This is a genomic window from Lysobacter olei (assembly GCF_054777355.1).
The window spans coordinates 227962-283690 of record NZ_BAAHAT010000002.1 but is presented as its reverse complement, the minus strand read 5'-3'; the positions used below and the strand labels follow the sequence as shown (position 1 = coordinate 283690).

The window sequence follows — 55729 nt, the reverse complement described above, 5'->3', positions numbered from 1 at the left end:
CACCGACGTGCTCAAGGTGGTGCTGGACGGCGGCGAACTGCGCGAGGCCGACCTGCTGGCCTACCCGCAGACCGACGACGCCGGCAGCCCGCCGGTGCGCCTGTTCGCGCAGGACGCCGCCAACTACTTCGTTGCCCAGAGCGGCTGGGTCAGCCAGGGCGGCGCCGCGCCCACGCACCAGGCCGGCTTCGCGCCGGAAGGTGGCCAGACCGCCTTCGCACTGGCCACGGGCGCCGACAGCGTGACCGTGCCGTTCACCTGGACCGGCCCCAACGGCGTCAGCATCCGCCGCGCCTACACCTTCAAGCGCGGCCAGTATGTGGTCGACGTGCGCGACGAGGTCGTCAATGCCGGCACCGCGCCGTGGCAGGGTTTCGTCTACCGCCAGCTGGCGCGCGTGCCGCGCGCGCTGGTCAAGTCGGGGCCGATGAGCGCCGAGCAATACAGCTTCCAGGGCGCCGCGTGGTACAGCGCCGCGGACAAGTACGAGAAGCGCAAGTTCGACGACTTCGTCGACGACGGCCCGCTCAACAAGCAGGTCACCGGCGGCTGGATCGGCATGCTGCAGCACCACTTCTTCGCCGCGTGGATCCCGGGCGACAAGGACGCGGGCACCTTCTCGCTGGCCACCCCGGCCGGCACCGGCGGCACCCAGTACCTGATCCGCGAAGTCGGTCCGGGCGTGAGCGTGGCCCCGGGAACCAAGGCCGCCACCGAGGCGCGCCTGTGGGTCGGCCCCAAGCTGGTCAAGCAGATCGAGGCGCAGAACGTGCCGGGTCTGGAGCGCGCAGTCGACTTCAGCAGCTACAGCATCATGGCGACCATCGCCGGCTGGCTGTTCTGGGTGCTGGAGAAGATCCACGGCGTGATCGGCAACTGGGGCTGGGCGATCGTCGGCTTGGTGGTGGTGATCAAGCTGCTGATGTACCCGCTGTCCGCCGCGCAGTACAAGTCGATGGCCAAGATGCGCAAGTTCCAGCCGCGCATCGCGCAGCTCAAGGAGCGCTACGGCGACGACAAGCAGAAGTTCCAGATGGCGATGATGGAGCTGTACAAGAAGGAGAAGATCAACCCGATGGGCGGTTGCTTCCCGATCCTGCTGCAGATGCCGGTGTTCCTCGCCCTGTACTGGATGCTGTCGGAGTCGGTGGAACTGCGCCACGCGCCGTGGATGGGCTGGATCCAGGACCTGACCGCGCGCGATCCGTTCTTCGTGCTGCCGGTGCTGAACATGGCGGTGATGTGGGCCACGCAGAAGCTGACGCCGGTGACGCCGGGCATGGACCCGATGCAGCAGAAGATGATGCAGTACATGCCGCTGGTGTTTGGCGTGATGTTCGCCTTCTTCCCGGCCGGCCTGGTGTTGTACTGGATCACCAACGGCGCGCTGGGCCTGCTGCAGCAGTGGTGGATGACCAAGAAGTACGCCGAGGCGCCGGCGAAGGCGTAAGCCCACGCCGCGACGCCCTGACAAAGCCCGCGCATTGGCGGGCTTTGTCGTTACGATTTGCCCCATGAATACCGCCCCCGACATCCGCGACACGATTGCCGCCATCGCTACCGCGCCGGGTGCCGGCGGCGTGGGCATCGTGCGGCTGTCAGGGCCGCGCGCGCGTGACATTGCCGAGGCCATCATCGGCCGCCGGTTGCAGGTGCGCCACGCGCACCACACCCGCTTCCGCGACGCGGAAGGCGCCACGCTGGACGACGGCATCGCGCTGTACTTCGCCACACCGGCCAGCTTCACCGGCGAGGACGTGGTCGAGCTGCAGGCGCACGGCAGCCCGGCCGTGCTGGAGGCGCTCGTGGCGCGTTGCTGCGCGCTCGGGGCACGCCGCGCCCGCCCCGGCGAGTTCAGCGAGCGCGCGTTCCTCGAAGGCCGCCTCGACCTCACGCAAGCCGAAGCGGTCGCCGACCTCATCGCCGCCGCGGACCTGACGGCTGCGCGTGCCGCGCGGCGCGCGCTGGACGGCGAATTCTCGCGCCGGGTGGACGCGCTGGCCGCGGACCTGCTGGCGGTCCGGGTGCACGTCGAAGCGGCCATTGATTTCGCCGATGAGCCCATCGACACCCTGGGTGGGGCCGCGCTGCGCACGCAGCTGGCGGCCATCGCCGGTGACCTGGACGCCCTCCTGCACGCGGCCGAGCGCGGCCGCCGGCTGCGCGACGGCCTGCATGCGGTGATCGTGGGCCCGCCCAACGCCGGTAAGAGTTCGTTGCTCAACGCGCTGGCCGGCAGCGAGCGCGCGATCGTCACCGACATTGCTGGCACCACGCGCGACCTGTTGCAAGAATTGGTGCGCGTGGACGGTGTCGAGCTGGGCCTGGTCGACACCGCCGGCCTGCGCGAAGGCGGCGACGCGATCGAGCAGGAGGGGATGCGACGCGCGCGCAACGAACTTGAGCGCGCCGACCTCGCCATCGTGGTGGTGGACGCGCGGGACGTGGCGGCGGGCCATGCCGCCGTGGCTGGCGCGTTGGAAGGAGTCCCGCAGGTGCTTTGGGTACACAACAAGGCCGACCTGCTGCACGGGTCCCCCCCCGACGCCACCGCGGGTGCGGTTTGGGTCTCGGCGCGCACCGGGGCCGGACTGCCTCAGTTGCACGCCCGGCTGCGGGAACTGGCGCTGGGGACCCCGGGTGTCGGCGCGGAAGGCACCTTCACCGCGCGGGCCCGCCACGTCGACGCGCTGCAGCGGGCCCGCAGCGAACTGGCGGATGCGCGCGGCCATCTGGACCACGAAGCGTTGGATCTGGCCGCCGAAGCCTTGCGCCTGGCCCACGACCAGCTCGGCGAGATCACCGGTCGCGTCCATGCGGACGATCTGCTGGGCCACATCTTTTCGAGCTTCTGCATCGGTAAATGACCCCCGTCCGCGCCGCGTCGGCGGCCCGCAGATGTGACGTGCATCACACTTGATCGGCGCACGCAGATGCGAGGTGCTTCAGGGTCGCCCTTGACAATTGAACCGTGCTAGCGCGTCCTAGTACGGGTACGCGTCCGACTGCGTACGTCAGGGGAGAGTTTTTGCAATGATCGTCAAATCACTGGCCCGGCCCGTGCGCCGTCGGCCGTCCGTCAATTACACCGCCGCCGCACTGTGCGTGGCACTGGCCGTCGCGGCCTGCGGCAAGAAGGAAGAAGCGCCTGAGGCGGGGGCCGCCGCCACGTCCGCCGCCGCCGTGACGGCGGAGAACGCGGTGTCGTCCAAGGTGGCCGCGATGAGCGTGGATGCGCTGCGCGAAGCCGCCAGCAAGGCCTACACCGACAACCGCCTGTATGCCCCGGCCGAAGACAACGCCGTGGAGTACTACCTCGCCTTGCGCGACAAGCTGCCGGGGGATGCGGCGGTGTCGAGCGCGCTGGTCGACCTGCTGCCGATGACGGTCATCGCCATCGAGCAGAGTGTCAACCGCGAGGACTTCGCCGAAGCGCAGCGCCTGTCCGCGCTGCTGCAGAAGGCCGATGCCAACCACCCGGCGCTGGCCCGCCTGAAGGAAAGCATCACCGCGCGCCAGAACGAAGCCGCACAGCGCACCCAGACGCAGGCGCTGACGGCCGAAGAGCAGGCCAAGAAGCAGGCCGAGCTGGAGAAGCAGCGCCTGGCCGACCAGAAGAAGCAGCAGGAAGAGGCGGCCAAGAAGCTCGCCACGCAGCAGGCCGCCGACCGCGAGGCCGCGCAGAAGCGCGAAGCCGACCAGCGTGCGGCGGACCAGCGTGCGGCCGAGCAGCGCGAAGCCGACCAGCGTGCGGCGCAGCAGCGCGCGGCGCAGCAGGCGGCGGCGACCTCCGCCGCGGCGGCGCCCAGCAGCAGCGACCTGCGCGCGCTGTCCACGCCGGCGCCGCGTTTCCCGCCGGAAGCGCTGCGTTCGGGCCAGAAGGGCGAAGTGCAGGTGGAGTTCACCGTCGGCACCGACGGCACCGTCTCCGCCGCGCGCGTGGTGCGGGCCGACCCGCCGCGCGTGTTCGATCGCGAAGCGGTGAATGCGGTGCGCAAGTGGCGCTTCCAGCCGGTGGCTGCACCGGTCACCACCCGCCGCACCATCGGGTTCGATCCGGGCCAATAAGCCGGATCGCGATCCATGCGGCACGAAAAAGCCCGGCGAATGCCGGGCTTTTTCATTGGGGAGGGGCGCCGAATCCGGGTGCCGTGGGATGGGCGTTTCCGTTCTCCCCATGTAGCCGGACCGGCGGCCACGCACCGCCGATCCATCGGTTGCCGGGCTTCAGCCCGAGATCGCCAACCGTTCCTGGTGGTAACGATGCACCGCGGCAAACCACAGCACGGCGGCGAGGCCAAAGCTTGCGGCCAGGTAGAGGCCCCATGTCTGCATCGGAATGGCATCGCCACGCGCGATCTTGAGGATCATCTGGTTCTGCGCGAGGAAGGGGACCACGTACTGCCACAGCTGCTGCTTGATCGGGTTCACCATCAGCGCGATCGAAGGAATCATCGGCAGCAGCATCAGCCAGGCCATGTGGCTCTGCGCCTCCTTCATGCTCTTCGCGCTGGCGGCCAGGAACGTCAGCAGCGAAGTGCCGATGAACAGCATGGGCAGCAGCACCAGCAGCAGCATGGCGATGTTGCGGGTGCTGACGTCGATGACCATGCCGCCGCCCGGCGCGAAGGTGGCCAAGGCCTTGAACGTCACCAGCATCAACAGCAGCGACGCCAGGCCCAGTGCGCACGCCGCGGCGATCTTGCCGCTGACCACGGCGCTGCGCGGTGCCGGCGTGGCCAGCAACGGTTCCAGCGACTGGCGTTCGCGCTCGCCGGCGGTCGCGTCCAAGATCACCGCCATGCCACCCAGGAAGGCCGAGAGGATCAGCAGGTAGGGCAGCAGCATCGCGGCGAGCTGCCCACGCTTGGCCTCCGCGGACGCCATGTCGCGCACGCCGACGCTCAGCGGGCGCACCACGCCCGGGTCGATGCCGCGCGCCATCAGCCGAAGCGTGCCCATCTGGTCGCGGTAGCCTTCCAGCGCGTTGCGCACGCGGGCCACCGGTACCTCGCTGGCGCGGGCCGTGGTGTCGGCGACGATTTCGATGGACGCCGACCGGCCTTCGCGCCAGGCCTCGCCGAACGCGGGATCCAGCTCCAGTGCCACGTCCACTTCCTGACGGGCGATCGCGCCGTCCAGGTCCTTCGGGGCCGCGACCGCCTTGATCCCGCGCGTGGCGAGGTAGGCCATCAGGTTGGGGGCCTGCTCGATGCCGACCACGGGCACTTCCAACACCTTGTCGAGTTCGGTCTTGGCGCGGTTCTCGCCCAGCTTGCCCATGCCCATGAACAGCAACGGGGTCAGCAATGGGCTGAGCACCAGCGCCATCATCATCGTGCGGCGGTCGCGCATGACCTCGCGCAGTTCCTTGCGCATCACGGCGAACATCGAGGGGAAGAATCCAGTCTTCATGCGTGCAGGCCCTCCTCCGAGCCGATGGCCTTGACGAAGGCGTCTTCCAGGTTGCTCTCACCGAACTTGGCGCGCAGCTCGTCGGCGGTGCCGGCGGCGACCACGCGGCCCTTGGCGATGATGACGATGCGATCACACAGCGCGGCCACCTCCTGCATGATGTGGCTGGAGAAGATCACGCAGCGGCCTTCAGCCTTGAGTTGCTGCAGGAAGCCGCGCATGGCACGCGTGGTCATCACGTCCAGGCCGTTGGTCGGCTCGTCGAGGATGACGTTGCGTGGGTCGTGCACCAGCGCGCGGGCGATGGCGGTCTTGGTGCGCTGGCCCTGGCTGAAGCCTTCGGTCTGGCGGTCGAGGATGTCGCCCATCTCCAGCGCTTTGGCCAGCACGTCGGTACGACGGGCGATGTCGGCGGCGGACAGGCCGTGAAGCTCGCCAAAGTAGGCGATGTTCTCGCGCGCGGTCAGGCGCTTGTACACGCCTCGCGCGTCGGGCAGCACGCCCAGTGCGCGGCGCACCGCGGCGGGGTCCACGGCCGCGTCGACGCCGTCGACGGTGACGTTGCCGCGGTCGGGCGCCATCAGCGTGTACAGCATGCGCAGGGTGGTGGTCTTGCCGGCGCCGTTAGGGCCGAGCAGGCCGGTGATCTGGCCGTCGCGGGCCTCGAAGGAGACGCCCTCGACCGCTTGTACCGTGCCGGTCTTGGTCTTGAACGCCTTGTGCAGATCGTTTGCGATGATCATGAAGTCAGTCCTTGCGCGCTCAGGGTTCCCAGCCGTTGAAGCTGGTGAACGGCGGGGTATAGGTCAGGCTGTCGAGGCACTTGGCATCAAGCGCCTTGGGGTCGGCGCGTTCGATGAACTGGCCGAGCAGCTTGGGCATGCAGCCGGTGCCGAGCGTGCCGTGTGCCTGGCCGCGCAACACGATGTGGCGTGCGTTGCCCAGGCCCTTGGCCACTTCGTCGGCGTACGACGGCGGGGTGACCGGATCGAGTTCGCCGGACAGCAGCAGCGTCGGCAGCGAGGTCTTGAACGGCGCGTGGAAGTCGGCTGGGACGTCGCCCTTGGGCCATACCGCGCACGCCGCAAAGAACATCTTGCCCATGCCGCCACCCAGCACCGTGTCGGCGTCGACCGGGTCGGCCTGGTAGCGCGGCGCGTCCTCGGCGCACACCACCGACCACTGCATGCCGCGGTTCATCTGCCCGACTACCTGGCCGGACCAGATCTGCGCGACCGCCATCAGCGACTCGTACCGGCCCTGCTCGGCCTCCGCCACGACCAGCGGCAGCATCGCGGCGAGCTGCGGCATGTACGACATGCCCTGCGCCATGCCGCTGACCGTGTCGCCGGAAAGGGTGTCGCGCTTGGGCGCGTTGGTGGTCGGGTCACGGTAGGCGACTTCCACGGGAGCGGCATTGAGCTTGTCCTTCAGCGCCTTGATCCGTGCGATCAGGTCGCCGCCGAAACGCTGCTTGCACTGCGGCTGCTGGGCGCATTGCGCCTGTTGCAGCTGCAGCGCGCGCTGCAGGGTCCGCGCGAACTCGCCGCCCACCACCAACCGGTTGGGCGCCACGCCGTCGATCACCACCGTGCGGGTGTGTTGCGGGTAGCGGGTGGCGTACTGCTGCGCCACGCGGGTGCCGTACGAGCCGCCCACCACGTTGATCTTGTCCACGCCCATCGCCGCGCGCACCGCGTCGAGGTCGGCGATGGCATGGGTGGTGGTGTAGAAGCGCGGGTCGGCGCGGCCCTCGAGCGAGGCCAGGCACTGGCGCGCGAAGTCGGCCAGGGAGGCGTCGGTCGGCGTGCGGCTGGCGTCCAGCTCCAGCGGCTGGCCCTTGGCGTCCTTGCAGTCCAGCGGGTTGGAACCGCCGGTGCCGCGCTGGTCGACGAGGATGACGTCACGCTGCTTGCGCACCTCGCGCAGCGCCGCGTTGATCACCGGCGCGGTCTGGACAGCGGCCTGGCCCGGGCCGCCGGCGAGGAAGAACACCGGGTCCGGCTGCGCGTTGCCCTTGCCGGTGGCCGGCAGCCGCGCGAGGTTGAGCTTGATCTTGCGCCCCTTCGGTTGCGCCGGATTCTCGGCCACCTCGAACTGGCCGCACTGGGCTTCCACGGTCGGCATGCCATTGTCGCCGCCCAGCACGCAGGGCTGCAGCACGACCTTGCCCAGATGGTGACTGGCACCGTCGGCGGCCGTCGGGGCGGATTCGGCAGTGGGCTGGCAGGCCGCCAGCAGCAGGGACGCAGCCAGCGCCGCGGTCCCGGTCAATCGTACGTGCATCGTGTTTACCTTGGCGGCGGACAGCGGCCGAGCATCGCAGGCCGGGCCGCGTGTCGGAGCGTGACGAAGGTCAGGTAGGGGGGTGCCGCCGGTGGGCGGGGTCGGGTGGCGGAACATGGGCAGCTGCTTCTCCTTGCGCTTTCGGTGGTGCGGTGGGTGGGCCGGGCGGCTCACTCGGAATCGGGGAAGAACACGTCTTCGATGCGACGCTCGAACAGGCGCGCGATGCGGAACGCCAGCGGCAGCGACGGGTCGTACTTGCCGGTTTCCAGCGCGTTGATGGTTTGGCGTGACACGTCCAGCCGCTCGGCCAGCTCGCCCTGCGACCAGCCGCAGGCGTCACGCAGTTCGCGCAGGCGGTTGTTCATTGGTAGCGGCGGTGCAGCACGGCGCGGACCAGGGCGTAACTGCCGAGCAGCAACACCCCGAGCAGGGCCACCGCATGCGATGCGGGCCAAGCCACCACCTTCGCGTCGAGCAGGAACAGGCAGGCCATCACGCCATGCAGGGTGATGCCCGCGGCCCAGGCGAGCGCGTCGAGTTCGATGCGGCGTTCCAGCTCGTCGCAATCGCGCAGGAAGTGCAGGTAGGCGGCGAACAGCCACGCCAGGGCGAAGACGGGTGCGAGGGCAAACGCGGCGCGCACCCCGGACGCGAAGTCCGGATGCCGCGACGCCCATTCGTGCGTGAACGCGAGAATGAGGAACAGCGCGCTGGGCAGCAACGAGGCGCGGTAATAACGCCGCAGCGCCGGGCTCAGGCCGGTCCAGTAGCGGTGGGCCAGGCTCATCACAGGGACCGTCCGACGGCCGGAGCTTCGGCTGGGGCGGAGCGGGTCGGGACAAGGCGCATGCGGGCACTTCCTGTAAAGTTTCCTTTACAGACGGTACGTGCGACCCCGTGGTCGTGTCAAGCGTCCTTTACATGCCGGGGTCGCCGGGACGGCTGGCCGGCACAGGCGGCGCCTTACTTGCTGCTGACGTACTTCTCGCGGCGGATCTGCGGCACCGCCAGACCCAAGCCCTTCAGCGCCTCAAAGCACGCATCGACCATGTTCGGATTGCCGCACAGGTAGGCGACATCCGTGGCGGGGTTGGGCGCAAACTCGGACAGGGCCTGTTGCACGTAGCCATGGCGCACGTCGGCGTGGGCGTGCGGCGAGCCCTCTTCCGGCAACTCTCGCGAGAAGCACGGCACGAACCGGAAACCTGGGTGCGCCTCGGCAAAGGCGCGGAACTCGTCGCCGTACAGCAGTTCGGCCGGGGTGCGCGCGCCGAACAGCAGCACCACTTCCACGCCGCGCTCGCGCATCAGCGTTTCCAGCTGAGGCAGCATCGAGCGGTACGGGGTGACGCCCGTGCCGGTGGCGATCAGCAGGTAGCGGCGGTTGGTGTCGGCGGGCATCAGGCAAAAGCGCCCGTAAGGCCCGCTGGCGGTGATGGCGCCGCCCTCCGGCAGGCCTTCAAACAGGGCCGTGGCCGCGCCGCCGGGCACGTAACTCACCGCGATCTCTACCGCCTCGCCCGGGCCCAATGCGTGGTCGTGGATCGTGGCCAGTGAATACGAACGCTTGGTCGGCGTGCCGTCGGCGTAGTCGAAGTGCACCTGGATGAACTGGCCGGGGATGAAGTCCAGCGGCTCGCCGTCGTCGCGCAGGAACACGTAGTGGCCCACCGACGGGGCGACCATGCGGCGGGAGACGAGCTTGAGCGGGAAATGCTTCATCACGGGGTGGTTCCGGGGCGGCGGCGCCGGCCGAAAGGGCCGCGCGTGCAACACAGCGTGGCCGGGGTGGGGCCACCAAGCCGCCTATACTACCGGCTATCGCCGCGCGGCTCGCGGCACAGGCCCTGCCGATGACCCAGAATTCCCAGCCGGCCACGACGCCGGCGCTGTCGGTGCGCGATCTGCGCAAGACCTACGACAACCGCGTCGAGGCGCTGAAGGGCGTCTCGCTGGACGTGATGCCCGGTGACTTCTTCGCCCTGCTCGGCCCCAACGGCGCAGGCAAGAGCACGCTGATCGGCATCGTCAGCTCGCTGGTCAACCTCAGCAGCGGTGACGTGCGCGTGTTCGGCACCGACCTGCAGACCGACCGTGGCGCGGCGATGCGCCTGATCGGGCTGGTGCCGCAGGAGATCAACTTCAACCTGTTCGAGAAGCCGCTCGACATCCTGGTCAACTACGCCGGGTTCTACGGCGTGCCGCGCGAGGTGGCGTTGCAGCGGGCCGAGCAGGAACTGCGCCGCGCGCAGCTGTGGGAAAAGGCCACGGTGATGAGCCGTACGCTGTCGGGCGGCATGAAGCGCCGGCTGATGATCGCGCGGGCGATGATGACGCATCCGCGGTTGCTGATCCTCGACGAACCCACCGCCGGCGTGGACATCGAGATCCGCCGCGGCATGTGGAAGACGCTGAAGGAGATCAACGCCGCCGGCACCACGATCATCCTGACCACGCACTACCTGGAGGAAGCGGAGAGCCTGTGCCGCAACCTGGCGATCATCGACCGCGGCCGCATCGTGGAGCAGGGGCCGATGAAGGCGCTGCTGGCCAAGCTCGACGTGGAGGGCTTCCTGCTCGACATCGACGGTGAATTGCCGGCGGTACTGCCGGTGATCGAAGGCACCACGCTGGTCGCCGAGGACGCGCACACGCTGGATCTGGAGATGCCGCGGGCGATGGACCTCAACCGCGTGTTCGCCACGCTGGGCGAGTCCGGCATCCGCGTGCGCTCGATGCGCACCAAGAGCAACCGGCTGGAAGAACTCTTCGTGCGCCTGACCGGGGGCGACAGCCCTGATGGCGTGCAACCGGCCGCACCGGAGCGCGCCGCATGAGCAGGACCGAACAGGCAGACCGCATGACCTCCAACGAACTCTCCGTGAACCAGCGCCACTGGGTTGCCCTGGGCACCATCGTGCGCCGCGAGGTCAACCGCATCCTGCGCATCTGGGGCCAGACCCTCGTGCCGCCGGCGATCACCATGACCCTGTACTTCCTGATCTTCGGCGGGCTGATCGGCTCGCGCGTGGGCGAGATGGACGGGATCAAGTACATGGATTTCATCGTCCCCGGGCTGGTGATGATGAGCGTGATCCAGAACAGCTACGGCAACATCTCCTCGAGCTTCTTCGGTGCGAAGTTCGGCCGCCATGTCGAGGAACTGCTGGTCAGCCCGATGCCCAACTGGGTGATTCTCACCGGCTACGTGGCCGGTGCGGTGCTGCGCGGGCTGATGGTGGGCGCGATCGTGCTGGCCATTGCCATGCTGTTCACCAAGGTGCGCGTGCCGCACCCGCTGGTGACGTTCACCACGGTGCTGCTGGGCGCGACGATCTTCTCGCTGGCCGGTTTCGTCAACGCGGTGTACGCGAAGAAGTTCGATGACATCGCGATCGTGCCGACCTTCATCCTGACCCCGCTGACCTATCTGGGCGGCGTGTTCTACTCGGTAAAGCTGCTGCCGGACTGGGCCGAGGCGGCGACCCACGCCAACCCGATCTTCTACATGGTCAACGCGTTCCGCTACGGCCTGCTGGGCGTGAGCGACGTGCCGCTGTGGGTGGCGTATGCGTTGATGCTGGGCTTCGTCGCGGCGTTGGCGGCGGTGGGGCTGTGGCTGCTCAAGCGCGGGGTCGGGCTGCGCAGCTGAGGTCGGCCCGCAATGGCCCTGGTGGCCAGAACTCGGCCGTTCGTCGGTTGACGGCGGCCGCGGCCCGACAGGCTGTCACCGCCGTGCGCAGAAACGTAATGCGCCTTTAGGGCGGCGTTGGCGCGCAGGGTGCGCGGCTGGCAGGACCGTCCGAAGGAGCCTTGCCATGACCGTCCAAACGCCGCGTCTTGCCCTCGCCGTCGCCCTGCTGGTGGCATCCGCCAGTGCCTTGTCCGCCGAACCGCCGGTGACCGAGGTGGCGCCCATCCGGGCCGCCGCCCTGCTGACTTTCCAGTGCGAGGCACGGGTGCTGCCGAAGCAGCGCGACGTGGGCGAGGCCCTGGGTCAGTACAACTTCAGCCAGATCTACGCGTCACGCGCACGCTTGATGAGCGAAGTGGGCCGGGCATGCCAGCGGTCCGGCGTCGAGCGGGTCGATGTGGTGATGCAGCCGATGGCATCGCCGCAGCGTGACGCGCGTTACCTGGCCTTGCAGGCCGCGCCCGCGCGCTGATCGCGTCAGTGCCGATCGCGGCTCGGTCGGCCGCACGCGGCATGGGCCCTCGGGCGCCCGGCACGAACCGGCTCGCCTGCCGCCATGCGACGAGCGGCGAGGGCCGCAGCGCTAGGCGTGCGCCGGACGCCGCAGCCGGCGACCGAACCAGTCGCCGACATCGTGCAGCACGGTGTACGCCGCCGGAATCACCAGCAGGCTGAGCGCGGTGGAAGTGATCAGCCCGCCGATCACCGCCCATGCCATCGGCGCGCGGAAGCTGCTGTCGCCGGAAAAGCCCAGCGCCAGCGGCAGCATGCCCGCGCCCATCGCAATCGTGGTCATGATTACCGGCCGCGCGCGCTTGTGGCAGGCATCCACCAGCGCGTCGTGCTGGCTCAGGCCATGCTGGTCCTCGGCCATCACCGCGTAGTCAACCAGCAGGATCGAGTTCTTGGTGGCGATGCCGATCAGCATCAGCAGGCCGATCAGCGCGGGCAGCGACAGCATGTTCTGGGTGATCAGCAGCGCGCCGAACGCACCGCCCGCGCACAGCGGGATGGCAGTGAGGATGGTCAGCGGCTGCATCGGGTGCTTGAACAGCAACAGCAGCACCATGTAGATGCAGGCGATGCCGGCGGCCATCGCCATCAGGAAGCCGGTGAACAGTTCGACGAAGATTTCCGCGTCGCCGGTGTTGATGAAGGCAACGCCGGGCGGCACGTTCTGCACCGATGGCAGCGCCTGCACCTCGGCCATCACTTCGCCCAGCGGACGGCCGTTGAGCTCGGCGGTGAGGGTGACGTTGCGCTGGCGCTTGTAGCGGCTGATCACCGACGGGCCGCTGCCTTCGCGGATGTCGGCGACGGCCGACAGCGGCACCGGGCCGCTGCTGCCGCGCACGCGGAGCTGCTCCAGCGTGGCGCGGTCGCGCAGGTCCTCGCGGGCGAAGCCGACGCGGATCGGAATCTGACGGTCGGGCAGGTTGAGTTTGGCCAGGCGCTGGGTGTAGTCGCCAGCGGTGGCCACGCGCGCGGCCTCGGCAATGCTGGCGGTGGACACGCCCAGGTCAGCAGCACGCGCGGCGTTGGGCACGATCTGCAGTTCCGGACGCAGCAGCGACGCGGACGAGGAGATGCTGCCCAGGCCCTGGATGCGGCGCAGGTCGCGTTCCACCGCGCTGGCGGCGGCGTTGAGCTGCACCGGATCGTCGCCAGCCAGCACCAGCATCATCTGCTCGCCCGGTTCGTTGCTGATGAAGCTCAGGCGTGCGCCAGGCAGGTCGGCCAAGGCATCGCGCACCGCCTGTTCCAGCGTGCGCTGGCTGCGGTCACGGTCGGCGGCCTTGCCCCAATCGAGGGTGAGCACGGCCTTGCGTGCGTCAGCGCCACCGCTCTTGGCCGGGTCACCCAGGTCGGGGACGCTGCCGATCTGGGTGAATACCTGCTTGAGTTCGGGGATGGCGGCCAGCCGGCGGCGCGCGTCCTCGGACACACGCGCGGTCTCCTCGATCGGCGTGCCCGGCGGCAGTTCCAGCGACAGCATGCTGCGGCCCTGGTCGGCCACCGGGATGAACGTGGTCGGGATCAGCGGGATCAGCGCCAGCGAGGCGATGAACAGCACCGTCGCCAGCCCGAGCGTGCGCCAGCGGTGGCGCAGCGCGGCGTCGACCCAGCGCAGGTAGCGCTTCATCAGTGCGCTGTCCTCGACCGGGCCGGTGTGCGGCTTGAGCAGGTAGGCGGCCATCATCGGCGTGAGCAGGCGCGCCACCAACAGCGAGAACAGCACCGCCGTCGCCGCGGTCCAGCCAAACTCGCGGAAGAACTTGCCGGCAATGCCGGGCATGAACGCCACCGGCACGAATACCGCCGCCAGCGTCACCGAGGTGGCGATGACCGCGGTGCCGATCTCGTCGGCAGCGTCGCGCGCGGCACTGAGCGGACTCTTGCCCATGCCGAGGTGGCGCACGATGTTCTCGATCTCGACGATGGCGTCGTCGACCAGGATGCCGACCACCACCGACAGCGCCAGCAGGGTGATCATGTTGAGCGAGAAGCCCAGCCAATGGATCACCGCGAAGGTGGGGATGATCGACAGTGGCAGCGCGATTGCCGACACCCACGTCGCGCGCCAGTCGCGCAGGAACCACCACACCACCACCAGCGCCAGCAACGCGCCTTCGACCAGCATGGTCATCGACGAACTGTAGGAGCGCTCGGTCTCCTCGGACATGTCGGTGACGAGGCGGAATTCAGTGCCGGCGTGCGCGGCGCGCAACTCCTCCAGCGCGGCCTTGACGCCATCGCGCACCTTCAGCTCGTCGGCGCCGCGGCTGCGCGAGAGCGAGAAGCCGACCACCGCCTTGCCGTCCAGCAGCGCGAGCTGGCTGGGGTCGGCGGCGCCGTCGGTGACGGCGGCCAGTGCCGACAGCCGCACCTGCTGGCCGTTGGGCAGGGCGATGCTGAAGTCGCGCAGTGCCTGGGCATCGGTGACCGTGGCAATCGTGCGGATGGTCTGCTGGCCGCCCGCCAGCTCGGCCTTGCCGCCGGGGCGTTCGACCTGGGTCAGCGCGAGTTGCTGGTTGACCTCGCCGGCGGTGACGCCGTGCGCCTGCAGCGCCTGCGGGTCCAGGTCCACGCGCACCTGGCGGTCGATGCCGCCGATGCGGTGCACCGCGGCCACGCCTTCCACGCCGTACAACGCGCGGGTGACGTGGCGGTCGACGAACCACGACAGCTCGTCATCGCTCATGCCCGGCGCGCTGACCGCATAGGTGAGCAGCGAGCCGCCGATCTCGACCTTCGACACCACCGGTTCCTGGATGTCCTGCGGCAGGTCCATGCGGATGCGGGTGACCGCGTCCTTGCTGTCGTTCAGCGCGACCAGCAGGTCGGTCTCCAGCTGGAACTCGATGGCGGTGGTGCTGACGCCTTCGACCACGGTGGAGGTGACGCGTTTGACGTTGTCCAGTGTGGCGACCGCGTCCTCGACGCGGCGGGTGACCTCGGTCTCCAGCTGTGACGGCGAGGCGCCGGGCTGGGTGATGGTGACCACGGTCATCGGGAAGGCGACGTCGGGGAAGCGCGCCACCGGCAGCTGGTGGAAGCCCCACAGGCCGGCGACGCACAGCACGAAAAACAGCATCACCGCCGGGACGGGATTGCGGATGCCCCAGGTGGAGAGGGAGCCGCCGCCGCTCACGGCTGGGCTGCCGGCTGGGCCGCGTCAACCACGCGCACCGCATCGCCATCGGCGAGGAAGCCGGCGCCGGCCACGACCACGCGGTCGCCGGGCTTGAGCCCGCGGCGCACCTCCACCAAGCCGCTGTCGCGCGTGCCCGCCTCGATCCGCACCTGGTGGGCGAGGCCCTTGGCATCGACGGTGAACACGGTGTTGAAGCCGTCGCGCAGCACTACTGCGGCGGCAGGCACCACCAGCGCCTGCACGGTGCCGGTGTCGATGCGGCCTTCGAGGTAGGTGCCCGGTTGCAGGCCGCCGGGTTGCGGCAGGTCCGCGTACACGGTGCCGGTGCGGGTGGCGGGGTCGACGCCCGGGGTCACCGCGCGCACGCGGCCGTCCACGCGCGCGCCTTCGCGCGAGGTGAGCGCGATCACGTCGCCGGGCGCCACGCGCGCCAGTTGCTCGGATGGCAGTTCGGCGCGCCACTCCAGACGACCGTCCTTGATCAGGCGCAGCAGCTCCATGCCGGCGGAGACCACCTGGCCCGGCTGCACCAGCCGCTTGCTGATCAGGCCATCGGCCGGGGCGCGCAGGTCGGCGAAGCTGCGCCGCAACGCCACCGAATCGCGCGCGGCGCGGGCCGTGCCCAGGCGCGCCTCGGCCTGGGTGCGCGCGGCGCGCAATTCGTCCAGCTGCATCGCGCTGATGAACTTGTCGCGCGCCAGGTTCTCGCCGCGCGTCAGGTTGGCGCGAGCCAGCGCGGCGCCGGCCTCGGCTTCGCGCAGGGACGCGTTGGCCTGGGCGAGGTCGGCGTCGAGCATGCGGTGGTCGAGGCTGAGCAATACCTGGCCGCGGCGCACCTGTTGGCCCACGTCCACCGCCAGGCGGGTGACGCGCAGACCGGACAGCTCCACGCCCAGCTGCATCTCCTCCACCGCCGCGACTGGTCCCGACACGGTGATCGAGCGGGCCAGCGGTCGGGTCTGCGGCTGCGCGACCGTCACGGTCTGCTGCGCCACCTTGCCGGTCTTGGCCTTGTCGCTCGCGGATTCGTCGCCTTGGCAGGCGGTCAGGGCCAGAGCCAGCGTGAGGATCAGGGGCAGCGTGCGGAACGGTGCGGCCACGGGCGGTCCATCAATGTGGGGGACGCCAAGTGTACGGGCAGGTACGGCGTGCCGTGCAACGCGGCCTTCACCGCGGCGGCAGGCGGAAGAACTCGCGCGCGGCGGCGGTGCTGTGGGCCGCGGTGGTGAGGACGTCCTCGCTGCGATCACGCGCCAGCTCCTCGACGATGTGCGCCAGGTACATCGGCTCGTTGCGGCGGTGGCTGGGCTGCGGGCGCACCGTGCGCGGCAGCAGGTACGGCGCGTCGGTCTCGATCATCAGGCGGTTGGCCGGGATGTGCTTGACCAGTTCGCGCAGGTGCAAGCCGCGGCGCTCGTCGCACAGCCAGCCGGTGATGCCCACGTACCAATCCTGGTCGAGGTAGTCGAACAGCTCTTCGCGCGTGCCGGTGAAGCAGTGCACCACCGCCGGCCCGAGGCGGCCTTCGAAGTTCTTCATCATCGCCATGAAATCGGCGTGCGCGTCGCGCTGGTGCAGGAACAGCGGCTTGCCCGTGTCCACGCCGATCTGCAGCTGCAGTTCGAAGGCGCGGCGCTGCGCGGGGCGCGGGGAAAAATCGCGGAAGTAGTCGAGGCCGCACTCGCCAACCGCGACGACCTCGGCGTGCGCGTGCAGTGCACGCATCTCCGCATCGCACTCGGCGGTGTACTCGATGGCGTGATGCGGGTGCACGCCGGCGGTGGCGAACAGCTCGCCCGGGTGCGCGCGGGCCAGTGCCAGTGCCTGCGGCGAATGTTCGCGGCTGGCACCGGTGATCACCATCTGTGCCACGCCGGCGTCGCGCGCGCGTTGCAGCACGGCATCGCGGTCGTGGTCGAAGGATTCGTGGGTGAGGTTGGCGCCGATGTCGATCAAGTCCATGGGGGGATTTTAGTCGACGCTGCGGTGTCGGGCCTGCGGCCCCGTATCCTTGTCGGCGATGAACCGCCCTGCCTTTCCCATCGACGCGCTGCTGCCGCAGATCCGCGAGAGTCTCGCCACGCACCCACGCCTCGTCCTCGAAGCGCCGCCCGGCGCCGGCAAGACCACCCAGGTGCCGCCGGCGCTGCTGGAGGCGCCATGGCTGGAGGGCCGGAAGATCGTGATGCTGGAGCCGCGCCGGGTCGCCGCACGGGCGGCCGCGACGTTCATGGCGCGCCAGCGCGGCGAGCAACCCGGCGAGACCATCGGTTACCGCATCCGATTCGAGAGCAAGGTCAGTGCGCGAACGCGGATCGAGGTGGTGACCGAAGGCATCCTCACCCGCATGCTGCAGGATGACCCGATGCTGGAAGGCGTCGGCGCGCTGCTGTTCGACGAGTTCCATGAGCGCCACCTCAGCGCCGACCTAGGCCTGGCCTTGGCGCTGGACGTACAGACCGGCCTGCGCGAGGACCTGCGCATCGTGGTGATGTCGGCCACGCTGGATGGCGAGCGCCTGGCGGCGTTCCTCGATGCCCCGCGCCTGAGCAGCGCCGGGCGGAGCTACCCCGTGTCGATCGCGCACTTTCCCGCGCGCCGTGAGGAAGCGCTGGAACACCAGGCGCGCCGCGCCATCGAGCATGCCGTCACGCAGCACCCGGGCGATGTGCTGGTGTTCCTGCCGGGCCAGCGCGAAATCGCGCGAGTCGAGGCCGCGCTCGCCGGCAGCGACGCGCTGCGCGGCGTGGACGTGTTGATGCTGCACGGCGAGCTGCCAGTGGAGCAGCAATCGCGCGTGCTGCAGCCCGATCCTGACGGCCATCGCCGCGTCGTGCTGGCGACCAACGTCGCCGAGTCCAGCGTGACCCTGCCCGGCGTGCGCGTGGTGGTCGACAGCGGGCTCGCGCGCGAGCCGCGCTATGACCCCAACAGCGGCTTCCCGCGCCTGGACGTGGTCAACATCGCGCAGGCGTCGGCCGACCAGCGAGCCGGTCGTGCCGGCCGCGTGGCCGAGGGCTGGGCCTACCGCTTGTGGCCGGAATCGCAGCGGCTGGAGCCGCAGCGCCGGCCGGAGATCGCCCAGGTCGAGCTGGCGGGCCTCGCGCTCGAACTGGCGGCGTGGGGAAGCACGCAGCTGCGGTTTGTCGATGCGCCGCCCGGCGGGGCGATGGCCGCCGCGCGCGAACTGCTGCAGCGCCTCGGCGCATTGGCCACCGGCAGCGCCGCGATCACGCCCCTCGGCCGCCGCATGCTGGCGCTCGGCACCCACCCGCGCCTGGCCGCGATGTTGCTCGCCCCCGAGGCGGCCGAAGCACGTGCGCTCGCCTGTGACCTCGCCGCGCTGCTGGAGGCGCGCGATCCGCTGCGCAGCGGCCCAGGTGCCACGCGTTCGGATGCCGTGGCCGAGCGCTGGCAGGCGCTGGCCGCGTTCCGGGACGGGCGTGTGCCCGGCAACGCCTCGCGGGCGTCGTTGGCCGCGCTCGACCAGGCCGCACGCCAATGGCGCCGCCGCCTGCGCGTGGACGCGCCGCCGCGCGCCGACCATCCCGCGCACGCGCTCGGTGACCTGCTGCTGCACGCCTTTCCCGACCGCGTCGCGCGCCAGCACCCGACTGACCCGTACCGCTACCCGTTGGCCAACGGCCGCAGCGCCAGGCTGTTCGACGACAGCGCGCTGTACGGCGAACCGTGGCTGGTCATCACCGAACTGCGCGACGAGGCCCGCGACGCGCGCATTCTGCGCGCCGCACCGCTGGACGAAGCGGTGCTGCGCCGCGACTTCCCCGAACGTTTCATCACCGAGGACCGCGTGGTGTGGGATGCGACCGTGCGCGGCATCGCCGCAGTGCGCGAGAGCCGCTATGACCGCATCGTGCTGTCCTCCAAGCCACTGGCCAAGCCCGATCCCGCGCGCTACGCCGACGCGCTGGTCGATGCGGTGCGCCAACTCGGCCTGGACGCGCTGCCGTGGACCGAAGGCCTGCGCCAATGGCGCGCGCGCGTGCGCTGCCTGCGGACCTGGTGCGCCGAGCTGGCCGAAGGCGAAGGCGCGCTGCCCGACCTGTCCGACGCCGCGTTGCTGGCCACGCTCGATGACTGGCTCAAGCCCGCGTTGAGCGGGAAGACCCGCCTCGACGCCCTCGACGAACAGAGCTTCGGCGAAGCGCTGAAGAGCGCGATGCCGTGGGCCTTGCGCCAGCGCATCGACACGCTGGCGCCCACGCGCATCACGGTGCCCTCGGGCATGGAGCGTCGCATCGAGTACGCGTGGGACGATGCACTGACCGACGCGGACGGCCACACCGTCGGCGGTCCGCAGCCACCGGTGTTGGCGGTGAAGCTGCAGGAACTGTTTGGCCTGGCCGACACCCCGCGCGTGGCCGACGGCCGCGTGCCGGTCACGCTGCACCTGCTCTCGCCGGGCGGCCGCCCGCTGCAGGTCACGCAGGACCTGAAGGGCTTCTGGGAGCGCACCTACCCCGAGGTGAAAAAAGAGATGAAAGGGCGGTATCCCAAGCATCCCTGGCCCGATGATCCGTGGACCGCCACCGCCACCCACCGCGCCAAGCCGCGCGGCACCTGAACGAATGCCGTCCCACCGCCGCGGGCACCGCACGCCGCTCACGCAACCGCAACGGCCCGCTGCGGAGACTGCCGTCCATGGTTCAACCTTGGAGAACGCCCTCGTGAACACCCTGCATTCCCTCCCCGATCGTGCCCTGGGCCTGGCCAACGCCGTGGGCGACGGCCTCAAGCAGGCGATGCCCGCCGCGGACAAGTGGCTGCAGGCAGGCGCAAAGCTGGGCGCGTTGAAGGGCGGCGCGCGCGTCGCCACCGCGCTGATGCGCCGCCACCCGATGATCGCGGCTGCCACCGTCGCCTCCGCCGGACTGCTCTGGTACGCCGCGCGCCGCAAGGCCCGGCAGGCCGAGGCGAGTGCACCGATCGAAGGCAGCGCGCGTCGCGTGGAGGCGAAGAAGCCGGGCACGCGCAAGGCCCGCACCGGCACGCGCAGCCGACGCACCTCCACCGCCCACGACTGAGACCGGCGGCGCAGGTCTGATGGCCCGCGCGTGAGGTGGCCTCACGCGGGGCAACGCGGCTTGCAACAGCCGCGCGTCAGGACGTCACTTCAGGCAATTCGATCACGAAGCGCGCACCCCCGCGGGTGCGCCCTTCGTACCAGAGCTGGCCACCGGCGGACTCGATGATCTGCTTGGCCAACGACAGGCCCAAGCCGCTGGAGATCGTGTCCTCCGGGTCGGCCTGCAAGCGGGTGAACGGCTTGAACAGTTCGCGTTGCCGCGAGGGCGGGATGCCCGGCCCGCGGTCGGCCACCACCAGCCGCCAGAACCCCGGCGCCCCACGCTGCGCCGCCAGCGAAAGCGGCGCATTGGGGGCGTACTTCATCGCGTTGGTGACGAGGTTCTCGCTGACCTGGCGCAGCACGCGCTCATCGATGGCCACGTACGCATCGTCCGTGGGCGGGATCACGGTGGGCGTGATGCCGCGCGCCTCCAGTTGCATCTCGTAGCGCTGCATCAGCCACTGCAAGGTCGCGCCCAGGTCCGCGCGCGCATCGGCATGCGGGTTGGCGCCACCGCGCGCACGGCTTTCCAGGTAATCGCGGATGTAGCCCAGCGCATCCTGCGCGCTCTCGTGGATCATGCGCAGGTAACGCGGCACCCGATCGGGCTTCACGCCGTCGTTGATCAGGATGTCGCTCGCGAACAGCACGCTGCTCAATGGGTTCTTCAGGTCGTGCGCGACCAGGTTGACCAGTTCCTCGCGTTCGCGCGCCACGCGCGTCAGCCGGTCGCGGGTCAACTTCAGGCCCACATGCGCATTCACGCGCGCCAGCAATTCCTCGGGCAGGAACGGCTTGGTGACGTAATCCACCGCGCCGGCCTCGAACGCGCGCAACAGCAGGTCGCGGTCCTGTGCCGCCGTGACGAACACGACCGGCACGTCGAAGGGATGGCGGCGCTCGCGCAGGCCGTCGAGCACCTCGAACCCGTCCATGCCCGGCATCATCATGTCGAGCAGCACCAGGTCCGGCGGTTGTGCCTCGAAGCGTTCCAGAGCCTCCTCGCCGCTGGCGGCGGTGACGACCTCGAACGACTGGCGTGCGAGCAGCATGCTGACCACCCGCAGGTTGGCGGGCTGGTCATCGACGACAAGGATGCGAGCGGTCGAAGTGGTGTTACCCATTCATCCCCAGCGTGGTGAGTGTGGCCGGCGTCCTGCCGCATCCATGCATCCAGGTCGACCACGGTAGCAGAACGCGCGCGGCCGTCGCCGCGACTGTGTTCAGGATCATCAAGTGTCCCCGGGGTGGCACGCGACGGCTGGCCTTGGGCCGGGTTGCGCCGCATCCTAGGCGCCCCCGGTTCAGGATCATGTGATGACCGCCGTTCGCGCGCCCAAGCCCCACCGCCGCCAGTGGTCCGTCCTTTGACCGCATCGCCGGCACAACTCCGCCGGGTCGGCCTGTTGCTGGGAGGCACGGGGGCGGTGCTGTTCTCGGCCAAGGCCATCCTGGCCAAGTTCCAGTTCCGCTACGGGCTGGATGCGCTGGACGTGATGGCGCTGCGCATGGCGTTGTCGCTGCCGCTGTTCCTGGGCCTCGGCCTGCGCGAGCACCTGCGCGGCAACCGCACGCCGTTGACCCGCCGCGAGTGGGCACAGGTGCTGGTGCTAGGCGTGCTCGGCTACTACCTGTCCAGCCTCCTGGATTTCTGGGGCCTGCAGTACGTGCCGGTGTCGATGGAGCGGCTGATCCTGTTCCTCAACCCCACGTTCGTGGTGTTAATCGGGTTGCTGGCGTTTGGCCGCAAGGTTCGGACGCGCGAATGGGTGGCGATGGCGGTGAGCTATGCGGGCGTGGCCCTGGTCTTCGCCGAGAACCTGCATCTGGAGGGACCGCACGTCGTGCGCGGCAGCCTGCTGGTGCTGGCGGCGGCGTTCAGTTACGCGTTGTACCTGGCGATGTCGGGCCAGCTCATCCGCCGGATCGGGTCGTTGCGGCTGGTGGCCTATGCGATGACCGTGTCGACGGTGGCCACCACGGTGCACTACCTGCTGGTGCGCGAGCCGGCGCAGCTCCTGGCGTTTGCGCCCGGGGCCTACGGACTGGCGCTGGTGAATGCGGTGCTGTGCACGTTCCTGCCGGTGACGTTCACCATGGCCGCGGTGGCGCGGCTGGGCGCGGGCACCGCCGCGCAATTGTCCGCGTTGGGGCCGGTGTCGCTGGTGTTCCTGGGCGGGTGGCTGCTGGGCGAACGGATCACCGCGCTGCAGCTGCTGGGCACGGCCGTGGTGCTGGGCGCGGTGTTGCTGCTCACGCGCGCGGGTGCGAATTCGGTACCGCTCGCGCCGTCAGCGCCGGCCCGGGGGGCGTGAGCCGCGGCGGGGAGCCCGCGACATCGGGCGCGCGCGCACGGAACCCGGTCTTGCGCGCGTCGCCGTCGGTTCCTGCGCAGATGCCGGCGCGTCCAGGGCACGCCATGCGCCGGGTGCCAAGTCGTCAAGGCGATACGGGCCGATGGCCACCCGGACCAGCCGCAGCGTCGGCAGCCCCACGGCCGCGGTCATGCGCCGGACCTGGCGGTTGCGGCCCTCGCTGATGGTGATTTCCAGCCACGCGTCCGGCACGGTCTTGCGGAAGCGCACCGGCGGGTCGCGGGGCCACAGGGCGGGCGCGTCGATGCGGCGCACGTCCGCGGGCCGGGTCGGGCCGTCGTTGAGCGCCACGCCGCGCCGCAGCGCGTCGAGCTGGTCGTCCCCGGGCTCGCCTTCCACCTGCACCCAGTAAGTCTTGGGCTGCTTGTGGCGCGGGTCGGTCAGGCGGTGCGCCAGTCCGCCGTCGTCGGTGAGCAGCAGCAGGCCCTCGCTGTCGTGGTCCAGGCGGCCGGCGGCGTAGACGTCCGGCGGCAGCCCGAAACCGGCGAGGGTGGGGCGCGGCGGCGTGCTCCGATCGGTGAACTGGCACAGCACGCCGTAGGGTTTGTTGATGGCGATGAGCATGGGCAAAGCGCGGGCGCACGGAACGTGACGGCCGCTCGCGCGGCGCCCGCGTTCCCGCCACGCGACGTCAGTCGCGGGCGGGCTTCCTGAAGCGCAACGTCATGCGGTCACTCTCGCCGATGGCGCGGTACATCTGCGCGTCTTCCGGGTCATGGCGGTTGCTGGGCGGCAACGTCCACACGCCGCTGGGGTGGGTGGTGGTGTCGCGCGGGTTGGCGTTGACCTCGCTGCGGGCGTCCAGCACGAACCCGGCGCGTTCCGCCAGTTCCTGCACGCGCGCTTCGGTCAGGTAACCGGACTTCTTCATCGCCTCCAGGTCGGTACCGGGCTTGGCGCGGTGGTCGACCACGCCCAGCACGCCGCCGGGCTTGAGCACGCGGAAGAACGCATCGAACATCGCCTGGTCGGTGCCCCATTGGGTCCAGTTGTGCACGTTGCGGAAGGTCAGCACGACATCAGCACTGCCATCGGCGCCGAACGCGGGCTGCGGCACGCTGAACTCACGCACTTCGACCCGGTCGTACTGTGCGGGGCCCGCCGCCAGCTTGGCGCGGAAGCCGGCGTTGCCCTTGGTGAGGTAGTTGCGCAGGCCTTCGGACTGGGCCGGGCCGGCCACCGCGAGCGCCGCGACCAGATGGCCGTCCGCGCGCAGGTACGGGGCCAGGATCTCGGTGTACCAGCCACCGCCCGGGGTGATTTCGATGACGTGGCTGGACGGCGTCACGCCGAAGAAGCGCAGGGTCTGCGCCGGATGGCGGTGCGGGTCGCGCGCCACGTTGGCCGGGTCGCGCCACGCGCCGGCGATGGCGGCGTCCAGCGAGGCGTCGGCCGCTTGGGACGGGACGTTGGGGCCGGCAGAGGGCGCGGTCGCGCAGCCAGCCAGCAGCAGCGGCAACAGCAGGGCCAGGCGGGAAGAGGTCATGGCAAGGCTCCGGGCGTGGAAAGGGGCAAGCCTAGCGCGAATGGATCCGGCACGGCCCCTGCCGAAGGGCAGTGCCGCCGTCGGATGCGAGGGGCCACTTGCTTCACACGGCAATCGCTACCATCGTCATCGCTATGGCGCAGCTTGCGCTGCGTCGACATGACCAAGGGGAGGCCGCGCGTGCGGGCCAATTACATCGCCATCCTGTCCGTTGCCCTCGTCGGCGTGGTTGCCGGCGCGGCAGGTCATGCCTGGTGGGAGCGCGCACGCCCGTCATCCACCCACGCCCCCGTCGCAACGCGCTTGCCTGTGGCGGCGAGCGAGCGGAAAGGCGCCCTGCGGCCTGCCGCCGCCAGGGCCGAGGCCGGCACCAACTTCACCTACGAATACGTGCCGCCGCGCAGCGACGCACTGAAGCCGATCTACCAGGCGGCCAGCGAAGGCAACTTCCTGCAGAAGCTGCACGAGATCAAGGCCATCGATGGCCTGTTCCAGTTGTCCAAGCCGATCAAGTACGTCACCGCCGAGTGCAAGAGCGCCGATGCCTTCTACGCGCCGGCCACCAACGAGGTGGTGCTGTGCTACGAGACCATCCAGGTGCTCAGCAAGCAGGCCGATGCCATGCGCGCGGCGGGCACGCTGGAGGAGGAATTCCCCCACCAGTACGTGCTGGCCAACCTGCGCTTCATCCTGCTGCATGAAACCGGTCACGCGCTGATCCGCCTGCTGGACCTGCCGACCACCGGCCGCGAGGAGGATGCGGTGGACCAGTTGGCGGTGATGCTGATGCAGAAGTTCGCCAGCGTGGACGAATCGCCGCTCCAGGTCACCGAGAACCTGCGCATGGCCGCGCATTGGTTTTTGCAGCGCGCGCAGGGGCAGTACAACCTCGATGCGTACGCCGACGAGCACGCGCTGGGCGAACAGCGCTACTTCAACCTGCAGTGCATGATCTACGGGCGCGACCCGGGCAAGTACCTGTACATCGTCACCGACGGCGACCTGCCGGCCGGGCGCGCCGAGCGTTGCCCGGAGGAAGCGCAGCGGGTGGAACACGCGTGGCTGCGACTGCTGCTGCCGCACGTCGCGCCCAAGTTCGAGATGTCGGAGGAGAAGGCACTGCGCTTCTTCCACCAGCAGGAGCGCGAGCGCGCCAAGAACGTCAAAAGCCCTTACGTGCGCTGAGCGGACCCGCGCCCGAACCCGCTTGCTGCGCTGCAACAATTCTGCAAGACCCGCTCCACCTGGGTGTCATCGGACGCCGGCAAAGTGCGCCTCGCTCAAGGACGAGCTTGGCCTGCACCGGGCAGCTCCCCGCCAACCCAGGAGAGTGTCATGCAACTGTTCCGCAGTCCGATGTTCCAGGAAACCGCGCGACCGGTGGTCGCTTCTTACCGGGACCGCGCATTCGGCGCCCGTTATGGCCGTCGCTCCGTCGCCCAGCGACAGGTCGCGTCGGTCACGCAGGAGGCCCGCATTGTGGCCGCCCGCGAATTCGCCACGGAAACCGCCGACGATTACGTCATCGTGTGTTACGACCGGGCCGCGTAAGCGCCTCGCGTCAGTCGATGCCCGCCGCACATCGCCGGCACATCGCCCCAGGATCAGAACGACGAAGGCCCGCAGATCGGCGGGCCTTCGTCGTGTCGTGCCTGCGGTAGGCGCGCCTCCGGCTGACACCGGACGGGCGCGCAGTTGTCCCCTGACGAGCGCCGTGACCGGGCGCCGTGCGCGCCCGGTCGCGATGGGCGCGCTCAGCCGGCCAGCGTCGCCAACGCAGCGTTGAACGTGGCGCTGGGACGCATCGCCGCGGCCAGCTTGGCCAGGTCGGCGTGGTAGTAGCCGCCGATGTCCACCGGCTGGCCCTGCACCGCGATCTGCTCCTGCACGATCGTCGCCTCGTTCTCGGTCAGGGCCTTGGCCAGCGGCGCGAACATGGCCTTCAGCGCGGCGTCGCTGTCCTGCGCGGCCAGCGCCTGCGCCCAGTACATGGCCAGGTAGAAGTGGCTGCCGCGGTTGTCGATGCCACCGACCTTGCGCGACGGCGACTTGTCGTTGTCCAGGAACTGCGCATTGGCCGCATCCAGCGCGTCGGCCAGCACCTTGGCGCGGGCGTTGCCGGTGGTGTCGGCCAGATGCTCCAGCGAGGCGGCCAGCGCCAGGAACTCGCCCAGCGAATCCCAGCGCAGGTAGTTCTCCTGCACGAACTGCTGCACGTGCTTGGGCGCGCTTCCGCCGGCGCCGGTCTCGAACAGGCCGCCGCCGGCCATCAGCGGCACGATCGACAGCATCTTGGCGCTGGTGCCCAGCTCCATGATCGGGAACAGGTCGGTCAGGTAGTCGCGCAGCACGTTGCCGGTGCACGAGATGGTGTCCTGGCCGGCGCGGATGCGCTGCAGCGACAGCGTCATCGCCTCCACCGGCGACAGGATGCGGATGTCCAGGCCCGCGGTCTCGTGGTCCTTGAGGTACTGCTCGACCTTGGCGATCAGGTTGCGGTCGTGCGCGCGCTGCGGATCCAGCCAGAACACCGCCGGCGTGCTGCTCAGGCGCGCGCGGTTCACCGCCAGCTTGACCCAGTCGCGGATCGGCGCGTCCTTGGTCTGGCACATGCGCCAGATGTCGCCGGCCTCCACCGCGTGCTGCATCAGCACGGTGCCGGCATCGTCGACCACGCGCACCGTGCCGGCCGCGGCAATCTGGAAGGTCTTGTCGTGGCTGCCGTACTCCTCGGCCTTCTGCGCCATCAGGCCGACATTGGGCACGCTGCCCATGGTGGCCGGGTTGAACGCGCCGTTGGCCTTGCAGTCGTCAATCACCGCCTGGTAGATGCCGGCGTAGCAGCGATCGGGGATGACCGCCTTGGCGTCCTGCAGCTTGCCTTCGGCGTTCCACATGCCGCCGCTGTCGCGGATCATCGCCGGCATCGAGGCGTCGACGATCACGTCACTCGGCACGTGCAGGTTGGTGATGCCCTTGTCGGAGTTGACCATAGCCACGCCCGGGCGCTGCGCGTACAGCGCGGCGATGTCGGCCTGGATCTGCGTGGCCACGTCGGCCGGCAGCGAGGGCAGGCGGGCGTACAGGTCGCCGATGCCGTTGTTGGCGTCGAAGCCCGCTTCCTCCAGCACCGCGGCGTGCTTCTCCAGCACCGGCGCGTAGAAACGCTTGACCGCCACGCCGAACATGATCGGATCGGACACCTTCATCATGGTCGCCTTCAGGTGCAGCGAGAACAGCACGCCGCGCGCCTGCGCATCGGCGATCTGCGCATCGATGAACGTCGCCAGCGCAGCGGTGCTCATCACCGACGCGTCCAGCACCTCGCCGGCCTGCACCTTGAGGCCGGTCTTGAGCATGCTGCGGCGGCCGTCGGCGCCTTCCAGTTCGATGTTGACGCTGCCGGCGGCCGGCATCACCACCGACTGCTCGCTGCCGTAGAAATCGCCGGCGTCCATGTGCGCCACGTGCGACTTCGACTCCGCGCTCCACGCCCCCATGCGGTGCGGGTGCTTGCGTGCATAGGCCTTCACCGACACCGGAGCGCGGCGGTCGGAATTGCCTTCGCGCAGCACCGGGTTGACTGCGCTGCCCATGACGCGGCCGTAGCGCGCCTTGACCTCGTTGTCCTGCTCGCTTTTGGGCTCTTCCGGATAATCCGGCAGCGCGTAGCCCTGCTGCTGCAGTTCCGCGATGGCCGCCTTGAGTTGCGGCACCGACGCGCTGATGTTGGGCAGCTTGATGATGTTGGCTTCTGGCGTGGTCGCCAGTTGGCCCAGTTCGGCGAGGTCGTCGGCGATGCGCTGCGACGGCTTCAGGTGCTCGGGAAACTGCGCCAGGATGCGCCCGGCCAGCGAAATGTCGCGGGTTTCCACCGCAATGCCGGCGGTGCCGGCAAACGCCTCGACGATCGGCAACAGCGACTGGGTGGCCAGGAACGGGGCTTCATCCGTCAGCGTGTAGATGATCTTCGGGGTGTTGGACATGGACAGGGGCTCGCTTGGGGGAGTGGCGCACGGCCGGAGTGGCGCGCGGCTTGATCCGTCATTGTCGCGCCGAGGGCGGTTCCGAGCAAAGCCGCGGCATACGCAGGCGCATGGAACGCCGCGGGATTGATGCCGATCAATACCGGGTGGCGACCGGCCCACTAGATTTGATCATCGCGTGCGATGCGCGCGCCCCGGAGCAACGGCATGACCCTCAAGTCGTGGCACGTGATCGCGGCACTGGTAGTGGCCAGTGCGGTGCTGGTGGGCATGGCGCTGCCAGCGGGAACCCGACTGGGCTCGGCCGGGGCCAGCCTCGCCAGCGGCGTCGCCGCGCTCACCCTGATGGCTGCCGCCTCGGTGCTGGCGGCGCGCTGGCCACGGGTGGAATCGTGGTTTGGTGGCCTGGACCGGGTCTACCGCGTGCACAAATGGATGGGCGTGTGGGCGCTGGGCCTGGCCAGCGTCCATCTGGTGTTCAAGGCCGGAATGCCGGAGTGGGATGCCTCCGCAATCCTGGCCCTGCCCGCCGGCTGGCCGCGGTTCCTGCGTCAGTTCTCGTTCGTGGGCCTGATGTTCATCGTCGTGCTGGCGCTCAATCGCAACATCCCCTACGGCCAGTGGCGCTGGTGGCACAAGTTGTCGGGGCCGCTGTTCGTGGTGGTGGTTCTGCACTGGCTGAGCTTCAAGCAGCCGCTGGCGCTGACCAGTCCCGCCGGGGCGTGGCTGCTGGCATGGTCGGTGCTCGGCGTGGTCGCGGCGTTCTACAAGCTGCTGCTGTACCGGTTCGTGTCCAGCCACGCGGAGTACCGGGTGGCGGAATTGCACCGCAACGAATCAGGCCTGCACCTGCAACTGCAGCCGATCGGCCGCGGTCTGGCCTTCACCCCCGGCCAGTTTGGATTCCTGCGGATGGAGGAAGAGGGCCTGCGCGAACCACATCCCTTCACCATCGCCTCGGGCGGTGAGGGCGGGCGCGCCGATTTCGTGATCCGTCCGCTGGGCGATTTCACCCGCAAGCTGCTGGCCGAGGCGAAGGTCGGCATGCGCGCCACCGTGCATGCACCGTTCGGTCGATTCGACCGCAAGCGCGAGGCGCGGCACGAGGTCTGGATCGGTGGCGGCGTGGGCATCTCGCCCTTCATCGCCTGGCTCCAGGATGCCCGTGCGACCGGCTTCGACAAGGTCACCCTGTTCTACTTTTTCACGCCCGGCCGCGAGTTTCCCGAGGTGTCGGTGCTGGAGGCGATGGCGCATGAGCGCGGCGCCGAGTTGGTGCCGGTATTGGCGGGGCCGTCCGATCCCGCCTTCGTGCAGCGGTTCGCCGACATCTGTCGCAGCGATCCGGCCGGCGTCGACGTGGCATTTTGCGGGCCCAAGGGGCTGATGACGCACGTGCGTGCGCGCATGCAGGAACACCGCGTGCCCGCCGACCACCTGCGCTACGAGCACTTCGACTTCCGCTGAGCGCCTGCACGGCCACGCGCCGCTGTGCAGCGGATCACCCCGCTGCACGTTGGGGCCGCATCCGGCCCTTCAGGCCCCGTGGCAGGCCTTGAACTTCTTGCCGCTGCCGCACGGGCAGGGATCGTTGCGGCCCGGCGCGGCGTCCTTGCGGATCGGCTCGCGCGGGGTCAGCGCGTCGATGCGGTGGTGGTGCAGGTCAGCGAGCATGCCCGGCAGACCGGCGACGATCTCCAGCCGCTCGCGGTAGCTGATCGGGGTGGGCTCGGCGGTCGGGTCCTCGCCGATGATCTCGCCGCTGGCGATCTGGTCGAGCAGGCCGAAGATTTGTTCGATCCACTCGTTCTCGTCCAGCCACTGGTCCCACTGCGCCTCGCGCAGCTCCACCGCGGTGAAGAAGCCCAGCGCCCAGTCGCGGCCCACGTCCAGTTCGTCAGGGTGCTCGGCTTCGGCCTCCTCGGGCAGCCACAGCAGCGGTGCCAGATGGTCGGGCAGGTCGTCGTCGCCGTGGCGCACGCGCGCGCTGGCCATGTTGAAGTGGCCCTGCAGCAGCGCGTCGACTTCCTGCGCCTCGGCGTCGCTGTCCCAGCGCGGCGGCTTGCCGCCCCACACCAGCGGCTGCCACTCCTCGGCCGGCACCTCGGACGGGCCGACTACCAGTGCCGACAGAAACCCGTCCAGCGCCTCCAGGTTGAAGCCCTTGAACGGCACGGCGCGCTGGTCGAGCAGGTCGGACAGGCGCTCGATCTGCGCGTCATCGAGGTAGGCAAGGGCTTTCATGGGCATGGCTCGCGGGGGTCAGGCGTGCATGGTATCGCCGGCGCGCGCGCACGCCCACAATGGCGCCCGGTTTCCACGCACCACGGCCGGCCCGAATCCCATGCCATCGCCCGCTCTCTGTCCCTGCGGCTCCGGCCGCGCCTATGCCGAATGCTGCGGCCCGCTGCACGCGGGCACCGCACAGGCCGCCACCGCGGAAGCGCTGATGCGCTCACGCTACAGCGCGTTCGTGCGCGCCGACACGGCCTACTTGCTGGCCAGCTGGCATCCCACCACCCGCCCGGATTCGCTGGACCTGGAGGAGGCGGCGGCCACCCGCTGGCTGGGTCTGGACGTCCGCCGCCACGTGCCGGTCGATGCCGACCACGCCACGGTGGAATTTGTCGCGCGCTGGAAGGTTGGCGGTGCGCCGGCCGTGCGCCTGCACGAGCTCAGCCGGTTCGTGCGCGAAGCGGGGCGCTGGTACTACGTGGACGGAAGCTTCCCCGACTGACGGCCAAAAAAAAAGGCGCGATTCGCATCGCGCCGGTGCCCGCCTGGAGACGGGGAGAGAGAAGGTGGCGGCGGAGGGCCTGGGAGGGTGGCCGCCCCGCCGCGATGAAACGGGTTACTTGACCTCGAACTCGCGGGTCTGCACCACGTCACCGTTGAGCATCACCTCGAGCTTGTACTTGCCGGTCGGGAAGCCGTCGGGCTTGCTGATCTTGAAGTTGGTCACGCCCGCGCCGGTGAGGTTGGCGTCGACCGTTTCCTCGTTGACGACCTGGCCGTCCTGGAAGCTCCACTTGGCGCCCAGCTTGCTGGCTACGGTGGCCATCGGGTCGCTGGTGCTGGTGGCGACGGCGGCGAAGATCGTGTCGCTCGGCTTGAACGTGGTGGCCGGCGCAGTGATCTTCATGTCGGCGCCGACGGCAGTGCCCAGGTCGACACCGGTGACCGACGCAGTGGCGGCGACCGGGGCGGGGGCGGGCATGGGCGCGGGTTCGGTGGTCGCCGGCGGCGGGGTCACGACCGGCTCTTCCTTCTTCTTGCAGCCCACCACGGCGAGCGAGGCGACGAGTGCGGCGGCAAGGGCGAGGTGCGTGCGGTTAGGGGTCATGGGGGGCTCCTGGGGATCGGTTCGGACGGGCGCGGCTCATTCGCCGGCGTCGATGGCGGGAATCTTCAGTACCTGGCCCGGGAAGATCCGGTCCGGGTCGTCGATCTGGTCGCGGTTGGCCTCGAAGATGTCGCGCCACGCGCTGGCCTTGCCGTAGAACTGCTTGGCGATCGCGGACAGCGTGTCGCCCTTCTCGACGGTGTAACTCTGCTGGGCCGTGTCGCCGGCGGTGCTGGACGTGATCTCCTCGGTGGACGACACCGAGGACTGCACGTTGCTGAAATCGGCCTGCTTGCGGATCTCTTCCGTGCTGGACACGCGGCCCTGCACGTTGGAGAAGTCGGCTTTCTTCTCGGTGCTCATGTGGGGGCTCCTCCCCGGCATCGTTGCGAGGGGAGCACGTTGGCACGAAGGTTGTTAAGGAAAGATGCCGCCCGCGTGAAAATGCCGCGCGCGCGGTTACTGGCGCGCTCCGCGGCGTGCGACGGGAGTCACGAAACCGGGCGTCGCCCGCCACGGGTTGATGTCCAGGCCGCCGCGGCGGGTGTAGCGCGCTTCCACCGACAGCCGCTCGGGGCGGGCCTGCGCCAGCAGGTCGGTGAAGATGCGCTCCACGCACTGCTCGTGGAACTCGGCGTGGTCGCGGAACGACACCAGGTAGCGCAGCAGCCCGGCGCGGTCGATGCGCGGCCCGCGATAGGCGATGCGCACGTGCGCCCAGTCGGGCTGGCCGGTGACCGGGCAATTGGATTTCAGCAACGCGCTGGACAGCGTTTCCTCGACCACGTCATTGGCATCGACCGCGAGGTAGTCGGCACGGGGCGGCCCGTAATGGTCGATGGCCACGTCGAGCGCATCGATCGACACCGCGCCTTCCTCGTCTTCCGCCATCGGCGGCAAGCCGAATGCGACGCGCACCGGCGCGCCGGCCACGCGCGACAGGTCCTCGGCAATGCACGCACGCACCGCGTCGGCATCCTGGAAGCGGCTGGCATTGAACGAGTTGAGGTACAGCTTCAGCGACTTCGACTCGACCAGGTTGGGCGCGTCCGCCGGCACCTCGAACGTCGCCGTGGCCACCACGGGCTTGCCCTTTGCATCGAGCCAGCTCAGCTCATAGGCATGCCAGCGGTCGTGCCCAACGAAGGGCAGCGACGCGTCGTGCAGGCCGATGGCATGCCGCCCCAGCGTGCGCGCGATGGGGTACAGCAGGCCCGGATCGTAGCCCTGCGGGTAGTCGACGTGGCGGCCCAGCGCGGAGCCGGCGACGGAGTTATCCTGGGTGGTCATCCGCCCATTATCGCCCGCCGGGCTCCTGGCCGCGGCGCACCCGCGCATGGCATTCATGTGGCGTGCGGTCCGCCCGGCCGGGCCGCCGCACTCCGCGCCGGCCTCAGCCCTTGGCGCCGCCGTGCAGGTAATCCAGCGTCACCTGCAGCAGTGCGCGCAGGCCCAGGTCGAGCGACGACTCGTCCAGGGTGAACTGCGGCGAGTGGTTGCTGGGCGCGGTCACCGGGTCGATGCCCTTGGCCGTGGCGCCGACGAAGAAGTACATCGATGGCACCTCGCGGGCGAAGAACGAATAGTCCTCCGCGCCCATCTGCAACGAGGGCTCGATCACGTTGTCCTTGCCCGCCACCGCCTGCAGGCTCGGCAGCATGCGCGCGGTCAGCGCCGGATCGTTGTAGGTCACCGGGTTGCCGTCGCCATCGGGCACGCGCGCCTCGACCGTGGCGCCATGCGCGGCCGCCACGTGCGTGGCCACGTTCTTCAGGTCCTGGAAGATCCGCTGCCGCATCGCGTTGTCGAAGGTGCGGATGGTGCCGGTCATCACCACCTCGTCGGGGATGATGTTGAAGCGGATGCCCCCGTGCACGGTGCCGAAGGTGACCACCGCAGGCAGCTTGGCAATGTCGGTGCGGCGGCTGACCACCGTCTGCGCGCTGCCGACCAGATCGGCGGCGGCCGCCACCGGGTCGATGCCGCCCCACGGCCGCGAGCCGTGGGTCTGCCGGCCCTTCACCGTGATCGCGAACGCATCCGAAGCCGCCATCAGCGGTCCCTGGCGCACGCCGATCTGCCCGGCCTGCAGCGTCGAGAACACGTGCAGGCCGAATGCGGCGTCCGGCTTGAAGTCCTTGAACACGCCCTGCTTGAGCATCAGCTCCGCACCGCCTTCCTCGCCGGCGGGTGCGCCTTCCTCGGCCGGCTGGAACACCAGCATCACCTGGCCCGGCAAGTCCTGCTTCATCTTCACCAGCGCATCGGCCACGCCCAGCAGGATGCCGGTGTGCGCGTCATGGCCGCAGGCGTGCATCACACCCGTCGTCTGCCCGGCGAACTGCGTGGTCACCTTCGATGCGAACGGCAGGCCGGTCTGTTCGGTCACCGGCAGCGCGTCCATGTCCGCGCGCAGCATCACCTTCGGTCCCGGCTTGCCGCCCTGGATGATCGCGACCACGCCGTGGTGCGCCATGCCGGTCACCGGCTTCAACCCCAGCGCGCGCAGGTGTTCGGCCACCTTGGCGGCGGTGCGCTGTTCGCGGTTGGACAACTCCGGGAACTGGTGGAAATCGCGACGCCACTTGATGACCTGGTCGCGCTGCGACTGGGCCGCAGCCGTGACTTCGGCACGCTCGGCCGGCGGCGCAGTCTGGGCCGCGGCCACGGACGGCAGCAGGGCGGCGATGGCAAGGGCAAGCAGCGGACGGCGCATGGAGTCTCCGGGCGTCAGGCGTTTAAGGGCGATGCCCGATCGTACTCCGGGGCAGGGCGCTGGCGCCCTATATCCTTTGTCGAACGTCCAACCCGGCCGCACTTTTCCCGGCTAACCCCGGTGCTCCAGCGCCAGGTACTCCGCCGATTGCATCTCGATCAGGCGCGACGCCGTGCGTTCGAACGCCCCCGCCAGCTTCTGCCCAAGGTACAACCCGGGCGGCGCCTCGGCGGCGGTGCACACCAGGTTGACGTGGCGGTCATACAGTTCGTCGATCAGGTGCACGAAGCGACGCGCCGCGTCGTCATTGGTGCCGTCGAAGCGCGGGATGCCGCCCACCAGCACCGTGTGGTACTCGGTTGCGATCTCGATGTAGTCGCCGGCCGCGCGCGGGCCCTCGCAGAGCGCGGCGAAATCGAACCAGGCGTGCCCCTCGGCCAGGCAGCGCACCGGGATCGGGCGGTCGTCGATCACCAGCGGGCCGTCCTCGCGCGGCATGCCGGCACTGAGTTCGTCCCAGCGCTGCGCGAGCCATGCCTCGGCACCTTCGTCCAACGGCGCGCGGTACACCGGCGATCGCGTCAACGCGCGCAGGCGGTAGTCGTGGGCGCTGTCCAGGTACAGCACGCGGCAGTGCCGCTGCAACTGCGCGATCGCCGGCAGGAAGCGCTCGCGTTGCAGGCCATGCGCATACAGGTGCTGCGGCTCGGTGTTCGAGCTGGTGACCAGCGCCACGCCCTCGGCGAACAGCCGTTCCAGCAGCCGTCCCAGCAGCATCGCATCGCCGATGTCGTTGACGAAGAACTCGTCCAGCACCAGCACGCGCATCTGCTGGCCCCAGTGCCGCGCGATCGTGACCAGCGGATCGCGCTCGCCCGCATGGGCGCGCAACTGCGCGTGCACTTCGCGCATGAAGCGGTGGAAGTGGGTGCGTCGCTTTTCCGCGAACGGCAGCGCGTCGTAGAACAGGTCGATCAGGAAGGTCTTGCCGCGCCCCACGCCGCCCCACAGGTACAGGCCGAGCGCCGGCGGCTTGGGCTTGCCGAACAGGCTGTCGAGCAGGCCGCGCTTGGCAGGCGCGAGCAGGGCGGCGTGCACGCGATCCAGCTCGCGCAGTGCCGCGTGCTGCGCCGGATCGTCGTTCCAGTCGCCGCGCGCCACGCCCGCCGCATAGGCGGCTGACGGCGACACACCGGGTACGCTTTCCGAAGCGCTCACGCACACACCTGCGCGACGCACGCGTCGCGAGCGACGGCCACGGGCTCAACCATGGTGCAGTGCCGTCGGCAGGTACGGACGCACCCCGTTCTTGATCACGCCGCGCAGGTCCATCAGGCGGCGGTGGAAAAAGTGGCTGGTCTCGGGCATGCGCACCAGTTCCGGCGGCTGCGGCAGGTCCTTCAGGCTGTCGACCCACGCATACACTGCCTCGGGCTCGACGATCTCATCGGCCTCGCCCTGCACGATCAGCCACGGGCAGTCCGGCGGGGTGATGGCACCGAAATCCCAGCGCCGGCCCGCCGCAGGCGGCGCGATCGACACCAGCATGCCGGGCGAAAGCGCGGCCGCGCACTTGATGGTCACGTACGAGCCGAAGCTGAAGCCGGCCAGCCACAGCTCGGCCTCCGGGTGCGCGGCGCGCACCCACGACACCACCGCGCGCAGGTCGTCCGACTCACCCTCGCCATGGTCGAAGTGGCCCACCGAGGCGCCGACGCCGCGGAAGTTGAAGCGCACCGTGGCCACGCCGGATTCGCGCAGCGCACGCGCGGTCATCGTCACGACCTTGTTGTGCATCGTGCCGCCCTCGGTGGGCAGGGGGTGGCACACCACGGCGACCGCGGGCCTGACCGGCGTCTCGGCGTCGGGGAAGTCGACTGCCACTTCCAACGGCCCGGCAGGGCCGTTGATCAACAGCGAGGGCGTGTCGGCCGTCGGGAAAGCGGGCTGGTTCATCCGGTCATTCTACGCCCGCACCCTGTGGGTGCCCCTGCACGCCCCGGGGCGCGCGGCGCACGACCCGGCCGGGCGGGTCAGGCCGGGCGTTGGCGCCGACCGTCAACGGCGCAGGTCGAAGCCCAGCAGCAGCGGGTCATGGTCGGAGCTGCGCCACGGACCCTGTCCCCCGTCGCGGTATCCGGCGTTGCGCGGCTCGTCGGCGTTGGCGTGCCATTCGGCTGCGCCGCGGAGGTCGGCCGCCAGCGTGGGACTGAGCAGGGCGTGGTCCAACCGCCCGATCGTGCCGCGGTAGGCGTAGCTGTAGGGCGCCGCCACTCCGGCTTCCGCGAAGGCGTCGCGCCAGCCGGCCTGGGTCAGCAGATGGACGGGGTTTTCCTGCGCGTAGCTGTTGAAATCGCCGAGGATCACCGTGCGTTGGCTGCCTGTTCCCGTCGGGTCCCCCGTCAGCCACGCCGTCAGGCGGCGCGCCGACTCGGTCCGGGTGGCGTTCCAGCAGGCCTGACCATCGCCCTGGTCACGGTCGGCGCCCTCGGCCTCGCTGCAGCCCTTGGACTTGAAGTGGTTGGCGACCACCACGAACACCGGCCCGTTGCCGGCGCGGAAGGCCTGCGCCAGCGAGGGCCGGCTGCGCGCGGGGAAGGGGCCGCCCAGCAGGGCTGCGGTCTGGCCTACCGGCCGCACGCGCGAGGCACGGTAAATCAGCCCCACCTTGATGGGATCTTCCGGATCGAGTGCGGTGGCAAACCCCGGCACGCGCCCCGCCGTCGCCACGAAGCGCCAATCGGCGCCTTGGGCGTTGAGGGCCTGGACCAGTTGCGCCTGTGCCGCCTCGGTGCCATCGCCGTCGTTCTCCACCTCCATCAGCGCGGCCACATCGGCATCCAGCGCCTGGATGGCGGCGACCAGCTTGGCCAGCTGGGCGGCATGTTCGGCCGGGGTGCGCGCGCCACGTGGGGTCGGAAAGCCGCCGCCATGGCCGTCACCGTTGAACAGGTTCTCGAGGTTGAATGCCGCCACCCGCACGTTCCCCGCCACGACGGGCGCGGCCGGGCGCGGCGCCGCATGCAGCGTGGGGCGTACCTCGGCGCGGAGCACCGGGCCGTCGTTGCCCACGCGGATGACCCCGTCGACATTGCCGACCGTGCTGCCCAGTCGCGCGGTTTCCAGCGCGGCGGCGATGTCGCCGCTGGCCACCAGCCGAAGTTGGTGGGTCCGGTTGGTGTCGGCCAAGGCCCGCGCCTCGGTACTGCCGGGCCGGGCGCGCTCGGTCGGGTTCCAGGCGCGCCCGCCAAAACGCACCAGCACGCCCTCGCCGCCGGTGTCGACCAGCGTCAGGGGCGCCGTCACCTGCACCCGCTGGCCCGCGTAGGCGGACCAGTCGGTCGGTGCCGCGGCCAGTTCCGGCAGCGGCGGCGGCAGCGGGGCCGGGGGCGGTGCGCTGGCGCACGCCGCCAGTCCAAGAATCAGCCCGGCCGCGAGGGGCCAAGCGCGAAGGTGGGGGGGCAAAGGGGGCAGGCGCGTCATCGCGGTTCCGGCAGCGGCGGCAAAGCGGCCATTATCCCCAGCGGAGATGACGGCGCGTAACCCGGTGCCGGAAACGACAACGCCGCCCGAAGGCGGCGTCGTGCGGCAGCCAGCAGGCCTGCCCGGGCTTACTTCAGGTTGCCGACCATCCAGTCGACCGTGGCCTTGACCTGCTCGTCGGTCAGCGCCGGGTTGCCGCCCTTGGCCGGCATCACGCCGGCGGCGCCGGTGAAGCCTTCGATGGCGTGCTTGTACAGGGTGTCCTTGCCCTGGGCGATGCGAGCGCCCCAGGCGCTGGCGACCATAGTCGGCGCGCCGCCGGCGCCCGACTTGTGGCAGCCCGCGCACAGGTTGTCGAAGATCACCGCGCCATCGGTGGTGCCACCGTAGGCCACCTGCGAAGCGGCGGAGGCGGCGGCGGCCGCGGCAGCGGCTTGCTGCGCGGCGGCACCGGTCGCACCGGCGTAGACCGCGCCGGCCGGCGCGATGCGCGCCTCGGTGCGGGCCACGGCCTTCGGGTCCACTTCGGTCGGCAGGGTGCCGTGCAGGTACATCGCCCCCAGGATCAGGCCCAGCGTCAGCAGGCTGAGGAAGCCGATCACCATCGAGAAACGCTTCAGGAATTCGAGGTCGTAATTGCGCACGATCCACCTTTGGCGCACGTCCCGTCAGGGCCGCGCGTAGTCGTCAATCCATGGCCGCACCGGGTGCGACCGCTATTCAGATGAAGCCCGTCTGGCGTGGCCCGGCGGTTCCCGCCAGGGGCAGGAGACGGCCGGACCGGCAGCTTCGACGGGCATTCCGCCGTCCAGTTTATCGCACTCGGGGCGGCCCGTGACCCCCGATGCGCCCGTCGGTGCGCCCAACGCGTGGCGCACCCTGCGATCATGGCAGCGTGATGGTCAAGTGGGCGGTCCTGTGGGGCAGTCCGATCACCTGCTCATAGCGCCCCAGGCGCTGGTTCGTCTCCCGGCCGAGCAGCCCGTGGAAACCGGCGAAGGCCAGCAGCGCGAGCGCGGCGAACACGCCCAGGGGCGCCCACGTCGGCATCACCCGACGCAGCGCATGCGCGACGCGATCCGGCGGCAGCCAATGCGGAGCGAACGCGGCCCGCCGCCCCTTGAGGTAGTTGATCTCGTCGCCCAGTCGCGCGGTCAGGTAGCCCAGCTTCTCCGCGCCCTCCAGCCGATACCGGCCCTCGAAGCCCAGCAGCAGGCAGTGGTGGTAGACCTCCAGCGACGGCAGGCGGAGCGCGCCCTGGGCGCGCAACTGGTCCAGTCGCTCGAAGAAGTGCTCGCCGGCCAGGTGGTCCCCGAACAGGCGCAGCTGCAACGGGTTGCGCTCCCAGTCTTCCCGCAGCGCTGAGGACTGCGAAAGCAGCGCTTCGTCCACCGCCGCACAGAACGCGTACTTGGCGGCGAAGATGTCCTCGGCGGCGAGGCCGAGCTTGACCGCGCCACGCTCGACGCGATCCAGCAGCTGCTGCACCGAGGCCGCGAAACGATCCGCCTCGGGCGGCAGGCATCCCTGACGCAGCAGCATCAACAGATGGAAGCCGTCGCCCAGCAGGTCGACCAGCCGGCGTGAGGCCGCGGTCGGCGGGCCCGCCTCGTGCGCGAAGGCCGAGGACAGCGACGGCGTTGCCTGTGGGAAAGCAGACGTGGGGTGGATCATGGGGCCACCGCGATGAGTTCAAGCTTGAGGTCGTGCAGGCCGGCAGGGACGTAGATGGTCACAGACTGGGCCTTGAGCATGCGCTCGTACAGCGCGCCCCGCGGCTCCAGGGCGAAGTAGTGCAGGCCCGGCCGCACCGGAATGGCGGCCGGCACCTGCGCGGCATGCACCAGCTTCACGCCCGGCAGTGCCGAGAGCACGCAACTGTCCACGTCGTCGGGAGCACCTACCTTGAACCGGATCGGCACCGACTGCGTCAGCTCCGGTCCAGGCAGGTTGGCGGCCACCCCCAGGTAGAACGCGCAGCCCTCGTCGATACGTTGCGAATCCAGGCGCCCGAGGTGGAACGACGGCTTCACCTCGTTCAGCGCGATCTGGAAATAGCGCGCCGAGATCACCGTGTCGATCAATTCGCGGATGATCGCCAGCAGCGGCGTAAAAGCGCTTTCCGGCCGCGCATGGTCGTACGCGGGGAGGTTCGCGAGGGCGTAACTGGCAGAGAACGTGAGCAGTTCGCCTGCCAGCCGCAGCAGCTCCTGGTACAGCCGCTCCGGGTGCAGTCCGGGATGGCGGAAACAATGGGAGAGCGCGGCGCACGCGCCGTTGACCGTATGCAGCAGCCAGAACGAGGCCATGTCGCCCGAGCGGAATTCGATGACCGACTGCGACGGGGCGCGGTGGTGGCCGTACAGCGCATCGACCTTGGCCTGCAGCGCGTCCAGCAGCCGCCGCAGGCCCAGCAGCAACGCCGGCGACGCCCCGATGTGCAGGGCCGGCGGCACGAATTCCTCGTCCAGCTCGAAGCCGCCGGTGGCCGTGCGACGAACGCGTGCGATCGGCACGACGGAAAAGGCGTCGCGTGGCTCGTCCTCCGTCAAGATGCGGACCCGATGGCTCAGGTAGGCCAACTCCGCTTCGCAGGCATCGGTGTACAGATCGGCGGTGGAATGATTGGCTTGCGCATACCGGACAGCCAGGGCCGAGCCAGGCTCGACGCAGTTGCCGCCGTGCTCGCGCAGCAGCGGCAGCGCTGCAAACAGCGTGGTCGACTGCACGCCGGTGGGCAGGCTGGCGAGGGATACGGGTTCTGGCAGTGGCTGCGCGCCGGGCGCGCGGTGGATCTCGCCATCCGGAAACACCAGCGAGAGCTGCAGCACGCGGAACGTCCCGCTGGCGATCGACTGCAGGTCAAAGCGCACGTCGCGTACGCCCCAGGGATACGGGTGCAGCGCCAGGCCCATCTCGTGCACGCGCGCCTCGTGGTACGCGTCCTGGCGCTGGAAATGTTGTGGGCGGAGGAACAAGCCCTCGCCCCAGAAAACCTTCGACATCCTGCTCATGGCATCCCTGCGTGCATTCATCGCGTGATAGGGGCGTCGCCCCGCGGCGTGCATGGTCTATGCGCCACCGTGGGTGGCGCCGGCCGTCCTTTGCCGCGCGGCGAGGGTACTACAAGCGCGGGCGGATTAGGGACCGCACCGCACGCCTGACAAGCGCATCGGGTCGCCGGACAGCACCGTGCTCAGCGCGGGACTCGCGGTCGTCAGGGCGCAGGCATGGGCACCGATGACCACGCGTTCCCGCACGGCCTTGCTCCCGTCGAACACGAAGCGCCATGGGCCATCGCCCGCGTGGCGGAAGAGTGCGACCACCCCCACGTGGCGTGCATCGCCGGCCAGCCGCAGCGTCCACGCCTGCCGGTCGCCGGGCAGCACCACGCGCTCTTCTACGTCGACCACGTCCTCGCCCAAGGCGCCGCGCTCGCGCGCGGTGTCGAGGAAGTGCGCCATCGGCAGCTGCTCAAAGCGCTGCGGATCGCGCAACTGGTACACGCGCACCACCAGCGCGACGCCCTTGCTGCCGCGCCCCGCATTGAGATTGTGTGCCCCGTGCACCTCGAGCTCGACCGTGTGCCGTGCGTCGGCCGCGGCCCGCAACGGGTCGAGGCCAACCGCCGCGAGCGCACGGTCCGTCACTGTTCCGAGTACGCCGCCGCTGGCACAGGCGGTCAGCAGCAGCGCGCCCGCCCCCAGGGCAAGGGTGTTGCGCAACCGGGTCCGGGTGGCACGCAGCGCGCGTACCCGCGCACGCGCCGTGGGGCGTGCGCAGCCAATGCAATCCATGGCGTGAAGCTCCTTGTGGGTCGAATTCCCGGGGCGCGTCCGGCGCATCGCTGGCATCGCCCACGAATTCGGGTAAGAATAGCCGCGTCGCGCGTCCGGTAGGGACGTGCGGGCGGCGCCACTATACGGGCATCGCGCGCCGCCGGCGCCATGCAGCACCCAAGGACAAGGCCCGTGTACGGGCCACACATGGAGAGTGAACCGAATGCGTTATGCACGCACGGCCGCCATTGCGCGCGCCTTTTTCGTCCCTGGTTTCATTTGCGCCCTCGCCCTGTGGCTGGGCGTGGCCGGCGCGGCATTGGCCGCCAAGCCCAAGCATTACGACAAGCTGTTCAGCGCCGCCGAGGCGCACGTGGCCGCAGGCCGCATCGAGCCTGCGCTGATCGCCTTCAACGATGCCGCCAAGGCCGACCCAACGCGCAAGGAGCCGTGGATCCGGTCGGCCCAACTGCTCTTCGATGCCGGCCGGTATGGCCGCGCCATCGTCGCCGCCGAAGAAGTGCTGCAGCGCGATCCGCAGGACCGCGTCGCGGACAGCGTGCTGACGATTTCCGGCATGCGCCTGGCGGGGCAGTCACTGCAGCGCTTGCAGGCCAGTGGCGCGCTGTCCGTGTCCGACACGGCGCGCAAGGAAGCCGAGCTGCTGGCCACCGCAGTGCGCGAGACGCTCAACAAGCCAGCTGCCAACGGCGCCACGCCGCGCGAGGTGCCCCGCCGCGCGCCCAAACCCCGTCGCAACAAGGCCACGGCCCGCGCCGCCGCCACGGCGACCACCGGCCAGGCGAACGCCGCCGCCCTGCCCGTGCGAGCCGCCGAATCCGCACCCCGCGCACCGCGGGCCGGCGGCGGGGCCAACCCATTCAACGTGCTCGACAACTGACACCGCACACCGCCGCCGATCGTAGGGAAACGAAGCATGTCCAAGAAGGAAAGTGTCCAGAAGCGCCTGCAGAAGGTGCGTCCGCCGCGCGTGCAGCTCACTTACGACGTGGAGAAGGGGGATGCCATCGAGCAGAAGGAAATCCCGTTCGTCGTCGGCGTGATGGGCGACTTCAGTGGTCAGCCCGAGCAGCCGCTGGCCAAGGTCAAGGACCGCAAGTTCGTCAACGTCGACCTCGACAACTTCGACGAGGTGATGGCAGGCATGGCGCCCCGCGCGGTGTACCGCGTGCCCAACAAACTGTCCGATGCCGGCGGCGAGTTCGCCGTGGAACTCAAGTTCAATTCCATCGACGACTTCCGCCCCGAGGCGGTGGTGCAGCAGGTGGAGCCGCTGCGCCAACTGCTGGAGGCCCGCGCCAAGCTGGCCGACCTGCGCAACAAGCTGGCCGGCAACGAAAAGCTGGAAGACCTGCTGACCGACGTGCTCAACAACACCGAGCAGCTCAAGCAGCTCGGCCAGGCGCAGGAGTAAGCCATGAACCGCGAAATGGAAGCCGCCGCCCTTGCCGGGGGCGAAGTCGTCGAACTGGGTCTGCTGGACCAGATCATCGAGCAGAGCAAGGTCGCGCGCTCGAACGCCGAGCACCAGCGCGCCCGCGACATCATCGGCGAGCTGGCGCGCGAGGTGATGCAGGGCACCGTGCTGGTGTCGGACAACCTCAACCTGACGCTCGATGCGCGCGTGGCCGAGTTGGACCGGCTGATCTCCGAGCAGCTGACCGCGATCATGCACGCGCCCACCTTTCAGCAGCTGGAGGGCACCTGGCGCGGCCTGCACTACCTGTGCGGCCAGACCTCCACCGGCGCGCAGATCAAGATTAAGGCGTTCAACGCGCCCAAAAAGGACCTGGTCAAGGACTTCAAGTCGGCGATCGACTTCGACCAAAGCGCGCTGTTCAAGAAGGTCTACGAGGAAGAGTTCGGCACCTTCGGCGGTTCACCGTTCGGTGCGCTGATCGGCGACTATCAGATCGGTCGCCAGCCGGAAGACATGTACTTCATCGAGCAGATGTCGCACGTGGCCGCCGCCGCGCACGCACCGTTCATCGCCGCCGCCAGCGAGGACATGTTTGGGCTGGAGAGCTTCACCGAGCTAGGCAAGCCGCGCGACTTGGCCAAGGTGTTCGACACGGTCGAATACGCCAAGTGGAAGTCGTTCCGCGACTCCGAGGACAGCCGTTACGTGGGCCTGACCCTGCCGCGCTTCCTCGGCCGCCTGCCGTACAACCCAAAGGACGGCACCACCGTCGAAGGCTTCAACTTCGTCGAGGACGTGGACGGCAACGATCACGCCCGGTACCTGTGGTGCAACACCGCCTACGCGTTTGGCGCACGCCTGACCCGCGCGTTTGAGGATTACGGCTGGTGTGCGGCGATCCGCGGCGTTGAAGGCGGTGGCCTGGTCGAGGAGCTGCCGACCCACACTTTCCGCACCGACGATGGCGAGGTCGCGCTCAAGTGCCCGACCGAGGTGACGATCACCGATCGCCGCGAGAAGGAGCTCAGCGACCTGGGCTTCATCCCGCTGGTGCACTGCAAGAACACCGATTACGCCGCGTTCTTCGGCGCGCAGTCGGCGCAGAAGGCCAAGAAGTACAACACCGATGCGGCCAACGCCAACGCCAGCCTGTCGGCGCAACTGCAGTACATCTTCGCGGTGTCGCGTGTGGCGCATTACCTCAAGGCGATGATGCGCGAGAAGATCGGCAGCTTCGCCTCGGCCGGCAACGTGGAGGAGTTCCTCAACCGCTGGATCGCCCAGTACGTGCTGCTGGACGACAACGCCACGCAGGAAGCCAAGGCCCAGTTCCCGCTGCGCGAAGCGTCGGTGCAGGTGTCCGAAGCGCCGGGCAAGCCCGGCGTGTACCGCGCGGTCGCGTTCCTGCGCCCGCATTTCCAGCTCGACGAGCTGTCGGTGTCGTTGCGACTGGTGGCCGAGCTGCCGGCCGGTTCAAAAAAGTAAGGCAACGGATTGCATTGCAGCACGGGGCCCCGTGTCCCGGCGGCACGCGGCCATGCGGTTGGGTGGTCGCGGGCCGGCTGTAACACCCCGCCGGCAGACGCTGGCGGATTTCTCACGGAAGAACGGAACAAAGGAAACCAGATCATGCAACACGCTTTCTTGAGCATCGACACCATCAAGGGCGAATCGAAGGACGCCGAGCACAAGGACTGGATCGAGATCGAGTCCTTCACCCAGGACGTCCTGCAACCGCGCTCGGCGACCGCGTCCACCGCCGGCGGCAGCACCGCCGCGCGCGTGGAAATGAGTCCGCTGCAGGTCACCAAGCGCATCGACCTTGCCAGCACCGCGCTGTTCCAGGCCTGCGCCAACGGCACCACCTTCCCGAAGGCGCAGATCCAGTTCATGCGCGCCGACAAGGACGGCAACGCCATCAACTACTACACGATCGAGCTGCTGAACGTGCTGGTGCACCGGGTCAACACTGCCATGGGCCATGACGGCATGCCGGCCGAGACCGTGGAGCTGAGCTTCGGTGCGATCAAGTGGTCGTACACACAGCAGAAGCAGGGGGGTGGCGTGGGCGGCAAGACCATCGCCCAGTGGAGCAACACCACCAACAAGCCGACCTACTCGGTCGCCTGATGGTGCGATGCGATGGCGGCCCCGGCCGCCATCGCGTTGGCCGCGAAACCGCCATGAAGGGATTTGAGCCCAGCCTGCTGGAGAAACTGTTCGACGACGAACCGCGCGTGCGCGGTGGCTTCGGCACGTTCCGTAGCCTGACGCTGGAGCAGTACAAGGACTCGGTGGCGCGCGACCTGGAGGGGTTGCTCAACAGTCGCGCGGCCTTTGGCGAAGATGCGCTGGAGGCATGGCCGCACTGTCGCCGCTCGCTGATGACCTACGGGCTGCGGGATTTGTCCACGCTCACCCTGGCCAGTGGCCAGGACCGGTCCGCGATCTGCCGTGCGCTGGAGCAGGCCATCGCCCGCCACGAACCGAGGTTGAAGGAGGTTCGGGTGGCCCTGGACGGCAATGGACGCGGCCCGGCGGCGCTGCGCTTCGCCATCCACGCCGTGCTGGACGTCGAGCCCGCACGCGAACCCGTCAGCTTCGATGCGCTGCTGCAGTCCACCACCATGCAATACGCGGTCAGCCGCTTCCGCCGCACGACGACGGCCTGATGGACGACCTCCTGCCCTTCTACGAGCGCGAGCTGGGGTGGCTTCGTCGCTACGGCCGGGAATTCGCGGAGCGCTACCCGAAGATCGCCGGGCGCCTGCTGCTGTCCGCCGACGGCAGCCAGGACCCCCACGTCGAACGCCTGATCGAGGCGTTCGCGTTGCTCAGTGCACGTACCAGCAAGCGCATCGAGGACGACTATCCCGAGTTCACCGAGGCGCTGCTGGAGGTGCTCTATCCGCACTACCTCCGGCCGTTTCCCGCCTGCTCCATCGCCTGCTTCGACCCCGGCCCGGCCGCGGCGACGCTGAGCGCGCCCGTCGTGGTGCCGCGGGATACGTTGCTGCACTCCCGTGCGGTGCGCGGGGTCAGTTGTCGCTTCCGCAGTACCCAGGACGTGGTACTCGCCCCGATCCGCGTCGCCGCCGCGCGCTTCAGCGCGGTGAGCGATGCCCCGATGGCCGTCAGCCTGCCGGTGGGCTGCGGCGGTTCGGTTGCCTTGTCGTTCGAGCTGCTGGGGGAGCAACCGCATGTCGCCGCGTTGGGCCTGGAGCGGCTCCGTCTGTTCATCGACGGGGAACCGTCGTTCTGTGCGGCCCTGCGCGACCTGTTGGCACTGGGCCTGCGGGCCGCGTACCTGGAGCCGGGCAACAGCGGTCGCTGGACGCCCTTGCCCGCGGTCCCGCTGCAGCAGGTGGGCTTCGCGGTGGACGAGGCGCTGATCGACCTCCCCGAACGCTCGCATCCCGCCTACCGCCTGCTGACGGAGTTGTTCGCGTTCCCGGAGAAGTTCGGATTCTTCGACCTCGACCTGCGTGCGTTGGGCGCTAGCACCGGCAGCCGCTTTAGCGTGCACCTGGTCCTGGAGGCCATGCCCGCCGATGCCCCCATCGCGCGCGTGCTGGAGTCCCTGTCGGCGGAGCACGTGCGCCTGGGCTGCACCCCGGTCGTGAATCTGTTCGCTCAGCGCGGCGATCCGATCCGGGTCACCCACCGCACCACGCACTACCCGGTGGTGGCTGACGCGCGACGGGCCTTTGCCTACGAGGTCGTTTCCATCGACTCGGTGCACCGGGTCCGGCAGACCCCGCAGGGGGAAGACATCACCGAATTCCGCCCGTTCTATGCGTTGCGCCACGGTGAAGTGCCGGACAGGTCCGGGCAGTACTGGGTCGCGCGCAGGGATGCGGACGTCGCCCGGCACAGTCCGGGCTTTGAGACGGAACTGGCCTTCGTCGACCTCGACTTCAACCCGGTCGCGCCGCAGACCGACGTCATCAGTGTCGCGTTGACCTGCAGCAACCGCGACCTGCCCAGCCACCTCGCCTACGGCGTGCCCGGTGGCGACCTGACCCAGGACGGCGGTGGCGTGGCGCGCAGCATTGCGCTGTTGCGCAAGCCGGGGAAGCCGCTTCGGTTCGAGCGCGGCGGAGGCGCGCAGTGGCGGCTGATCTCGCACCTGGCGTTGAACCACCTGTCGCTGACGGCCAGCGGCCTGCCGGCGTTGAAAGAGATGCTGCGCCTGTACGACCTGGCGCGCAGCAGCGTGTCCGCGCGGCAGATCGACGGTCTGGTCGGACTGGAGCAGGTGGCGAGCAACGCCTGGTTGCCGGGGCGCCACATGCCAAGCATGGTGCGCGGCATTGAGGTGCGGCTGACGGTCGATGAGCACGCATTCGTCGGTACGGGGCTGGCGGCCTTCGTGCGCGTCCTCGAGTGCTTTCTCGGCCTGTACGTGCACGCCAACAGCTTCACGCGGTTGTGCGTCCTCTCCAGTCACGACGGCCGGACCCTGTTCCGGGGCGAACCGCGATGCGGCGAATCGATCCTGGCGTAGCCCAGCAACTGCTGGGCACGCCGCAGCGCTTCGGGTTCTTCCAGGCGCTGCGCGTGCTGGAAGGGCTGTTCGTGCGCCAAGGGCTGAAGTCGGTCGATGCGGTGCCTGCGCGCGTGCGTTTCCGCAATTCCACGTCGCTGGCGTTCCCCTGCAGCGAGATCGAAGCGGCGTCTGCGTTCGCCGGCGATGGCGCGCTACTGGACCGGGATGTCGCGGTCGCCCATGCCGTCACCATGGAAGCGCTGGGGGAAGTGCACCTGACCCCGGCCTTCATGGGCTTGCTGGGGCTGCATGGCGCGCTGCCGCTGCACTACACCGAAGCCGTGGCCGCGCGCGAGACCTTCGAGCGCGACCGCGCCGCGCGGGCATTCTTCGACGTGTTCACCACCCGTGCCGTCGCCCTGCATTACGCGGGGTGGAAGAAGCACCGGCCCGCGCTGCAGTACGAAGTGGACCGACGCGAACGCTTCCTGCCGCTGGTGCTGGCGCTTGCGGGGCTGGGCACGCCGGCGCTGCGCCAGCGCCTGAGCGACGGTGACGGGGCGGTGTTCGACCAGGCGCTGGCCCACCACGCCGGCCTGCTCGGGCAGCGTCCGGCCTCGTTGGCGACGCTGCAGCAGGTACTCACGGGGTACTTCGCCGTGCCCCTGCGGGTCGAGCCCTTTGTCGGGGCCTGGTACGCGGTGCCGGAGGAACAGCGCACCCACCTGGGCGTTGGCAATGCGTGTTTGGGCCGCAGTGCCCTGGCCGGTGGGCGGGTGTGGCAGCGCGACCTGCGTCTGCGGCTGTGGATCGGACCGCTCGACCGCGGCCGCTTCGACGCGTTCCTCCCCGGCGGGCACGCGGCGCAGGCGTTGGCCAAGTGGCTGGCGCTGCTGACCGGCGCAACGCTCGAGTACGAAGTGCGCGTGGCCTTGCGGGCCGAGGAGGTGCGCGGCATCGCCATGGGCAAGTCACAAGCCCCGTCGAGACTGGGCTGGGACAGCTACCTGTGTTCTCGCCCCGCGTCCGCGCCCCGCCACGACACCACCTATTTCATCCAGCCACTGCATTGACGGTGGCACGCGAAGGAGCGCACCCGTGGGCAACACCCTCAAGACCTTGATTGCCAAGCTCAACGATCCCTGCCGGCAGGCCACCGAACGGGCTGCCAACCTGTGCCTGGCGCGCGGCCACTACGAGGTGGACCTCGAGCACCTGTTCGTCGCGCTGTTGGAGCAGCCCGGCGGCGATGTGGCCCTCGTCGTGCGCCGCAGCGGGATCGACGCCGATGCGCTGCGCGCCGACCTGGAGCGCGAAATCGGCCGCTTCAAGGCCGGCAACACCCGGACGCCGGTGTTCTCGCCGCATCTGCCGACGTTGTTCGAGCACGCCTGGCTGATCGCGTCGCTGGACACGCACACCACTCGCATCCGCAGCGGTCACCTGCTGCTGGCCCTGCTCAGCGAGCCGGGATTGTCGCAGTTGGCGCATCGCGGTTCGCCGCTGTTCGCGCGGATCAAGCGCGAGGCGCTCAAGCATGACTTCGTCGGCCTGACCGAAGGCTCGCACGAAGCCACCACGGTGGGTTTCGCAGAAGCCGGGCCCATGGTCGGCGCCGATGCCAGCGAGGCACCGGGCGTGCCGGGCGGGCTGTCCAAGACGCCGGCGCTGGATCAGTTCACCACCAACCTTACCCAGCGCGCCCGCGACGGCAAGGTCGATCCCGTGATCGGCCGCGAGGTCGAGATCCGCCAGGCGATCGATATCCTATTGCGGCGCCGCCAGAACAATCCGATCCTCACCGGCGAGGCGGGCGTGGGCAAGACGGCGGTGGTCGAGGGCCTGGCATGGCGTATCGCGCAGGGCGACGTGCCCGACGTGCTGCGCGGTGTCGAACTGCACACGCTGGACATGGGGCTGCTGCAGGCCGGCGCCAGCGTGAAGGGCGAGTTCGAGAACCGGCTGAAGAACGTGATCGACGAGGTGCGCCGGAGCCCGCATCCGATCATCCTGTTCATCGACGAAGCCCACACCATGATCGGCGCCGGTGGCCAGGCGGGGCAGAACGACGCGGCCAACCTGCTCAAGCCGGCGCTGGCGCGGGGCGAACTGCGCACCATCGCCGCCACCACGTGGGCCGAGTACAAGAAGTACTTCGAGAAGGATGCCGCACTGGCGCGCCGTTTCCAGGTGGTGAAGGTGGAGGAACCGGACGAGTCCCTGTGCGCGGCGATGCTGCGCGGCATGGTGCCGCTGATGGAGCAACACTTCGGGATCCGCGTGCTGGACGAGGCGATCACCGAAGCCGTGCGCCTGTCTCACCGTTACATCACCGGCCGGCAACTGCCGGACAAGGCGGTGAGCGTGCTCGACACCGCGTGCGCCAAGGTGGCGCTGGGGCAGAGTGCGACCCCCGCGATCATCGACGACACCCACAAGCACCTCGAGCGCTTGGCGGCGGAGATCGCCGTCCTGCAGCGCGAGGCGCTCAGCGGCGCGCACCACGACGAGCGGCTGCATGAGCTGGAGGCCCAGCAGACGCAGTCACGTCAGGTGCTGGCGGAGAGCGAGGCGCGGCTGCGCGACGAGCGCGCGCTGGCGCAGAAGATTGCCGCGCTGCGCACACAACTGGAACAGGAGGCGCCGGCGCCAACTGAGATGGGGGACGCCGACGAGCTCCGCGAAGAGTCGGGCGCGGTGGTGATGGTCGGCTTGCGTGCCACCGCCGTGCGCGCGGCGCAGGTCGAGCTGGAAACGCTGCTGGCCGAACTGCGCGCGTTGCAGGGCGAGACGCCGCTGCTGCCGCTGCAGGTCGACGGCGGCGTGGTGGCGGAAATCGTCAGTGCCTGGACGGGGGTGCCGCTGGGCCGGATGGTGCGGGACGAGTTGCGCGTGGTGCGCCAGTTGGCGCCGTTGCTCCGCGAGCGCGTGATCGGTCAGGACCACGCACTCGACGCCGTCGCCCAGCGCGTGCGCACCGCCAGCGCCCGCCTCGAGGATCCCAACAAGCCGCGCGGCGTGTTCCTGTTCGTTGGCCCGTCCGGGGTCGGCAAGACCGAGACCGCGCTGGCGCTGGCCGACATCCTGTACGGTGGTGAGCGCAAGCTGGTCACCATCAACATGAGCGAGTACCAGGAGGCCCACAGCGTCTCCGGCCTGAAGGGCTCGCCGCCGGGCTACGTGGGCTATGGCGAGGGCGGCGTACTGACCGAGGCCGTGCGCCGCAACCCCTACAGCGTGGTGTTGCTGGACGAGGTGGAGAAGGCCCACCCCGACGTGCTGGAGATGTTCTTCCAGGTGTTCGACAAGGGCGAGATGGACGACGCCGAAGGCCGGGCCATCGACTTCCGCAACACCCTGATCATCCTCACCAGCAACATCGGGTCATCGCAGATCATGCAGGCCTGCCTCAACCGGCCGGCCGAGGAGCAGCCCACCGCCGACGCCCTGGCCGAATCGCTGCGTCCGGTGCTGATGAAGACGTTCAAGCCAGCGTTCCTGGGTCGCATGAAGGTGGTGCCGTACTACCCAATCAGCGACGACGTGCTGGCTACGATCATCGAGCTCAAGCTCGAGCGCATCCGCCAGCGCATCCGCGCGAACCACAAAGCAGTGTTCGACTGGGACGAGGGGCTCGTCGAGGCGGTGCTGGCCCGCTGCACCGAGGTCGATTCCGGGGCGCGCAACGTGGACCACATTCTCGGCGGCACGCTGCTGCCGGAGATTGCCGGGGAAGTACTCGCGCGCATGGCCGATGGGGTGCCGGTGCAGCGCGTGCTGGTGACGGCGCAGGACAGCGGGGCGTTTGCCTACCACGTCGCCTGATGCGCGGACCACCGAGGAGCCCGCGCCCGCGGGCTCAATCCCGGGCGTCGCCCGTGGCGCGGCCGCGCCCCACCCAGCCCGCAGCGATGATCCCCACCTCGTAGAGCAGGCACATCGGGATCGCGAGCATCAGCTGCGACACCACATCCGGCGGCGTGATGATCGCCGCGATGATGAACACGCCCACGATCGCGTAGCCCCGCGCCTCGCGCAGCTGCGCGGGCGTCACCCAACCCATCGCGGCCGCGATCACCATCGCCACCGGCAGCTCGAAGCTCAGGCCAAACGCGACGAAGATCACCAGCACGAAATCGAGGTACGCGTTGATGTCGGTCATCATCGCCACGCCATCGGGCGTGATCTGGGCGAGGAAGCCAAACACGGTGGGCAGCACCAGGAAGAACGCGAACGCGCAGCCGGCGTAGAACAGCGCCATCGCCGACACCAGCAGCGGCAACGCCAGCCGCTTCTCGCGCTGGTACAGGCCCGGGGCGACGAACGCCCAAGCCTGGTAGAGCAGCCACGGCATCGCCACCATCAGCGCCACGAAGAACGCCAGCTTGAGCGGGGCGAAGAACGGCGAGGCCACTTCCACCGCGATCAGCTGGCCCCCGGCCGGCAGCTTGGCCAGCAGTGGCGCAGCAAAGAATGCGTACAGCTTGTTGGCAAACGGCAGCAGCGTCAGCAGCACCACGAACAGCCCCGCCACCGCACGCAGCAGGCGCGCGCGCAGCTCGATCAGGTGGTCGATCAGGCGCGGCTCGGCGGCGGTGTCCACGGCGTCGGTCATGGCAGTGGCGTCCTCGCGCTCAGGGCTGCGGGTCGCGGCCAGAGGCCTGCGGTGCGCCGGTGGAGGCGTGCGGCTCCAGGGTCGACTCGGGCGGTGTGGCATCTTCCCCGGACTCGGCGGTCGCCGCGGTTTCGCCGGCGGCCGGGGCGTCCGTGGACACGCCCGTCTCCGCGCCCGACGCGCCGGAGCCCGGCGCACCCACGTCGTGGGCCAATCCGCGTGCGCCCTGTTCCAGGCTGGCCGCCTGTTCGCGCATCGCCGCCTCCGCCGCGCGCAGCTGTTCCTGCGCCTGGCGCAGGCTGCGCCGCAGTTCCTCGTCGGCCAGTTCGGTTTCCAGTTCGGCCTTCACCGAGTACCACTGCGCGCGGGCACGCCGCACCCACAGGCCCGCGAAACGCGCGGCCTTGGGCAGCCGCTCCGGGCCCAGCACCAGCAGGGCCACGACGGCGATGACGAAGATTTCGGAAAAGCCGATGTCGAACATGGCAGCCGGCCCGGGTCAGCGCCCGGGCCGTGTCCGCGCTCAGCGCGGGGTGTGTTCGTCGTCGCGCTGCGACGCACTGGACTGGGTGTCGGCGTTGCGACTCTGGTCCGGCAACTGCGAGGGCGGCGTGTTCTTGCCCACCGCGTCATCGTCCTGCAGGCCCTTCTTGAAGCCCTTCACCGCCTCGCCCAGGTCCTGGCCGACGTTCTTCAGGCGCTTGGTGCCAAACACCAGCACCACGATCACCAGCACGATAAGCCAGTGCCAAAGACTGAAACCGCCCATGGGAATGCTCTAGGAAGTGGGACTATCAGGATACCGCAGCCATGCCACACCGGCGCTGACGGCCGTGCGGCGGGAACAGGGCAGGGTCCGTGCGCCGGCCGGACTCAACGCGGCAGCGGCTCCACCTTGGGGCTTTCGACCGTCTCGAAACCACCCGGCTGGGGCTGCCCCGCCGGCTGCAGCGGCTGGGTCTGGCTGCCGGCCGGCGCCTCCGCCGCGCCGACCTGCACCTGGCCGCCCGTGCTGGCGCGGCGCGGGGCCGCGCCGGTGCGGTTGGCGCTGGCATTGGCACTGGCCTCTTCCAGGCGGTCGCGGAAATCAACCACCGCGTTGGACGGCGCACCCTTGGCGCGGCCTTCGAAGATCATGCGCGGGGTGGTGTCACGGCCGTAGACCGACTCGTTGGCCTCGTCGTCGATGCTCAGCACCGCGCCGTCCAGTGCCACGCCGGCAAACAGGCCGCGCGCGCGCGACCACGACCAGATCTCGGCCTTGAGCTGGCCGTCGGTGGCGGTGGCGGCATTGCGGCCCACGGGGCCGGCCGCGACGCCGGCATCGGCGCCCAGGGTGATCTTGCCGTTGACGATGGAGTCCAGCCCGCGGTCGCTGCGGAACACCAGCACCACGTCGGCCGACTGCACGCCGGCCTGGAAGCCGATGCTGCCGCCGGTCAGCTTGACGAAGCTGGGGTTGGACCAGGTGCCATCGGGATTTTTCACCGACAGCAGGCCGTGGCCACGGCGCGCGCCCACCATCAGGCCGATCTTGACCGTGTCCGGCACCACGACAATCGCGCGGGCATCGTCGAGCAGGCGGTCGGGAATGGCCGACTCGGGAATCGCTTGGATGTCGGCCAGCACGCGCACGGCGTTGCGTGCCCGGTCATCCTCGCGCGGGCCCGCGACTGCACTGGTGGCTAGGCCGAGGGCGAGGGCAAGGACGGCAACGCGCGGCAGTCGGGACATGGCGGACTCCATTGATCGGGGGATGGGGCGTTATACGCGGGATGTGACCGCGCCGGCGAGGCGTGGTTCCCAGGACGCGGTTCAGGCTAGTGACGCGCGGATGAATCGCAATGGAACCGCGCGGCGTCGCGCGATGCATCAGCGTCCTTCGGCGGGAAGCGTCGGGGCTTGAGCACGGCGGTGTGCGGACGTGCGTTCCAGGCCGGGGCAGTCGGTGCATCTGGTGCTTCGGTGGCTGCGTAGAGGCGCCGGCCGACGAGCTTGGCACTCCCGCCCGCTATCATCGCCCCCATCATGCCGCCTAATGCCTCCGCCTCCGACACCACGGTTTTCCTCGTCAACCTGGGCACGCCCGACGCGCCCACCGCGCCCGCGGTCGCGCGCTTCCTGCGCGAGTTCCTGCTCGACCCGCGCGTGGTGGCCATCCCGCGCCTGCTGTGGCAGCCGCTGCTGCAGTGGGTGATCCTGCCGCGCCGCTCGCCGGTGGTGGCGGAGAAATACGCGCAGGTGTGGTTGCCCGGCGACGACGGAGGCTCGCCGCTGACCGCCTACACGCGTCGCCTGGCGCGTGCGGTGCAGGCCCGCGTGCCGGGGGTGAAGGTGGTGGAGGCGATGCGCTACGGCAATCCGTCGCTGATGGCGGCGCTGCAGGCCGCACGTACCGCGGGCACGCGCCGCGTGCTGGTGCTGCCGATGTACCCGCAGTACTCCACCACCACCACGCTGTCGGTGGAGGATGCGGTGGCGAAGGTGCCAGGGTTGGCCGTGCGCACCGTGCGCGACTACCACGTCGACGCGCAGTGGGTTGCCGCGGTGGCCGATTCGGTGCGTGCCCATCGCGCCGCGAACGGCGCGGGCGACCATCTGGTGTTCTCGTTCCACGGCCTGCCGCAACGGCTGGTCCGGCAGGGCGACCCGTACGCCACCCAGTGCGAGGCCGGTGCGCGAGCGATCGCCGCCGCGCTGGGCCTGGCCGACGACGCCTGGACGCTGAGTTACCAGTCGCGCTTTGGCAAGGAGAAGTGGCTGGAACCGGCCACCGACAAAGCCCTGAAGGCGCTGACCGATCGCGGCGTGCGCACCATCGACATCATCGCGCCCGGTTTCTCGGTCGATTGCCTGGAGACGCTGGAAGAAGTGGCATTGGGCTTGGCCGAGCAGGTGGCGCATGACGGCAGCACGCTGCGCTACATCCCCTGTCTCAACGACTCGCCGGCGCATGCCGACGTGATCGCAGCGCTGGTCCGCCGCGAACTGGAAGCGTGGGCGTGAGTGACGCGGTGATGCGCGAGTTTGCCGTCGACACCGTGTTCGGCCGCCTGTGCGGGCTGCGCCGCGAGGTGCCCGGTGGGCCGCGCGTCCTCGCACTGCATGGCTGGCTGGATAACGCCGGCAGCTTCGTGCCGTTGGCGCCGCACCTGCCCGGCCTGGATCTGGCGGCGCTCGACATGCCCGGCCACGGCGCCAGCGCGCACCTGCCGCCAGCGGCGGACTACCTCAGCGTCGCGTTTGCGCGCGCGGTGCTCGCCACCGCCGACGCGCTCGGCTGGGAGCGATTCAGCCTGCTGGCGCACTCCCTCGGCGCCGCGGTGGCCAGCGTGGTCGCGGCAGCAGCGCCACAGCGCGTGGAGCGTTTGGTCGCCATCGAGGCGTTGGGGGCGCTGTCCGAGGCCGAGAACCGCACCGGCCAACGCCTGCGCGATGCCTTCGCGGCGCAGGCGTCTCCCCGGCGCGGCCTGCGCGTGTTCGACGACATCGCCACCGCGGTGCGCGCGCGCATGCAGGTCAACGGGCTCAGCGAACCGGTGGCGCGGCTGTTGGTGGAACGTGGCATCGCGCCCACCGAGGGCGGCTTCGTCTGGCGCAGCGACCCGCGCCTGACCCAGCCGACGGCGGTGCGCATCAGCGAGGCGCAGGTGCGCGACCTGGTGCGTCACATCGAGTGCCCGACCCGGGTGATCTACGCCGACCCGCCGCAGTCCTACTTTCCCGATGACGTGCGCCGTGCGCGGGCCGCACTGTTGCCGCGCGGCGAGCTGGTGGTGATGCCCGGCACCCACCACCTGCACATGGAAGACCCGCAAGGCGTGGCCGCGGCGATCGGGGATTTCTACGCGCGTTAGCCGCCGATCAGCGCGCG

General features: G+C 69.7%; 53 protein-coding genes (2 of these 53 running past the window's edge). 23 read left to right on the top strand and 30 right to left on the bottom strand.

The window, feature by feature from the left end:
* From yidC to ACYVBS_RS03930, 3 genes are all read left to right on the top strand, one after another.
* Positions 1-1450 carry the 3' portion of a membrane protein insertase YidC gene (gene yidC / locus ACYVBS_RS03940; RefSeq protein ID WP_460821925.1) on the top strand. The gene continues 251 nt to the left of window position 1, outside the view, so only the last 1450 of its 1701 coding nucleotides appear in the window; its start codon lies beyond the left edge, outside the window; it ends in the stop codon at positions 1448-1450.
* Between the two features lie 64 nt (positions 1451-1514).
* A complete protein-coding gene (gene mnmE, locus ACYVBS_RS03935) occupies positions 1515-2867 on the top strand; it encodes a tRNA uridine-5-carboxymethylaminomethyl(34) synthesis GTPase MnmE (RefSeq protein ID WP_460821924.1) in 1353 nt (450 codons plus the stop codon).
* Between the two features lie 166 nt (positions 2868-3033).
* Entirely contained in the window at positions 3034-4068 is a 1035-nt protein-coding gene (locus ACYVBS_RS03930; protein ID WP_460821923.1) for an energy transducer TonB, read from the top strand.
* 159 nt (positions 4069-4227) lie between these two features.
* Here the strand turns inward: ACYVBS_RS03930 and ACYVBS_RS03925 are convergent, their stop codons facing one another.
* From ACYVBS_RS03925 to ACYVBS_RS03900, 6 genes are all read right to left on the bottom strand, one after another.
* Positions 4228-5415, bottom strand: coding sequence for an ABC transporter permease (locus tag ACYVBS_RS03925; RefSeq protein WP_460821921.1), 1188 nt, complete (start codon positions 5413-5415; stop codon positions 4228-4230).
* Complete coding sequence (locus ACYVBS_RS03920; RefSeq protein WP_460821920.1) at positions 5412-6158, bottom strand: ABC transporter ATP-binding protein; 747 nt, start codon at positions 6156-6158, stop codon at positions 5412-5414. Before ACYVBS_RS03920 ends, ACYVBS_RS03925 begins: the two co-directional genes overlap by 4 nt.
* 19 nt (positions 6159-6177) lie before the next feature.
* Positions 6178-7701, bottom strand: coding sequence for an alpha/beta hydrolase (locus tag ACYVBS_RS03915; protein WP_460821918.1), 1524 nt, complete (start codon positions 7699-7701; stop codon positions 6178-6180).
* Between the two features lie 170 nt (positions 7702-7871).
* A complete protein-coding gene (locus ACYVBS_RS03910) occupies positions 7872-8069 on the bottom strand; it encodes a helix-turn-helix transcriptional regulator (protein WP_460821917.1) in 198 nt (65 codons plus the stop codon).
* The gene (locus ACYVBS_RS03905) at positions 8066-8491 is read right to left on the bottom strand and encodes a hypothetical protein (RefSeq protein ID WP_460821915.1); all 426 of its coding nucleotides are present in this window, start codon (positions 8489-8491) and stop codon (positions 8066-8068) included. Before ACYVBS_RS03905 ends, ACYVBS_RS03910 begins: the two co-directional genes overlap by 4 nt.
* A gap of 176 nt (positions 8492-8667) precedes the next feature.
* Positions 8668-9426, bottom strand: a complete 759-nt coding sequence (locus ACYVBS_RS03900) for a ferredoxin--NADP reductase (RefSeq protein ID WP_460821914.1) — start codon at positions 9424-9426, stop codon at positions 8668-8670.
* 131 nt (positions 9427-9557) lie between these two features.
* On the opposite strand from ACYVBS_RS03900, the gene ACYVBS_RS03895 reads away from it, so the two are divergent.
* The 3 genes from ACYVBS_RS03895 (at position 9558) to ACYVBS_RS03885 (ending at position 11870) form a co-directional block, all read left to right on the top strand.
* Positions 9558-10541, top strand: a complete 984-nt coding sequence (locus tag ACYVBS_RS03895; protein ID WP_460821913.1) for an ABC transporter ATP-binding protein — start codon at positions 9558-9560, stop codon at positions 10539-10541.
* A gap of 23 nt (positions 10542-10564) precedes the next feature.
* Positions 10565-11356, top strand: a complete 792-nt coding sequence (locus tag ACYVBS_RS03890; protein ID WP_460822175.1) for an ABC transporter permease — start codon at positions 10565-10567, stop codon at positions 11354-11356.
* A gap of 166 nt (positions 11357-11522) precedes the next feature.
* Positions 11523-11870 (top strand): hypothetical protein, encoded by a 348-nt coding sequence (locus ACYVBS_RS03885; RefSeq protein WP_460821912.1) that lies wholly within the window; start codon positions 11523-11525, stop codon positions 11868-11870.
* Between the two features lie 111 nt (positions 11871-11981).
* Here ACYVBS_RS03885 and ACYVBS_RS03880 read toward each other — a convergent pair whose 3' ends face one another.
* The 3 genes from ACYVBS_RS03880 to ACYVBS_RS03870 all read right to left on the bottom strand — a co-directional run bounded on the left by ACYVBS_RS03880 (position 11982) and on the right by ACYVBS_RS03870 (position 17015).
* Positions 11982-15050 carry an efflux RND transporter permease subunit gene (locus ACYVBS_RS03880; RefSeq protein WP_460821910.1) on the bottom strand — a complete coding sequence of 1023 codons (3069 nt, stop codon included), beginning with the start codon at positions 15048-15050 and terminating at the stop codon, positions 11982-11984.
* The gene (locus tag ACYVBS_RS03875; protein WP_460821909.1) at positions 15047-16153 is read right to left on the bottom strand and encodes an efflux RND transporter periplasmic adaptor subunit; all 1107 of its coding nucleotides are present in this window, start codon (positions 16151-16153) and stop codon (positions 15047-15049) included. The genes ACYVBS_RS03880 and ACYVBS_RS03875 overlap by 4 nt, the downstream gene beginning before the upstream one ends.
* Before the next feature lie 67 nt (positions 16154-16220).
* Positions 16221-17015, bottom strand: coding sequence for a TatD family hydrolase (locus ACYVBS_RS03870; protein ID WP_460821908.1), 795 nt, complete (start codon positions 17013-17015; stop codon positions 16221-16223).
* A 58-nt stretch (positions 17016-17073) separates the two neighbouring features.
* On the opposite strand from ACYVBS_RS03870, the gene hrpB reads away from it, so the two are divergent.
* Positions 17074-19638: an ATP-dependent helicase HrpB gene (hrpB, locus tag ACYVBS_RS03865; RefSeq protein WP_460821907.1), complete on the top strand. Its 2565-nt coding sequence runs from the start codon at positions 17074-17076 to the stop codon at positions 19636-19638.
* Positions 19639-19741: 103 nt separating this feature from the next.
* The gene (locus ACYVBS_RS03860; RefSeq protein WP_460821906.1) at positions 19742-20098 is read left to right on the top strand and encodes a hypothetical protein; all 357 of its coding nucleotides are present in this window, start codon (positions 19742-19744) and stop codon (positions 20096-20098) included.
* 76 nt (positions 20099-20174) lie between these two features.
* Here the strand turns inward: ACYVBS_RS03860 and ACYVBS_RS03855 are convergent, their stop codons facing one another.
* Positions 20175-21266 carry a hybrid sensor histidine kinase/response regulator gene (locus ACYVBS_RS03855; protein ID WP_460821904.1) on the bottom strand — a complete coding sequence of 364 codons (1092 nt, stop codon included), beginning with the start codon at positions 21264-21266 and terminating at the stop codon, positions 20175-20177.
* 243 nt (positions 21267-21509) lie between these two features.
* Here ACYVBS_RS03855 and ACYVBS_RS03850 point away from each other — a divergent pair, with 243 nt between their 5' ends.
* The gene (locus ACYVBS_RS03850; protein WP_460821902.1) at positions 21510-22457 is read left to right on the top strand and encodes a DMT family transporter; all 948 of its coding nucleotides are present in this window, start codon (positions 21510-21512) and stop codon (positions 22455-22457) included.
* On the opposite strand, the gene ACYVBS_RS03845 is transcribed toward ACYVBS_RS03850, so the two are convergent.
* Positions 22434-23081: a pseudouridine synthase gene (locus tag ACYVBS_RS03845; protein ID WP_460821901.1), complete on the bottom strand. Its 648-nt coding sequence runs from the start codon at positions 23079-23081 to the stop codon at positions 22434-22436. The genes ACYVBS_RS03850 and ACYVBS_RS03845 overlap by 24 nt on opposite strands.
* Before the next feature lie 67 nt (positions 23082-23148).
* Positions 23149-24003, bottom strand: coding sequence for a class I SAM-dependent methyltransferase (locus tag ACYVBS_RS03840; RefSeq protein WP_460821900.1), 855 nt, complete (start codon positions 24001-24003; stop codon positions 23149-23151).
* 180 nt (positions 24004-24183) lie between these two features.
* Here ACYVBS_RS03840 and ACYVBS_RS03835 point away from each other — a divergent pair, with 180 nt between their 5' ends.
* Both ACYVBS_RS03835 and ACYVBS_RS03830 read left to right on the top strand, forming a co-directional pair.
* Complete coding sequence (locus tag ACYVBS_RS03835) at positions 24184-25188, top strand: DUF4344 domain-containing metallopeptidase (RefSeq protein ID WP_460821899.1); 1005 nt, start codon at positions 24184-24186, stop codon at positions 25186-25188.
* A gap of 150 nt (positions 25189-25338) precedes the next feature.
* Complete coding sequence (locus tag ACYVBS_RS03830; protein WP_460821897.1) at positions 25339-25554, top strand: hypothetical protein; 216 nt, start codon at positions 25339-25341, stop codon at positions 25552-25554.
* 203 nt (positions 25555-25757) lie between these two features.
* On the opposite strand, the gene ACYVBS_RS03825 is transcribed toward ACYVBS_RS03830, so the two are convergent.
* The gene (locus tag ACYVBS_RS03825) at positions 25758-27989 is read right to left on the bottom strand and encodes an NADP-dependent isocitrate dehydrogenase (RefSeq protein ID WP_460821896.1); all 2232 of its coding nucleotides are present in this window, start codon (positions 27987-27989) and stop codon (positions 25758-25760) included.
* Between the two features lie 207 nt (positions 27990-28196).
* Here ACYVBS_RS03825 and ACYVBS_RS03820 point away from each other — a divergent pair, with 207 nt between their 5' ends.
* Positions 28197-29456 carry a ferredoxin reductase family protein gene (locus tag ACYVBS_RS03820; RefSeq protein ID WP_460821895.1) on the top strand — a complete coding sequence of 420 codons (1260 nt, stop codon included), beginning with the start codon at positions 28197-28199 and terminating at the stop codon, positions 29454-29456.
* A gap of 69 nt (positions 29457-29525) precedes the next feature.
* On the opposite strand, the gene ACYVBS_RS03815 is transcribed toward ACYVBS_RS03820, so the two are convergent.
* Positions 29526-30233 carry a UPF0149 family protein gene (locus ACYVBS_RS03815; protein WP_460821894.1) on the bottom strand — a complete coding sequence of 236 codons (708 nt, stop codon included), beginning with the start codon at positions 30231-30233 and terminating at the stop codon, positions 29526-29528.
* A gap of 100 nt (positions 30234-30333) precedes the next feature.
* Here ACYVBS_RS03815 and ACYVBS_RS03810 point away from each other — a divergent pair, with 100 nt between their 5' ends.
* A complete protein-coding gene (locus ACYVBS_RS03810; protein ID WP_460821893.1) occupies positions 30334-30726 on the top strand; it encodes a YchJ family protein in 393 nt (130 codons plus the stop codon).
* 114 nt (positions 30727-30840) lie between these two features.
* On the opposite strand, the gene ACYVBS_RS03805 is transcribed toward ACYVBS_RS03810, so the two are convergent.
* From ACYVBS_RS03805 to tssJ, 11 genes are all read right to left on the bottom strand, one after another.
* A complete protein-coding gene (locus tag ACYVBS_RS03805; RefSeq protein ID WP_460821892.1) occupies positions 30841-31332 on the bottom strand; it encodes a hypothetical protein in 492 nt (163 codons plus the stop codon).
* A 36-nt stretch (positions 31333-31368) separates the two neighbouring features.
* Positions 31369-31695: a LysM peptidoglycan-binding domain-containing protein gene (locus ACYVBS_RS03800; protein WP_460821890.1), complete on the bottom strand. Its 327-nt coding sequence runs from the start codon at positions 31693-31695 to the stop codon at positions 31369-31371.
* Positions 31696-31791: 96 nt separating this feature from the next.
* Complete coding sequence (queF, locus tag ACYVBS_RS03795) at positions 31792-32622, bottom strand: NADPH-dependent 7-cyano-7-deazaguanine reductase QueF (protein ID WP_460821889.1); 831 nt, start codon at positions 32620-32622, stop codon at positions 31792-31794.
* A 103-nt stretch (positions 32623-32725) separates the two neighbouring features.
* Complete coding sequence (locus ACYVBS_RS03790) at positions 32726-34048, bottom strand: amidohydrolase (RefSeq protein ID WP_460821888.1); 1323 nt, start codon at positions 34046-34048, stop codon at positions 32726-32728.
* Between the two features lie 111 nt (positions 34049-34159).
* On the bottom strand, positions 34160-35239 hold the full coding sequence (gene zapE / locus ACYVBS_RS03785; RefSeq protein WP_460822174.1) for a cell division protein ZapE: 1080 nt from the start codon (positions 35237-35239) through the stop codon (positions 34160-34162).
* A gap of 72 nt (positions 35240-35311) precedes the next feature.
* On the bottom strand, positions 35312-36004 hold the full coding sequence (locus tag ACYVBS_RS03780) for an alpha/beta hydrolase (RefSeq protein WP_460821887.1): 693 nt from the start codon (positions 36002-36004) through the stop codon (positions 35312-35314).
* A gap of 102 nt (positions 36005-36106) precedes the next feature.
* Entirely contained in the window at positions 36107-37531 is a 1425-nt protein-coding gene (locus ACYVBS_RS03775) for an ExeM/NucH family extracellular endonuclease (RefSeq protein ID WP_460821886.1), read from the bottom strand.
* Positions 37532-37659: 128 nt separating this feature from the next.
* Positions 37660-38175 (bottom strand): c-type cytochrome, encoded by a 516-nt coding sequence (locus ACYVBS_RS03770; RefSeq protein ID WP_460821884.1) that lies wholly within the window; start codon positions 38173-38175, stop codon positions 37660-37662.
* 241 nt (positions 38176-38416) lie between these two features.
* On the bottom strand, positions 38417-39205 hold the full coding sequence (gene icmH, locus ACYVBS_RS03765; protein ID WP_460821883.1) for a type IVB secretion system protein IcmH/DotU: 789 nt from the start codon (positions 39203-39205) through the stop codon (positions 38417-38419).
* Positions 39202-40545 (bottom strand): type VI secretion system baseplate subunit TssK, encoded by a 1344-nt coding sequence (gene tssK / locus ACYVBS_RS03760; protein WP_460821882.1) that lies wholly within the window; start codon positions 40543-40545, stop codon positions 39202-39204. The genes icmH and tssK overlap by 4 nt, the downstream gene beginning before the upstream one ends.
* 126 nt (positions 40546-40671) lie before the next feature.
* Positions 40672-41328 (bottom strand): type VI secretion system lipoprotein TssJ, encoded by a 657-nt coding sequence (tssJ, locus tag ACYVBS_RS03755; RefSeq protein ID WP_460821880.1) that lies wholly within the window; start codon positions 41326-41328, stop codon positions 40672-40674.
* Between the two features lie 205 nt (positions 41329-41533).
* Here tssJ and ACYVBS_RS03750 point away from each other — a divergent pair, with 205 nt between their 5' ends.
* Genes ACYVBS_RS03750 through tssH form a run of 8 tightly spaced genes read left to right on the top strand, consistent with a single transcriptional unit; the run spans position 41534 to position 51065 of the window.
* The gene (locus tag ACYVBS_RS03750) at positions 41534-42211 is read left to right on the top strand and encodes a hypothetical protein (protein ID WP_460821878.1); all 678 of its coding nucleotides are present in this window, start codon (positions 41534-41536) and stop codon (positions 42209-42211) included.
* Positions 42212-42247: 36 nt separating this feature from the next.
* Positions 42248-42745 (top strand): type VI secretion system contractile sheath small subunit, encoded by a 498-nt coding sequence (tssB, locus tag ACYVBS_RS03745; RefSeq protein ID WP_460821876.1) that lies wholly within the window; start codon positions 42248-42250, stop codon positions 42743-42745.
* A 3-nt stretch (positions 42746-42748) separates the two neighbouring features.
* Positions 42749-44236, top strand: a complete 1488-nt coding sequence (gene tssC / locus ACYVBS_RS03740; protein ID WP_460821874.1) for a type VI secretion system contractile sheath large subunit — start codon at positions 42749-42751, stop codon at positions 44234-44236.
* Between the two features lie 9 nt (positions 44237-44245).
* Positions 44246-44881, top strand: coding sequence for an Hcp family type VI secretion system effector (locus ACYVBS_RS03735; RefSeq protein WP_460821873.1), 636 nt, complete (start codon positions 44246-44248; stop codon positions 44879-44881).
* A gap of 53 nt (positions 44882-44934) precedes the next feature.
* Complete coding sequence (gene tssE, locus ACYVBS_RS03730; protein WP_460821871.1) at positions 44935-45423, top strand: type VI secretion system baseplate subunit TssE; 489 nt, start codon at positions 44935-44937, stop codon at positions 45421-45423.
* Positions 45423-47258: a type VI secretion system baseplate subunit TssF gene (gene tssF / locus ACYVBS_RS03725; protein WP_460821869.1), complete on the top strand. Its 1836-nt coding sequence runs from the start codon at positions 45423-45425 to the stop codon at positions 47256-47258. Before tssE ends, tssF begins: the two co-directional genes overlap by 1 nt.
* Positions 47234-48313: a type VI secretion system baseplate subunit TssG gene (gene tssG / locus ACYVBS_RS03720; protein WP_460821868.1), complete on the top strand. Its 1080-nt coding sequence runs from the start codon at positions 47234-47236 to the stop codon at positions 48311-48313. Before tssF ends, tssG begins: the two co-directional genes overlap by 25 nt.
* A gap of 25 nt (positions 48314-48338) precedes the next feature.
* On the top strand, positions 48339-51065 hold the full coding sequence (gene tssH / locus ACYVBS_RS03715) for a type VI secretion system ATPase TssH (RefSeq protein WP_460821867.1): 2727 nt from the start codon (positions 48339-48341) through the stop codon (positions 51063-51065).
* A 34-nt stretch (positions 51066-51099) separates the two neighbouring features.
* Here the strand turns inward: tssH and tatC are convergent, their stop codons facing one another.
* The 4 genes from tatC to ACYVBS_RS03695 form a co-directional block, all read right to left on the bottom strand.
* Positions 51100-51855, bottom strand: coding sequence for a twin-arginine translocase subunit TatC (gene tatC / locus ACYVBS_RS03710; RefSeq protein ID WP_460821866.1), 756 nt, complete (start codon positions 51853-51855; stop codon positions 51100-51102).
* A 19-nt stretch (positions 51856-51874) separates the two neighbouring features.
* A complete protein-coding gene (gene tatB, locus ACYVBS_RS03705) occupies positions 51875-52339 on the bottom strand; it encodes a Sec-independent protein translocase protein TatB (protein ID WP_460821864.1) in 465 nt (154 codons plus the stop codon).
* Positions 52340-52378: 39 nt separating this feature from the next.
* Positions 52379-52624, bottom strand: a complete 246-nt coding sequence (tatA, locus tag ACYVBS_RS03700; RefSeq protein WP_460821863.1) for a Sec-independent protein translocase subunit TatA — start codon at positions 52622-52624, stop codon at positions 52379-52381.
* A 104-nt stretch (positions 52625-52728) separates the two neighbouring features.
* Entirely contained in the window at positions 52729-53589 is an 861-nt protein-coding gene (locus ACYVBS_RS03695) for a lipid-binding SYLF domain-containing protein (protein WP_460821862.1), read from the bottom strand.
* A gap of 294 nt (positions 53590-53883) precedes the next feature.
* Between ACYVBS_RS03695 and hemH the strand changes: the two genes are divergently transcribed.
* Positions 53884-54861: a ferrochelatase gene (gene hemH / locus ACYVBS_RS03690; RefSeq protein ID WP_460821861.1), complete on the top strand. Its 978-nt coding sequence runs from the start codon at positions 53884-53886 to the stop codon at positions 54859-54861.
* 11 nt (positions 54862-54872) lie between these two features.
* A complete protein-coding gene (locus ACYVBS_RS03685) occupies positions 54873-55712 on the top strand; it encodes an alpha/beta fold hydrolase (protein ID WP_460822173.1) in 840 nt (279 codons plus the stop codon).
* Here ACYVBS_RS03685 and ACYVBS_RS03680 read toward each other — a convergent pair.
* Positions 55709-55729, bottom strand: partial view of a M48 family metallopeptidase gene (locus tag ACYVBS_RS03680; protein WP_460821860.1) — the final stretch only. Its footprint extends 765 nt past the window's final position; the window shows 21 of its 786 coding nt (coding positions 766-786); its start codon lies beyond the right edge, outside the window; its stop codon occupies positions 55709-55711. The genes ACYVBS_RS03685 and ACYVBS_RS03680 overlap by 4 nt on opposite strands.

Coding starts and splice junctions, on each gene's coding strand:
- mnmE (WP_460821924.1), top strand. CDS start 1,515: ATGAATACCGCCCCCGACATCCGCGACACGATTGCCGCCATCGCTACC.
- ACYVBS_RS03930 (WP_460821923.1), top strand. CDS start 3,034: ATGATCGTCAAATCACTGGCCCGGCCCGTGCGCCGTCGGCCGTCCGTC.
- ACYVBS_RS03925 (WP_460821921.1), bottom strand. CDS start 5,415: ATGAAGACTGGATTCTTCCCCTCGATGTTCGCCGTGATGCGCAAGGAA.
- ACYVBS_RS03920 (WP_460821920.1), bottom strand. CDS start 6,158: ATGATCATCGCAAACGATCTGCACAAGGCGTTCAAGACCAAGACCGGC.
- ACYVBS_RS03915 (WP_460821918.1), bottom strand. CDS start 7,701: ATGCACGTACGATTGACCGGGACCGCGGCGCTGGCTGCGTCCCTGCTG.
- ACYVBS_RS03910 (WP_460821917.1), bottom strand. CDS start 8,069: ATGAACAACCGCCTGCGCGAACTGCGTGACGCCTGCGGCTGGTCGCAG.
- ACYVBS_RS03905 (WP_460821915.1), bottom strand. CDS start 8,491: ATGAGCCTGGCCCACCGCTACTGGACCGGCCTGAGCCCGGCGCTGCGG.
- ACYVBS_RS03900 (WP_460821914.1), bottom strand. CDS start 9,426: ATGAAGCATTTCCCGCTCAAGCTCGTCTCCCGCCGCATGGTCGCCCCG.
- ACYVBS_RS03895 (WP_460821913.1), top strand. CDS start 9,558: ATGACCCAGAATTCCCAGCCGGCCACGACGCCGGCGCTGTCGGTGCGC.
- ACYVBS_RS03890 (WP_460822175.1), top strand. CDS start 10,565: ATGACCTCCAACGAACTCTCCGTGAACCAGCGCCACTGGGTTGCCCTG.
- ACYVBS_RS03885 (WP_460821912.1), top strand. CDS start 11,523: ATGACCGTCCAAACGCCGCGTCTTGCCCTCGCCGTCGCCCTGCTGGTG.
- ACYVBS_RS03870 (WP_460821908.1), bottom strand. CDS start 17,015: ATGGACTTGATCGACATCGGCGCCAACCTCACCCACGAATCCTTCGAC.
- hrpB (WP_460821907.1), top strand. CDS start 17,074: ATGAACCGCCCTGCCTTTCCCATCGACGCGCTGCTGCCGCAGATCCGC.
- ACYVBS_RS03855 (WP_460821904.1), bottom strand. CDS start 21,266: ATGGGTAACACCACTTCGACCGCTCGCATCCTTGTCGTCGATGACCAG.
- ACYVBS_RS03845 (WP_460821901.1), bottom strand. CDS start 23,081: ATGCTCATCGCCATCAACAAACCCTACGGCGTGCTGTGCCAGTTCACC.
- ACYVBS_RS03840 (WP_460821900.1), bottom strand. CDS start 24,003: ATGACCTCTTCCCGCCTGGCCCTGCTGTTGCCGCTGCTGCTGGCTGGC.
- ACYVBS_RS03830 (WP_460821897.1), top strand. CDS start 25,339: ATGCAACTGTTCCGCAGTCCGATGTTCCAGGAAACCGCGCGACCGGTG.
- ACYVBS_RS03825 (WP_460821896.1), bottom strand. CDS start 27,989: ATGTCCAACACCCCGAAGATCATCTACACGCTGACGGATGAAGCCCCG.
- ACYVBS_RS03820 (WP_460821895.1), top strand. CDS start 28,197: ATGACCCTCAAGTCGTGGCACGTGATCGCGGCACTGGTAGTGGCCAGT.
- ACYVBS_RS03815 (WP_460821894.1), bottom strand. CDS start 30,233: ATGAAAGCCCTTGCCTACCTCGATGACGCGCAGATCGAGCGCCTGTCC.
- ACYVBS_RS03810 (WP_460821893.1), top strand. CDS start 30,334: ATGCCATCGCCCGCTCTCTGTCCCTGCGGCTCCGGCCGCGCCTATGCC.
- ACYVBS_RS03805 (WP_460821892.1), bottom strand. CDS start 31,332: ATGACCCCTAACCGCACGCACCTCGCCCTTGCCGCCGCACTCGTCGCC.
- ACYVBS_RS03800 (WP_460821890.1), bottom strand. CDS start 31,695: ATGAGCACCGAGAAGAAAGCCGACTTCTCCAACGTGCAGGGCCGCGTG.
- queF (WP_460821889.1), bottom strand. CDS start 32,622: ATGACCACCCAGGATAACTCCGTCGCCGGCTCCGCGCTGGGCCGCCAC.
- ACYVBS_RS03790 (WP_460821888.1), bottom strand. CDS start 34,048: ATGCGCCGTCCGCTGCTTGCCCTTGCCATCGCCGCCCTGCTGCCGTCC.
- ACYVBS_RS03780 (WP_460821887.1), bottom strand. CDS start 36,004: ATGAACCAGCCCGCTTTCCCGACGGCCGACACGCCCTCGCTGTTGATC.
- ACYVBS_RS03775 (WP_460821886.1), bottom strand. CDS start 37,531: ATGACGCGCCTGCCCCCTTTGCCCCCCCACCTTCGCGCTTGGCCCCTC.
- icmH (WP_460821883.1), bottom strand. CDS start 39,205: ATGATCCACCCCACGTCTGCTTTCCCACAGGCAACGCCGTCGCTGTCC.
- tssK (WP_460821882.1), bottom strand. CDS start 40,545: ATGAGCAGGATGTCGAAGGTTTTCTGGGGCGAGGGCTTGTTCCTCCGC.
- tssJ (WP_460821880.1), bottom strand. CDS start 41,328: ATGGATTGCATTGGCTGCGCACGCCCCACGGCGCGTGCGCGGGTACGC.
- ACYVBS_RS03750 (WP_460821878.1), top strand. CDS start 41,534: ATGCGTTATGCACGCACGGCCGCCATTGCGCGCGCCTTTTTCGTCCCT.
- tssB (WP_460821876.1), top strand. CDS start 42,248: ATGTCCAAGAAGGAAAGTGTCCAGAAGCGCCTGCAGAAGGTGCGTCCG.
- tssC (WP_460821874.1), top strand. CDS start 42,749: ATGAACCGCGAAATGGAAGCCGCCGCCCTTGCCGGGGGCGAAGTCGTC.
- tssE (WP_460821871.1), top strand. CDS start 44,935: ATGAAGGGATTTGAGCCCAGCCTGCTGGAGAAACTGTTCGACGACGAA.
- tssF (WP_460821869.1), top strand. CDS start 45,423: ATGGACGACCTCCTGCCCTTCTACGAGCGCGAGCTGGGGTGGCTTCGT.
- tssG (WP_460821868.1), top strand. CDS start 47,234: ATGCGGCGAATCGATCCTGGCGTAGCCCAGCAACTGCTGGGCACGCCG.
- tatC (WP_460821866.1), bottom strand. CDS start 51,855: ATGACCGACGCCGTGGACACCGCCGCCGAGCCGCGCCTGATCGACCAC.
- tatB (WP_460821864.1), bottom strand. CDS start 52,339: ATGTTCGACATCGGCTTTTCCGAAATCTTCGTCATCGCCGTCGTGGCC.
- tatA (WP_460821863.1), bottom strand. CDS start 52,624: ATGGGCGGTTTCAGTCTTTGGCACTGGCTTATCGTGCTGGTGATCGTG.
- ACYVBS_RS03695 (WP_460821862.1), bottom strand. CDS start 53,589: ATGTCCCGACTGCCGCGCGTTGCCGTCCTTGCCCTCGCCCTCGGCCTA.
- hemH (WP_460821861.1), top strand. CDS start 53,884: ATGCCGCCTAATGCCTCCGCCTCCGACACCACGGTTTTCCTCGTCAAC.
- ACYVBS_RS03685 (WP_460822173.1), top strand. CDS start 54,873: ATGCGCGAGTTTGCCGTCGACACCGTGTTCGGCCGCCTGTGCGGGCTG.